The 57,671-nt window shown below is 44.2% G+C and carries 50 protein-coding genes and 4 pseudogenes (1 of these 54 running past the window's edge); 24 read left to right on the top strand and 30 right to left on the bottom strand.

Features of this window, described 5'->3' with window-relative positions:
- Positions 1 to 142: 142 nt before the first annotated feature.
- Both RIG27_RS26220 and RIG27_RS26225 read left to right on the top strand, forming a co-directional pair.
- Positions 143 to 622: pseudogene (locus RIG27_RS26220) on the top strand (6-carboxytetrahydropterin synthase); the annotation flags it as partial.
- A gap of 413 nt (positions 623 to 1,035) precedes the next feature.
- Entirely contained in the window at positions 1,036 to 1,551 is a 516-nt protein-coding gene (locus RIG27_RS26225; RefSeq protein ID WP_446350106.1) for a CAAD domain-containing protein, read from the top strand.
- Positions 1,552 to 1,762: 211 nt separating this feature from the next.
- Here RIG27_RS26225 and RIG27_RS26230 read toward each other — a convergent pair whose 3' ends face one another.
- From RIG27_RS26230 to ruvC, 5 genes and pseudogenes are all read right to left on the bottom strand, one after another.
- The gene (locus RIG27_RS26230) at positions 1,763 to 2,176 is read right to left on the bottom strand and encodes a DUF309 domain-containing protein (protein WP_446342101.1); all 414 of its coding nucleotides are present in this window, start codon (positions 2,174 to 2,176) and stop codon (positions 1,763 to 1,765) included.
- Between the two features lie 69 nt (positions 2,177 to 2,245).
- Positions 2,246 to 2,611, bottom strand: a complete 366-nt coding sequence (locus tag RIG27_RS26235; RefSeq protein WP_446342103.1) for a ferredoxin-thioredoxin reductase catalytic domain-containing protein — start codon at positions 2,609 to 2,611, stop codon at positions 2,246 to 2,248.
- A gap of 132 nt (positions 2,612 to 2,743) precedes the next feature.
- Positions 2,744 to 3,992 (bottom strand): annotated as a pseudogene (locus RIG27_RS26240) (RNA-guided endonuclease InsQ/TnpB family protein).
- A gap of 289 nt (positions 3,993 to 4,281) precedes the next feature.
- On the bottom strand, positions 4,282 to 5,448 hold the full coding sequence (locus RIG27_RS26245; RefSeq protein ID WP_446350109.1) for a DUF58 domain-containing protein: 1,167 nt from the start codon (positions 5,446 to 5,448) through the stop codon (positions 4,282 to 4,284).
- A 67-nt stretch (positions 5,449 to 5,515) separates the two neighbouring features.
- Positions 5,516 to 6,037, bottom strand: coding sequence for a crossover junction endodeoxyribonuclease RuvC (ruvC, locus tag RIG27_RS26250; RefSeq protein WP_446350111.1), 522 nt, complete (start codon positions 6,035 to 6,037; stop codon positions 5,516 to 5,518).
- A 326-nt stretch (positions 6,038 to 6,363) separates the two neighbouring features.
- On the opposite strand from ruvC, the gene RIG27_RS26255 reads away from it, so the two are divergent.
- Both RIG27_RS26255 and tsaE read left to right on the top strand, forming a co-directional pair.
- Complete coding sequence (locus RIG27_RS26255; protein ID WP_446342111.1) at positions 6,364 to 7,734, top strand: gluconeogenesis factor YvcK family protein; 1,371 nt, start codon at positions 6,364 to 6,366, stop codon at positions 7,732 to 7,734.
- A 12-nt stretch (positions 7,735 to 7,746) separates the two neighbouring features.
- Entirely contained in the window at positions 7,747 to 8,205 is a 459-nt protein-coding gene (tsaE, locus tag RIG27_RS26260; protein ID WP_446350113.1) for a tRNA (adenosine(37)-N6)-threonylcarbamoyltransferase complex ATPase subunit type 1 TsaE, read from the top strand.
- 185 nt (positions 8,206 to 8,390) lie between these two features.
- On the opposite strand, the gene RIG27_RS26265 is transcribed toward tsaE, so the two are convergent.
- The 9 genes from RIG27_RS26265 to RIG27_RS26305 all read right to left on the bottom strand — a co-directional run bounded on the left by RIG27_RS26265 (position 8,391) and on the right by RIG27_RS26305 (position 21,268).
- Entirely contained in the window at positions 8,391 to 9,329 is a 939-nt protein-coding gene (locus RIG27_RS26265) for a ParA family protein (protein WP_446342115.1), read from the bottom strand.
- A 409-nt stretch (positions 9,330 to 9,738) separates the two neighbouring features.
- A complete protein-coding gene (locus RIG27_RS26270; RefSeq protein ID WP_446345388.1) occupies positions 9,739 to 10,602 on the bottom strand; it encodes a ParA family protein in 864 nt (287 codons plus the stop codon).
- A 461-nt stretch (positions 10,603 to 11,063) separates the two neighbouring features.
- Complete coding sequence (locus tag RIG27_RS26275; RefSeq protein WP_446350116.1) at positions 11,064 to 11,894, bottom strand: SAM-dependent methyltransferase; 831 nt, start codon at positions 11,892 to 11,894, stop codon at positions 11,064 to 11,066.
- A 313-nt stretch (positions 11,895 to 12,207) separates the two neighbouring features.
- The gene (locus RIG27_RS26280) at positions 12,208 to 14,799 is read right to left on the bottom strand and encodes a DNA translocase FtsK (protein WP_446350118.1); all 2,592 of its coding nucleotides are present in this window, start codon (positions 14,797 to 14,799) and stop codon (positions 12,208 to 12,210) included.
- A 202-nt stretch (positions 14,800 to 15,001) separates the two neighbouring features.
- Positions 15,002 to 16,978: a P-loop NTPase fold protein gene (locus tag RIG27_RS26285; protein ID WP_446350120.1), complete on the bottom strand. Its 1,977-nt coding sequence runs from the start codon at positions 16,976 to 16,978 to the stop codon at positions 15,002 to 15,004.
- Positions 16,979 to 17,036: 58 nt separating this feature from the next.
- Positions 17,037 to 17,900 carry a transcription factor RcaD gene (locus tag RIG27_RS26290; RefSeq protein WP_446350122.1) on the bottom strand — a complete coding sequence of 288 codons (864 nt, stop codon included), beginning with the start codon at positions 17,898 to 17,900 and terminating at the stop codon, positions 17,037 to 17,039.
- Positions 17,901 to 18,158: 258 nt separating this feature from the next.
- Positions 18,159 to 19,076: a hypothetical protein gene (locus tag RIG27_RS26295; protein WP_446350123.1), complete on the bottom strand. Its 918-nt coding sequence runs from the start codon at positions 19,074 to 19,076 to the stop codon at positions 18,159 to 18,161.
- 80 nt (positions 19,077 to 19,156) lie between these two features.
- A complete protein-coding gene (locus tag RIG27_RS26300; protein WP_446350125.1) occupies positions 19,157 to 20,143 on the bottom strand; it encodes a glycosyltransferase family 2 protein in 987 nt (328 codons plus the stop codon).
- Between the two features lie 132 nt (positions 20,144 to 20,275).
- Positions 20,276 to 21,268 carry a glycosyltransferase gene (locus RIG27_RS26305; protein ID WP_446350127.1) on the bottom strand — a complete coding sequence of 331 codons (993 nt, stop codon included), beginning with the start codon at positions 21,266 to 21,268 and terminating at the stop codon, positions 20,276 to 20,278.
- 293 nt (positions 21,269 to 21,561) lie between these two features.
- Here RIG27_RS26305 and RIG27_RS26310 point away from each other — a divergent pair, with 293 nt between their 5' ends.
- Both RIG27_RS26310 and RIG27_RS26315 read left to right on the top strand, forming a co-directional pair.
- Positions 21,562 to 22,800, top strand: a complete 1,239-nt coding sequence (locus RIG27_RS26310; protein WP_446350129.1) for a glycosyltransferase family 4 protein — start codon at positions 21,562 to 21,564, stop codon at positions 22,798 to 22,800.
- 338 nt (positions 22,801 to 23,138) lie between these two features.
- Positions 23,139 to 23,855, top strand: coding sequence for a hypothetical protein (locus tag RIG27_RS26315; RefSeq protein WP_446350131.1), 717 nt, complete (start codon positions 23,139 to 23,141; stop codon positions 23,853 to 23,855).
- Positions 23,856 to 23,879: 24 nt separating this feature from the next.
- On the opposite strand, the gene RIG27_RS26320 is transcribed toward RIG27_RS26315, so the two are convergent.
- The 5 genes from RIG27_RS26320 to RIG27_RS26340 all read right to left on the bottom strand — a co-directional run bounded on the left by RIG27_RS26320 (position 23,880) and on the right by RIG27_RS26340 (position 28,167).
- Positions 23,880 to 24,620: an SUMF1/EgtB/PvdO family nonheme iron enzyme gene (locus RIG27_RS26320; RefSeq protein WP_446350132.1), complete on the bottom strand. Its 741-nt coding sequence runs from the start codon at positions 24,618 to 24,620 to the stop codon at positions 23,880 to 23,882.
- Between the two features lie 54 nt (positions 24,621 to 24,674).
- Positions 24,675 to 24,917, bottom strand: a complete 243-nt coding sequence (locus RIG27_RS26325; RefSeq protein ID WP_446350134.1) for a hypothetical protein — start codon at positions 24,915 to 24,917, stop codon at positions 24,675 to 24,677.
- Positions 24,918 to 24,959: 42 nt separating this feature from the next.
- A complete protein-coding gene (locus RIG27_RS26330) occupies positions 24,960 to 25,844 on the bottom strand; it encodes a formylglycine-generating enzyme family protein (RefSeq protein WP_446350136.1) in 885 nt (294 codons plus the stop codon).
- 210 nt (positions 25,845 to 26,054) lie between these two features.
- A complete protein-coding gene (locus RIG27_RS26335) occupies positions 26,055 to 27,131 on the bottom strand; it encodes a polysaccharide pyruvyl transferase family protein (protein WP_446350138.1) in 1,077 nt (358 codons plus the stop codon).
- Positions 27,132 to 27,153: 22 nt separating this feature from the next.
- Positions 27,154 to 28,167, bottom strand: coding sequence for an Npun_R2821/Npun_R2822 family protein (locus tag RIG27_RS26340; protein ID WP_446350140.1), 1,014 nt, complete (start codon positions 28,165 to 28,167; stop codon positions 27,154 to 27,156).
- A 155-nt stretch (positions 28,168 to 28,322) separates the two neighbouring features.
- Between RIG27_RS26340 and RIG27_RS26345 the strand changes: the two genes are divergently transcribed.
- Together RIG27_RS26345 and RIG27_RS26350 are read left to right on the top strand one after the other, a co-directional pair.
- Positions 28,323 to 29,303, top strand: coding sequence for a glycosyltransferase (locus tag RIG27_RS26345; protein WP_446350142.1), 981 nt, complete (start codon positions 28,323 to 28,325; stop codon positions 29,301 to 29,303).
- 180 nt (positions 29,304 to 29,483) lie between these two features.
- The gene (locus RIG27_RS26350; RefSeq protein WP_446345366.1) at positions 29,484 to 30,416 is read left to right on the top strand and encodes a glycosyltransferase; all 933 of its coding nucleotides are present in this window, start codon (positions 29,484 to 29,486) and stop codon (positions 30,414 to 30,416) included.
- Here RIG27_RS26350 and RIG27_RS26355 read toward each other — a convergent pair.
- Positions 30,394 to 30,687: a hypothetical protein gene (locus RIG27_RS26355; protein WP_446350145.1), complete on the bottom strand. Its 294-nt coding sequence runs from the start codon at positions 30,685 to 30,687 to the stop codon at positions 30,394 to 30,396. The two genes, RIG27_RS26350 and RIG27_RS26355, sit on opposite strands and share 23 nt — an antisense overlap.
- Here RIG27_RS26355 and RIG27_RS26360 point away from each other — a divergent pair.
- The 3 genes from RIG27_RS26360 to RIG27_RS26370 all read left to right on the top strand — a co-directional run bounded on the left by RIG27_RS26360 (position 30,683) and on the right by RIG27_RS26370 (position 34,539).
- Positions 30,683 to 31,648, top strand: a complete 966-nt coding sequence (locus RIG27_RS26360; RefSeq protein ID WP_446350210.1) for a GDP-mannose 4,6-dehydratase — start codon at positions 30,683 to 30,685, stop codon at positions 31,646 to 31,648. The genes RIG27_RS26355 and RIG27_RS26360 overlap by 5 nt on opposite strands.
- 176 nt (positions 31,649 to 31,824) lie before the next feature.
- Complete coding sequence (locus RIG27_RS26365) at positions 31,825 to 33,042, top strand: glycosyltransferase family 4 protein (RefSeq protein WP_446350147.1); 1,218 nt, start codon at positions 31,825 to 31,827, stop codon at positions 33,040 to 33,042.
- Positions 33,043 to 33,321: 279 nt separating this feature from the next.
- Positions 33,322 to 34,539, top strand: coding sequence for a glycosyltransferase family 4 protein (locus RIG27_RS26370; RefSeq protein WP_446350149.1), 1,218 nt, complete (start codon positions 33,322 to 33,324; stop codon positions 34,537 to 34,539).
- Between the two features lie 316 nt (positions 34,540 to 34,855).
- On the opposite strand, the gene RIG27_RS26375 is transcribed toward RIG27_RS26370, so the two are convergent.
- Entirely contained in the window at positions 34,856 to 36,238 is a 1,383-nt protein-coding gene (locus RIG27_RS26375; RefSeq protein ID WP_446350150.1) for a cytochrome c biogenesis protein, read from the bottom strand.
- A 4-nt stretch (positions 36,239 to 36,242) separates the two neighbouring features.
- Positions 36,243 to 36,983, bottom strand: a complete 741-nt coding sequence (locus tag RIG27_RS26380; RefSeq protein ID WP_446350151.1) for a cytochrome c biogenesis protein CcdA — start codon at positions 36,981 to 36,983, stop codon at positions 36,243 to 36,245.
- A 269-nt stretch (positions 36,984 to 37,252) separates the two neighbouring features.
- Between RIG27_RS26380 and RIG27_RS26385 the strand changes: the two are divergent.
- The 5 genes and pseudogenes from RIG27_RS26385 to RIG27_RS26405 form a co-directional block, all read left to right on the top strand.
- A pseudogene (locus RIG27_RS26385) lies at positions 37,253 to 38,491 on the top strand (serine hydroxymethyltransferase); the annotation flags it as partial.
- A 185-nt stretch (positions 38,492 to 38,676) separates the two neighbouring features.
- A complete protein-coding gene (locus RIG27_RS26390) occupies positions 38,677 to 39,528 on the top strand; it encodes an SAM-dependent methyltransferase (protein ID WP_446350152.1) in 852 nt (283 codons plus the stop codon).
- 139 nt (positions 39,529 to 39,667) lie between these two features.
- On the top strand, positions 39,668 to 41,002 hold the full coding sequence (locus tag RIG27_RS26395) for an aminotransferase class III-fold pyridoxal phosphate-dependent enzyme (RefSeq protein ID WP_446350153.1): 1,335 nt from the start codon (positions 39,668 to 39,670) through the stop codon (positions 41,000 to 41,002).
- 217 nt (positions 41,003 to 41,219) lie between these two features.
- On the top strand, positions 41,220 to 42,077 hold the full coding sequence (locus tag RIG27_RS26400; RefSeq protein ID WP_446350154.1) for an NAD(P)-dependent oxidoreductase: 858 nt from the start codon (positions 41,220 to 41,222) through the stop codon (positions 42,075 to 42,077).
- Between the two features lie 179 nt (positions 42,078 to 42,256).
- On the top strand, positions 42,257 to 43,423 hold the full coding sequence (locus RIG27_RS26405) for a TauD/TfdA family dioxygenase (RefSeq protein WP_446350155.1): 1,167 nt from the start codon (positions 42,257 to 42,259) through the stop codon (positions 43,421 to 43,423).
- Here the strand turns inward: RIG27_RS26405 and RIG27_RS26410 are convergent.
- From RIG27_RS26410 to RIG27_RS26430, 5 genes are all read right to left on the bottom strand, one after another.
- Entirely contained in the window at positions 43,407 to 44,051 is a 645-nt protein-coding gene (locus tag RIG27_RS26410) for an L-threonylcarbamoyladenylate synthase (protein ID WP_446350156.1), read from the bottom strand. The two genes, RIG27_RS26405 and RIG27_RS26410, sit on opposite strands and share 17 nt — an antisense overlap.
- Positions 44,052 to 44,159: 108 nt before the next feature.
- Positions 44,160 to 44,801 (bottom strand): DUF1361 domain-containing protein, encoded by a 642-nt coding sequence (locus RIG27_RS26415; protein ID WP_446350157.1) that lies wholly within the window; start codon positions 44,799 to 44,801, stop codon positions 44,160 to 44,162.
- A 207-nt stretch (positions 44,802 to 45,008) separates the two neighbouring features.
- A complete protein-coding gene (locus RIG27_RS26420) occupies positions 45,009 to 45,827 on the bottom strand; it encodes a sulfotransferase domain-containing protein (protein ID WP_446350211.1) in 819 nt (272 codons plus the stop codon).
- Between the two features lie 252 nt (positions 45,828 to 46,079).
- Positions 46,080 to 46,286 carry a PEP-CTERM sorting domain-containing protein gene (locus RIG27_RS26425; protein ID WP_446350158.1) on the bottom strand — a complete coding sequence of 69 codons (207 nt, stop codon included), beginning with the start codon at positions 46,284 to 46,286 and terminating at the stop codon, positions 46,080 to 46,082.
- A gap of 29 nt (positions 46,287 to 46,315) precedes the next feature.
- Complete coding sequence (locus RIG27_RS26430; RefSeq protein WP_446350159.1) at positions 46,316 to 46,933, bottom strand: alkaline phosphatase family protein; 618 nt, start codon at positions 46,931 to 46,933, stop codon at positions 46,316 to 46,318.
- 142 nt (positions 46,934 to 47,075) lie between these two features.
- Between RIG27_RS26430 and RIG27_RS26435 the strand changes: the two genes are divergently transcribed.
- From RIG27_RS26435 to RIG27_RS26445, 3 genes and pseudogenes are all read left to right on the top strand, one after another.
- Positions 47,076 to 48,005: an NAD-dependent epimerase/dehydratase family protein gene (locus RIG27_RS26435; RefSeq protein ID WP_446350160.1), complete on the top strand. Its 930-nt coding sequence runs from the start codon at positions 47,076 to 47,078 to the stop codon at positions 48,003 to 48,005.
- A gap of 116 nt (positions 48,006 to 48,121) precedes the next feature.
- Positions 48,122 to 49,309 carry a glycosyltransferase family 4 protein gene (locus tag RIG27_RS26440; protein ID WP_446350161.1) on the top strand — a complete coding sequence of 396 codons (1,188 nt, stop codon included), beginning with the start codon at positions 48,122 to 48,124 and terminating at the stop codon, positions 49,307 to 49,309.
- 315 nt (positions 49,310 to 49,624) lie between these two features.
- Positions 49,625 to 50,209: pseudogene (locus RIG27_RS26445) on the top strand (PmbA/TldA family metallopeptidase); the annotation flags it as partial.
- A gap of 123 nt (positions 50,210 to 50,332) precedes the next feature.
- Here RIG27_RS26445 and pirA read toward each other — a convergent pair.
- From pirA to RIG27_RS26460, 3 genes are all read right to left on the bottom strand, one after another.
- On the bottom strand, positions 50,333 to 50,494 hold the full coding sequence (gene pirA, locus RIG27_RS26450) for an arginine synthesis PII-interacting regulator PirA (protein ID WP_446345352.1): 162 nt from the start codon (positions 50,492 to 50,494) through the stop codon (positions 50,333 to 50,335).
- Positions 50,495 to 50,683: 189 nt separating this feature from the next.
- Entirely contained in the window at positions 50,684 to 50,851 is a 168-nt protein-coding gene (locus RIG27_RS26455; protein ID WP_446350162.1) for a hypothetical protein, read from the bottom strand.
- 1 nt (position 50,852) lies between these two features.
- Positions 50,853 to 51,653: a lipoyl protein ligase domain-containing protein gene (locus tag RIG27_RS26460; RefSeq protein ID WP_446350212.1), complete on the bottom strand. Its 801-nt coding sequence runs from the start codon at positions 51,651 to 51,653 to the stop codon at positions 50,853 to 50,855.
- A gap of 400 nt (positions 51,654 to 52,053) precedes the next feature.
- Between RIG27_RS26460 and RIG27_RS26465 the strand changes: the two genes are divergently transcribed.
- The 5 genes from RIG27_RS26465 to RIG27_RS26485 form a co-directional block, all read left to right on the top strand.
- Positions 52,054 to 53,253 (top strand): response regulator, encoded by a 1,200-nt coding sequence (locus RIG27_RS26465; RefSeq protein WP_446350163.1) that lies wholly within the window; start codon positions 52,054 to 52,056, stop codon positions 53,251 to 53,253.
- An 84-nt stretch (positions 53,254 to 53,337) separates the two neighbouring features.
- Positions 53,338 to 53,709 carry a response regulator transcription factor gene (locus tag RIG27_RS26470; protein WP_446345344.1) on the top strand — a complete coding sequence of 124 codons (372 nt, stop codon included), beginning with the start codon at positions 53,338 to 53,340 and terminating at the stop codon, positions 53,707 to 53,709.
- A gap of 134 nt (positions 53,710 to 53,843) precedes the next feature.
- On the top strand, positions 53,844 to 54,209 hold the full coding sequence (locus RIG27_RS26475; protein ID WP_446350164.1) for a response regulator transcription factor: 366 nt from the start codon (positions 53,844 to 53,846) through the stop codon (positions 54,207 to 54,209).
- A 138-nt stretch (positions 54,210 to 54,347) separates the two neighbouring features.
- A complete protein-coding gene (locus RIG27_RS26480; RefSeq protein WP_446350165.1) occupies positions 54,348 to 54,923 on the top strand; it encodes a chemotaxis protein CheW in 576 nt (191 codons plus the stop codon).
- 354 nt (positions 54,924 to 55,277) lie between these two features.
- On the top strand, positions 55,278 to 57,671 hold the 5' portion of the coding sequence (locus RIG27_RS26485) for a methyl-accepting chemotaxis protein (protein WP_446350166.1). The gene runs 465 nt beyond the window's last position; only the first 2,394 of its 2,859 coding nucleotides appear in the window; the start codon lies at positions 55,278 to 55,280; the stop codon falls past the right edge of the window.

Below are 57,671 nucleotides of genomic sequence, written 5' to 3' on the forward strand. Positions count from 1 at the left end.
AACTACAGTTTCTCTGGCGATAAGCAAGAAGTGGGCTCTTGCGTATTCCCCACTATAAAACGCCGGAAGCGTCGTTCTGAAACGGAACCCCAAAGGAAGCCTACAACCGTACCCGTAGGGTCGGTGTAGGAGGACGTCACGAAACGGAATGGAAGCATATCTCACCGTATCGACCAACTTTAGCGCCGCTCATCGGCTGGCTCATCCCCAACTCAGTTATGACCAAAACTGTGAAATCTACGGCAAATGCGCTCGCCCGAACGGTCACGGACATAATTATCATATAGAGGTTACCGTAAAAGGGGAAATTGACCCGCGCACCGGGATGATTGTCGATTTGGGAGCGTTGCAGAAGGTAATCGATGATTATGTCGTATAGCCCTTTGACCATACCTTCCTGAACAAAGACATCCCTTACTTTGACCAGGTTGTGCCGACGGCAGAAAATATTGCCATCTATATTCGGCAATTGCTCCAGTCACCAATCCAAAAATTAGGAGCGAAACTGCATAAAGTTAAACTCATTGAAAGCCCCAATAACTCCTGTGAAGTCTATTGTACAGGTGAAATATCATCGGTAGAACCGGACGCGATCGCATCTCCTGTTCTCACATTTGTTTAGGGAGAAGCATCATATCTATTCTATGATGATGTTGGTCTATTAGTCAGCGAGCAAACCCCTGCTTCTGCCTTCCATAGTCGTTAAGAGTATAGATCCCCGACTTTTTAGAGAAGTCGGGGATCTGGGTGCTGTTTGGCTTCCGGATGCTTCTTTCCCACTCACGTAACGAGTGAATAGAAGAGGGGAACATTGACATTCTCCCACCGTTAAATCAAAGATTGTAGCGGGATCATTCTCGCTGATTGAGGTAAATGAGCCAGGTATGGCAGAGTTTGAGTATCAGTTTTTTGCTTCCACCGAAGTCATGAGAAAACTTTTGGTAAGATAGGCGAAAGCTTAATATTCTGCCTATTATACCCATCCTGCTCAGACAAACGATAAAATGTCCTACTTGAGGTCACAGTAGAGGAACTATGGAACCGAATCCACAAAAATCCGAATATACTGAGGGTAATCCCCCAGAGGTCAAGACAGCTCAAGCCGACGCTACAAAAAGCCCAGAGTCTAAAGTAGATGTCAATGTTGACCAACCTGGGACAGTCGCCCAACTCCCGGCTAATAATCAAGCCAAGCTTCCCGCTGCGGGTCAAACCACGGATCAAGCTTGGCAGGAATGGGTACAGCCTGTGTTTGACTTCCTGTCCAAACTTCCGGCGATAATCAGTGCATTTTATTACGAGTACCAACAAGCCATCATTTTGATTGGTCTAGTGATAGCTGGCTTTATCACCGTGTATGTTACCCTAGCTGTACTGGATGCCATTAACGACATTCCCTTATTAGCCCCAATTTTTGAACTTGTTGGGATTGGTTACACAATCTGGTTTATTGCCCGTTATCTTTGGAAAGCTGAAAGTCGCCAAGAATTGGCTCAAGAGTTTGATTCTCTTAAAGGACAATTGCTTGGCAAAGACTCGACTCAGAGTTAACTTACTCCTTATCCCTACCTGAATCTCGGATTTGGGTGGGGATAATTCTAAAAAACCAGTCCTGGGACTTATTAATAAGGGCGGGTTTTGTTTATAAGCTATTGGTGACAAGCTAAAATTAGTGGCTAAACCCGCCCCTACAGTTGACTGATAACTTTGTTTATAAGCTATTGGTGATCAGCCAACTTTATGGCTAAACCCACCCCTACAATTAACTTAAATTAACTCGAATAATTTTAGGTAAACGAACAATTTCTGACGCCCCCTCCTCACTGAGTTGATGTGCCGTTAATGACTTCACTAAATCAGAAATGCCTTCTGCTCCGGTTTTTTGCAGGATTTGCAAAAGCTGATAACTATTGCTAATTAACTCTGTAACCTGAATTTCCTCATAAATAGGTTGGTAGTCACCTAAGCGTCTAATTCCCTCCCCAAGCAAGATGACAGCGCCACGCCAGTTAAGATTATTGAGATGGTAGCAGGCTACCGAAATTTGTAATATACCTTGATAAAACTGTTTGTTTGGTTCGGCTGCCTCCATCCACAATGCCTCTAAGGTGTCATGACAGGCATAAAATTCCTGTTGATTAAATTGCTCGACACCTTGCCAAAATTGCTTAGTCATAGGTGATCAATTCCAGATTATGAGTCATTGGTCATTTAGAGTTGAAAATGACCAATGACTTAAAGACAATTAAGCCATGCTATCTCGAACGGATTGAAGCTCCTCAATGGTAATTTCCTGCTGTTCTCCAGAAAATTCGTTGTCTGGTGTCAAAAACAACATACAGTGGCATTCTTTGCGCTCACGCATGGGGATGCAAGGACAATTCCAGTAGGTAGCTTTCACCTCAGCTTCTTTGTCTTCGTAATGACGGCATGGACATAGGGGTGAACCTAAATCATCTTTGTGTTTAGCTAATCCTTCGATGACGACAGCCGTTACCGAGGGGTCAGCACAAAAGTATGTGCCAGTTCGTTTAGCATAAGTTTCGGCAAAATTCTTCATTGCTGCCAGTGTTTTCTCACTGGAAAGATTTGTGCTTTCTGATGTACTCATAAGTTAAATTCGCTAGATACCCTATTCTTTAGTGTGATCGTTCACTTTTCTTTGCATTTTAACGCAAGCCTTCTACCGGATACGGAAATTGACATCCTCCCCACCTTACTTCGTTGAAGGTGGGGATTCCCATCATTGCTGATGAGATTTCCTGGCTCTACGAGCAACCTTACTTTTTGGGGTTTCCCCCTCCAAGCAGCGGGTCATCTCATCCCCAGGCGTAACTAAACGAAGTGCCCCTCGGTAGTTGAGCTAGTCCCTGTAATGCTTTCATCAAAATATTAATGGCAGCATTCACATCTCGGTCGTCCAAATAACCGCAATGCGGACATTTATGAGTACGGGAGGACAAAGCTTTCTTAACTTCCTCTCCACAGTTGGAACAGTCCTGGGACGTGTAATGAGGTGCAACAGCAATTACTGGCACATCAAACACCTTCCCGAAATATTCCAACCACTGCCTAAATAATGTCCAACTAGCGTCAGATATTGACTTGGCTAGATGATGGTTTTTTACCATGTTCCGCACTTTTAGGTCTAGCCTTCGGCAAGCCGCTGCCGCGTCTACAATGGCTACCAAGTCTGCCGACTGGACAAGCGCCCTTGCAGTCTTAACCACAAAGTCTTTACGCCGCCTTGACACCTTGAGATGCGTTCTGCCTAGCTGCTTGATGGCTTTGAGACGATTCTTGGAACCCTTACCTCTACGAGACACACGCTTCTGTGCGCGTTTTAATGCCTTTTCAGACTTTCTCAAGAACCTAGGGTTCTCTACTTTATTGCCATCGGAGTCAGTGTAGAAATGGTTTAGACCAACATCTATGCCTACCATGCGGTTGGTGGGTTCATGATGTTCTCTACGTTCTTGGTTAATGGAAAACTGGACGTAGTATCCATCAGCCCGACGCACAACACGAACTCGCTTAATTTGCTCTTTTTGGTAAAAGTGCAAGTCACGAGTACCCCACATCTTAAAGGTTCCAGCCTTGAAGCCATCCCTAAACGTAATGGTTAATCGGTCATCCGATAGTACCCATCCATCAACCTTGTACTCGACAGAGCCGTGAGTTTGATGTTTTTTAAATTTGGGAAAACCTTTCTTACCTGGAACCTTTTTCTTGCAGTTATCAAAGAATCTAGCAATGGCGCTCCAAGCTCTCTCGGCGCTAGCCTGACAAGCTTGAGCCGATAACTTCTTGCACCATTCAAACTGTTCTCTGAGAACCTTGCAATATTTATTGAGGTCGTATCTACCAACCCCTTTGTTATCCATCCAGTATCGGAGGCAACTATTACGCACAAAGCGAGCAGTGCGAATCATCTCATCTAGGATGGCGTACTGCTCGTCTGTTCCTCGTAATTTTGCCTCAAATACTAACATGGCGTCTTCAATACTATGTCGCTTATTTTAAAATAGGACACTAAGAATAGCAAAAAACAGGTATATTGAATACCCGCTTTTTGCTTGGGGGAGTGAAGGCATCCCCGCCCTGCTCCACCTCGTTTCGCTGAGGACGGGGTTCTATTGCTCCCCCAAACCCCCACACCTTGATAGGGGTATTTCAGATGTAGCCGGGGCGGGTTTAGTCGCATTTGAGTGAAGTAAAAAACTTTAGTAGTGAAACCCGCCCCTACAGTGAAACCCACCCCTACAGGAAACTCAAAACTTGTTAAATCCGGCTAAGGGACTGTTGTAGCTGACGTTGTAAGGGTTCCTCTTTATCAATAATTTGACCCGCGCAATTGGTCAGTCCTGAAGTGTGTCGGTCAGGTTGGGCTACTGTGGATGGAGACCAAAATAACCAACGACTACCCGGAGGAAGGGAATTGAGACTGGGGGATTGTTGGGTGAGCCAAATTAACGGAAGATGGGGAGGATCACCAGCGTCTGCATCTTCTCCCGGTTGGGTTGCAGCTAGGGCTTCTAATACAACTTGATTACCGTGTAATAATCCGGTTCTAGCTGTCCAGAGTCTAGCGTCAAGCTGGCGAGAACAGGCATAAAAATAGAGGGAAGCAGCAGCAATAACGGCTGATTCAAAATCCTCGGATTGCCAACTTACCGCACTATCGAGGCAAATGACAATTTCTTGAGACCCCGTAAAGACTTCTAACTCCCGTACCATCAATTCTCCATACCGGGCGCTGGTACGCCAATGAATAAGACGAGTTGGATCACCCACTCGGTAAGGTCGTAGCGATCGCGTCAGGTCTTCTGTGGCGGATTGAGAACGGCGATCGCTTAACAGTTGTAGACTATCATCTGTGCCAATTTCGTCAACGATTGGACAACTGGTTAAGGGTAATACTGTAGGATACACAATCGCTGTGGCTGGCGCATGGCGGCTACGACGACACCAAAATAATCCTAAGGGGTTTCCAGTTCTTAGTTGGATTTCATGCCAGTGATAGACTCCCCGCTTAGTGGTGGAATGGAAATAAACCCAGTGATAGACCCCCCTCGGCGCAATGGTTTCGATCGCGGTTTGCACGGGTTTTCCCAGTTCCGATTGGAGAATGTCCTGAACTTGTAATAATGTTTTGGGTTTAGGGGTGGGATTTTCGATATCAATTTCAATGGTGAGTTCGTCACCCACACTAACTGGAAAGAGGGGATGTCGGTGGACTTGAAGATGACGTAGCGATCGCGGCGGTAAAATGACAGCTAACCCCAATAGCGCAAACGTTATACCACTGATGACATACAGCCACCCTGACATAGTATTGGTCGCCGCACCAAAGAAACAAATCGCAATACCTGCTAATATCCATCCAGCATAAGCAGGAGTGACCCAATGGGTTTCTAACCAATCCGTGATTCGAGTAATGATTCCCATCTGATATCAAATTACATGTTGGTATTGCTCAAGGCAGCAGAACTCCTATCACGCTCAAGCGAGGGTATTAACATTCTGATTGATGAAACCATGCCGTTAACGCCACCGCCAAAGCATCTGCGGCATCATCTGGCTTAGGTATACTCTCTAAATTTAACTCTCGCGCCACCGCTTGCTGTACCTCGTGCTTGTCTGCATTCCCATAACCTGTCAATGCTTGCTTCACTTGTCCAGGTGTAAACTCTACCATTGGCACCTGATGCTGGGCTAACACCAAGGTGACAACCCCCCGTGCCTGAGCCACAGTAATTGTATTACCCATCCGGTAAAAAAACAGCTTCTCTACGGCAACTAGATCCGGTTGACACTGCTCCAGGATAGTATGTAAATCTTCGTAAATTGTACAGAGTCGCTTTCCCAGTTCCGTCCGCGCTGGCGTCTGAATTACACCAAAATCCAATAACTGTACAGATTCAGATGTTGATTTTCCCCGAACCTTGGTCATTTGTTTAACTTCAGCTTGGCAGATAATTGCCCCAAAGCCTAAAATCGCTAACCCTGGGTCTAGTCCTAAAATTCGCTTTCCCATCTACCTTGCTGTCTCCTAGAACACCAGTCTAGTGCATGACGGATGATTGTGTATCTCGTGTTACAGTTTTGAAGAATTCTAGCATCGACTTCGATGACACCGACAGGTGTTCTAGTCGTTGTGATTATTGACGTTCTCCGTTGGATTAATCAGTCGTCCCGGTATAATTTCCAAAATGTATCCTGACCAACCCATCCTCCCAGCTAATAAAAGAATATGGCACAGTTGACAGCAGACAATCCTACACCTCCCGTCAAGGACTTGAGCAATTGCCCTGCTCTTAGCTAAAGTCTATCCAGTTTTGTTCTCCGTTTCTGGTATCAGCAATGTCCTCAATTAGTCTCCTCAAACGCGCTCTACGAACCCTGCATAACGAGTCAAGAGGTAGGACGCCCCGACAAGTGAATCGGTGGTTTAAGTGGTTAGCCCCTGGACTATTCGTCAAACGCTGGTTGCTTCTCAGTGCCATAGGTGTACTACTAACGAGTCTGGGGGTAGCGATTTGGGCAAAGCTGACCCCCATTTTTTACTTAATCCAACTCACGTCCACCATTCTGGAAACCATCACCACGGTTATTCCCAACTATGTATCCGGACCGATCGCGATTATTTGTGGTCTGATGTTTATCTTCTGGGGACAAACCCGGACGGTGGGTTCGATTACGGAGGCATTAAAACCCGGAGGCGATGAAGAACTGGTAGACGTGCTGATCGCCCATCGTCGCCTGTATCGTGGTCCGAAAATTGTCGTCGTGGGAGGCGGTACTGGGTTGTCTACCTTACTCCGAGGACTGAAAATTTACAGCGCCCATATCACTGCCATTGTCACCGTAGCCGATGATGGCGGCTCCTCTGGGCGGCTGCGGCAAGAATTTGGGGTTCTGCCTCCGGGAGATATTCGCAACTGTTTGGCAGCTTTAGCAGACCAAGAAAAACTATTAACCGAACTGTTTCAATACCGTTTCTCAGCGGGGAATGGTCTAGTAGGTCACAGTTTTGGTAATTTATTTTTGACGGCAATGAGCGAGATTACGGGGGACTTAGAACGGGCAATTGCCGCCAGTTCTGAAGTTTTAGCGGTGCGAGGACGAGTTCTTCCCGCGACATTGAGTGATGTCTGTCTCTGGGCAGAATTAGAAGATGGGCGTCGGATTGAAGGCGAATCGAATATTACGGCTGCCAATGGTAAAATCGTCAAGATGGGTTGCACGCCAGAAAATCCTCCAGCTCTTCCCGCTGTTCTCAAAGCGATTCACGAAGCCGATTACATTATTATTGGTCCGGGTAGTCTGTATACCAGCATCCTGCCGAATCTGTTAGTGCCAGAAATTACGGATGCGATCGCGGCAAGTACTGCTCCCCGAATCTATGTGTGTAATATCATGACTCAACCGGGTGAAACGGACGGATATACGGTTGCTGATCATATTCGCGCCCTGGACAATGGTTGTGGTCACTCTTTGTTTGATGCGGTTTTGGTGCATCGAAAAGTGCCTTCTGCCGAAGCATTGATTAAGTATGCCCAAGTCAATTCCCACCCGGTTTTTCTGGATCGCGAAGCAACCGAGGAGTTAGGACGCCGCATTGTTTTAGCGAATGTCATGGATGAAGATGAGCACACGAATCTAGTGCGCCATAATCCAGAAAAGTTAGCACGGGTGTTACTGCGTTGGTATAGTCGCGCTCATCTGATGTAAAAGGGGTAAGGAATGACTAAATTCCGTCTAACCGATGCACAAGCCACGCGATCGCTAGGTGTTCGTCTGGGGGAATCTTTGCCCGCAGGTACTGTGATTTTGCTAGAGGGGGATTTAGGTGCGGGTAAAACCACACTGGTGCAGGGAATGGGTGCAGGCTTGGGAATCACCGACGCGATCGTCAGTCCCACGTTTACTCTGATTAACGAATATCCAGAAGGACGTATTCCCCTCTATCATCTAGATTTGTACCGCCTAGAACCTGAAGCCTTAGCCGCGTTAGACATAGAAAGCTATTGGGAAGGCGTGGAAATGCCCTTGGGAATCGTCGCGATCGAATGGGCGGATCGATTACCCTATTTACCAGAATCTTATCTGCATTTGAATTTAACCTATTTAAGTGAAGGTGGACGTCAAGCCCAACTGATTTCTGTCTCAACGGGGAAATCTGATGCGGCGATAGAACTATAGCTATAGCTTTTACTTATCCATAGCTTTTAGATTATTAAGAAGCAAGGATAAAACAGTTCGTAGGGGCGGGTTTCACCATTATCATTTATTGTCACCCAGATGTCACTAAACCCGCCCCGTCCAAATTATCAATTTCCTCCTGACGAAAAAGGACGAATGACCAAGGACAAAAGACTAAGGACAAATCACTCCAAATTCGCCAAATTCATTTTATTAGAGCCCTTTTTAAACTCATTCTGATAGGCATTTATTTTCTCGATAAATTCTTCTGTCAACCGCATAAACGCTTTTGCCCCTGAAGAATTGGGAGAAGCGATAACCGCAGGCATAAAACTATCAACCGCCTTAGCTACATTCACATCCATCGGAATGCGATTCTTAAACAATTGCGTCGGCACAAAATCTTCTGTTACCCGATTCATCACCTGCTTGTAATATCGACCCAGCAATCCTCCGGATAAAATAAAGACAATGCCTAATAACTGTAAGTCGAGAGATGTGCCAGACTTATGACTCTCCTTCAATTTGGCAATCCGCCGTTCTAAAAGTTGAATTCCCACAACCGATAAAGGTTCAGGACGAGCCGGAAGTAAATAAAAATCACTGGCAACAATACCGCTACGGGTTAACAGATTATAGCCAGGAGCGCAATCTAAAATAATAAAGTCGTAGTTATCAATAACCGGTTCTAAAATACTTTTAATCAACAGCCGCTCAAACCGATTCCACACCTGATTAAAATTGGGAGTCTCTTCGCGACTGGCTTCTTGATGCAGCATCTCGGAGACTAAATACTCATCATACAGATCAATATCTCCGGGCAATAAATCCAATCCTTTTACCGAACAAACGTAAGATTGAATCACATCCTGAATCGTCAGTTTGGCGTGGCGATTGGGACGAATTGCCTTATCAATTAACTGATTCAGCGTGCGTCTCGCTTTTCTGGATTTAGCAAAATCTTGAGGGGCGATTAAGCTGAGTGTAGCGCTGATTTGGGTATCTAAATCAACCACTAAAACCCGTTTTTGATGCTGTTTCGCCAAGCAAGTTGCCAAGTTGACGGTTAGCGTCGTCTTTCCAACGCCGCCTTTCATGTTAACTGTGGCAATGACAAATCCCATGATAAAATCCTCTTGGAGAAACGTTACCCAGTTCGGTATCAGCCAGCCTAGATTATCAACGCTGTATTGCGTCTGAAATTTCCCTAGCTTTCGGCAACAGTCTACTATGGTAAGCGATTTTACCCATCAAGTGAATAAGTTTCTGTAGGGGCGGGTTTCACACCTATCGTTTCTTTCCCCACCCATAAGTAACTAAACCCGCCCCGCCCCAAGGGTATAATTATCACAGGGTAGGTTTTTACCCCCGGTTTTTACCCCCGGTTTTAACCAGACGGGCGGGTTTAGTCAAGTTGTTGGTTTGTGGCAAAATGTTATCGGTAAAACCCGCCCCTACAACCCTGCGTCTCTATCCCTTACAGTTATCACCATCTCCACCATCTCTCCCAGCTTCCCGACTCACTGACGCAGGCTAAGCAATTCGCTGGAGAAATTCTTTGGTTAACTCGGTAAACGCTTTAGCACCCGTGGAAGCGGGTTCAGTAAGAACCACGGGTTGAAACTCATCAACGGCTTTAGCGATGGCGACATTGGTGGGGATTTCGGTGATAAAGACTTTATCGTCACCAAAATCAGAACGGACTCGCTTCTTTACTTTTGCCGCCATCGTCGTTGCATGACCCAGGGAAGAAAAGACAATACCCAGTAAATTGAGTGTAGCGCGATCGCTCTGCTTTAATCTTCTGATGCGACCTTCCAAAATCCCCATCCCTACAACCGATAAAGGTTCAGGCTTGGCGGGAATCAGATAAAAGTCACTGGCAATTATACCACTGCGCGTCAGCAAATTATCTCCTGGCGGAAAATCCAGCAGAATCCAGTCATAATTAGAGACAATCGGTTGAATAATCCGCTTCACTAACGCATCTTCCAGATGATTCCAGCCTTTTTCAAAGTCTTGCTGATTGCTATGGGCTTGTGTATAAATCTGGGTAGCTAATAAGAAATCGTTGTACAGTTCGATATTACCAGGGATCAAGTCCAATCCTTTGACCTGACAAATGTTGGGGACAATCACCTCGTTAACAAGCAGAGACGACAACGAATGGGATTGAAAGGCTTGATTAACTAATTGTTGTAGCGTGCGTTTTTGTTTGCGGCATTTCGTAAACTGTACCGGAGGGATTAGGCTGAGAGTCGCGTTAATCTGGGTATCGAGATCAACGATTAAGACTCGCATCCCATGTTCTTTAGCCAGACTTGTCCCCAAGTTGACGGTGAGTGTGGTTTTGCCCACACCCCCTTTCATATTGACGATTGAAATAACGTTGCCCATTCATGGTTATATTGACAATAGTTCTATCATAGTCTGCTCTGCCTTATACCGTGGAGATGGGAGACATTAGTTGGGGTGAGTTTAGTCGCATCTGGGTCAAAACGAAATGCTATAGTTTAGACCGTGATAATTTAAACTTTTGTTGCACTGCCATATAGGTATGAGTAAACCTCAAGTCATGTCCGTGCAAAATATAAGAGTGAAACTCTCCCTTACACCAAAAAATATACAGGTAAGGACTAGGGGATAAAATACCAATACCATTAAATCAATTTTTTATCGACAAGAAACAGAAACACTTGAAGATTGGTTAAAAGAGTATCTATTCCTTATCAAAACGTTGAACAACTAGAAGCTGCTTTGGGGAATGACATTAATGACCCTCGTTTTATTCCTTACATTCAATTACGAATAAAAAAATAAACAATTAACTTTGCTTGTTTCTACCGACTTAATTTTTCCTATTTAGCAACTTTTTCAAAGATTAACAACTCATAGGTAATCAAATTAAGTTGACTAAAAAACTCTAGTCCTCTCACGGCAATCCAGTCGTTTAAAGAACGTATAATAGTGGGAGCAATGGCACGATAAGTTGGCTGGACATTTTTAGTTATGTTTTTTCTTTCTGTGAGGATATAGCCAGTTTGATTGGCTATGTCTTGGTAATCTTTTAATCCAATAAATTCGACTTGACTGGTCGCCTTTTTGCCGTAAGATTGAGTGATAATTTGACTCAATATTTTGGCTTCTACAAACTGCCACAGTTTAACAATAGGTTCAGCAATTAAAAAATCAACGACAATTAATTTACCTCCATCTTTTAATCTTTGATTAACTTGAGTAAAGAATTTTTGGCGTGAAGGAAAAGCAAAAATACATTCTAACGCCCAAGCACAATCAAGCGTAGGTAATGTTTCAGGAAGGGAACAAGCATCTCCTTCAAGAAAACAGAGGTGATTACCATGAAGTGATTCATGTTTAATTTTAGCCTGTTGAACTTGTTCGGCATCAATGTTAATGCCAATTAATTCAAGGTCATGATAAAGTTTATTCGCTAACCCAATTGTGCCACCCCAACCACACCCAGCATCAAGAACTGTATTTCGGGGTTGTAAATCAGCGACTTCCAGAACCAAGAGAGAAAGTTGTTCCGACGCCTGTGCAAAATCAACCAAATTACCAACAGCATCTTGGGGATTCTGCCAATACCCCCAGTGAATATGTTCGCCAAAAGCAGTTTTAATCTCAGGATTTTTTTCAAACTCTTGGACAAGATTATCAAAGAAACCCATAACTTGAATGTCATTCGCCTCATTAATAATACTCTATATCCGGACAACGTAGCAATCCGTTCATTGCATGACTCAGCCGAGGCTGTTTGAGTCACATTTGGGTCAAAACAAAATGATAATCCTGAACCCCTCACCCCTCCCCCACACAAAACTTTCGCACTCCCTCTGCCTACCTCTGCGTTATATGATGTCCGGACCCATCACCCCTAATAAAAATGTAGGGACCTGGTAACTAAGCCCCTACTCCCCCCTCACCGTAATTATGGGTATTCAACCGGAAATGATATTAAAACCTCTGCTTACCTCTGCGTTTTCACAATTCAATCCTTTGGGCAAATAAACTCTGCAACCGCTGCAAATTTGCCCCAACTTTATAAAGTAAATCTCCTTTCCCCAAAAGATAAGCCGCTTCCGATTGTCTCCCGCCTAAAATAATCTCGGAATCCGCTTCACTAGCTGTCCGCAACGCCACTCTTCCTGGTAAATTTGACCGAATAATCGGTGTAACCACCCTCGCCTCTGGACGTTGAGTAGCAATAATTAAATGGATACCCGCCGCTCTCGCCTTTGAACCCAACCGTGTGATACTCAATTCTAAAGCATTGCGGATATCTTTTTCGGTCATAAAGTCAGCATATTCGTCAAAGATGCAGACAAGACGGGGTAAGGGTGGGTTATTCTGTTGATTATAAGCATCGAGATGAGAACATCCGGCTTGCTCAAATCGCTGATAACGCCGTTCCATTTCTGTGACTAAACTTTCCATCAACGCGATCGCATCTTCGCTATCCTTAACGATGGGAGCGTACAACCAGGGGATTTGCGCGAATTCGGGAAAGGTGACACGCTTGGGATCAACGAGGGCGATTTTAAGCTGCTGGGGCGAATGGCGATAGAGTAAGGATAACAGGAGCGATCGCAAAAATTCACTCTTCCCGCTTCCAGTTGTTCCCCCCACCAAAAAGTGACAGGTATTCGCATCCGATAAGTCGGCTTCGACGAGTTTCCCATCTAAATCCACACCAATGGCAATTTTTACGGGGGCATGGGCTGATGGCGTCCGGGATGTGATATAATTCTCAAGCCGCGCCACTTGTCGATCTGGACGCGGTAAATCGACGCTGACATAGCCAGGTTGGGGCGCAATCAGGGGAGGATTGGTAATCCCTAATTGTACCTGTAAATCAGCCGATAATCTCAGCAAAGCACTAATCTTTACCCCCAGACTGGGTTTCAGTTTCACCCGGATAAAGGCTGGACCAACGGCGGTTCCCACACAAGTCACATCTATCTTAAAGGATTGTAACGTCTCAACTAACTGTTGCGCGATCGCATCACCGTTCGTAGTCAGCGCTTTAGCGCCATCACCCTTTGTCGTAGACACTTCAGCGCCATCAGAAGTCCCCTCATCTTCCCCTTTCCTTAGCTGTGTATCCGTACTCTTTACTTCAAAGTAGGTTTGACAGGTTTCCTGTTGAGGACAGATTTCACACAAGTGAGCATTCGACGTGAGTGGCGGCGGATTTGAATGAGTCTGTCGCCAACTCACCCAGTCCTGCATTTGCTGTAACTTATGGGGAATCAACTCATGGACAGCCGCTTCCAACTGTTCCCAAGAATAAGCATACTCCTTAAACTCTGGGAGAACACAATACACCGCTGAATCAACCAGCACTCCTTTCGTTTTATTGAGCATATAACCATAGAGTGCTACTTGAGCCAACTGCGCTGATGGGTCAACGGGTTCGTAGGTTTTATAATCAACTAAACAGAGACGATTGCGTTCAAAATTAAACACTAAACTATCAAATCGCCCCGTTACTTCTTGGACTCTTCCATTGGGGAGAGTAAAACGATAACTCAGCTTATGTTCCTCCAAAATAAAAGTTTGATTAATCACCGTTTCATGCAAACAATAGCGGCGATTCACCACTAATAATTCCACCCAACGCTGGATTAAAGCAGTTAAGCCTTGCCACAGTTTTGGCAATACCGTCGCCATTTCAGGATGGGATTCGATGTAGGGGAAAAATACCTGCTGATAAAATAACTGCTGCATCCCCAGTGTTACAGATTCGTGATTTAATTGATCAGCGAACGGTTCTAATAAGTCGGAAAAGTGAGAATCTGCTTGAGCCAGTTGGATAAAGGCTTTGGCTAAGGTGTGAAATGCAGTACCAATTCCGATAGATTGACCCGGTGGAATAAATAGAGTGTTCCCATCAAAATGTTGTTTTAAATAGAATAAACGCGGACATTCAAACGCCACACGCACTTTAGTTGCACTGAAGGGAGGATGTTCTACTGTTTCTGTTTGTTGCTTTGGTGTCATCACGACTGGGGGTGGAGTAGGCGGCTGTGTTAATTGTAATAAATAGTGATGGACATGAGCTAAATAAACCGTGTCCATTTTGGCATAGTGCAGTTGTTTAGGGGTGAGGGGGCGCTGTCCCCAATCACTGCTTTGTTCAGTTTTATCAACGTTGGTGAAGTGACAGAGTTCGACGGCGAGGGTTTTGAGTTGTTTGTTGGAGACTTGCAGGGGATTTTTGCGGGATTTTTTCGTCAGTTTCCGGACGAGTTTGAATGTACAGGTGATATTTTGGGCGTGGTGTTTACCGCCGAGAAATTTTAGGTCAAAGCTGGCGTTGTGAAAGACTTTCTCGATGTCGGGATTCACCATAATCTGAGCGACGAAATCCCTGACGATATCGGGGTTATCGAGGACATCAAAAACATAAGCGCGATCGCCTGTTCTGTCTGTGGGATCTGCTAATATTTGAATTAGGGAAAGTCTGGGGTTTGATGTTTGCCAGTCGGCGACTTCTGTGTCTAGCCAGAGAGTTGGATAGGGGGTGAGTTGGGATATAATTTGGCGGATTTCATTGGGGGTGGTGAGGTACATAGGATGATTTTTTTAACGCAGAAGTTTGTAGTTGCGCTTTAGCGCCATACAACCTGAGATAAATGGGCAGATTTTTTTAACGCAGAGTAACGCAGAGGTAGGCGCAGAGGGCGCAGAGGGGTAAGCGAGGTTTAGTTTTGCTCTATTTGGGTTATAAATAGTCACGTTGCTGACAACGAGTTTTGAGTCAGTATTATTTAAGTTAGGGGGATGTATTGTTTTTAGTCTGGGGTTTCCAGCAGACGGATTGATCTTGGGGTTTAGCGTCAGGGGGGATGAGGGTGATTTGGTTTTCTTGACAGAGTGTCTGAATTTGCTGATTGATTTGGGATTCATCGATATGGGAGAAGTCTTGCATGGTTAAATCAACGAGTTTTTGCCGTCCAATCATGAATTGGGTTTTGACGAGGTTTAAGAGGAAGTCTTTGATTTTTATTAAATCGGGTTCAGGCTTAATAATGGGTTTAGATACAATTCCTATGTCTTGTAACAATGGACAATTCTGTAAAACGTGAGAGTCTCGAATCAATTTTTCTAACGTAGGGAGATCGAGGGTTTGTTGGTGAATGACTAATTCCCCAGCACCGGCGGAGTTGACTAAAAGCTGATAGGTTCTCAGATAATGGATAGAGTCGAGATGGGGGGTAAGATGACGAGGCGGTGAGCCGTTGAAGAGTTTTTTGAATAGTTTATATCCTTTATTCTTGGCTTGACCCAGTTTTTCGGCTCGAACCAGAATCAGAGTATCACAACAGTTTTTTTTCAGGTCTTTTTCGCAGGCGTTCATCGCTGCATTGAAGCTTGTCATGTTGGGTTCTTCGTTCCAGAAAATTCCTAGTCGTTCAGTTTTATCGGGATGCTGATAACTGAAGGAATAACTACTATACTTAGCATGATTTAAAAGATGAGGGTCAGTGTTGATCTGCAAGGCGTTCATTGCCTGTTGCAACATTTGTGTCAGATCAACCGATGAAAATTGACGAATTCGCTCGACTTTTTGTTGGGTTTTGTGGAATTCTTTAAGCCAAATTAATTTAAAAGTGGCAACGGCATCTTCTATTGGTGGTTTATGACCTAATTTATGTTCAATAAATAATTCTCCGCCAAGTCCTAATACATTTCGCAAATTGGCTCTACCCCCAGGAAATTTTTGCTCCAATGCTTGTTTCTGGAGAGGATAAAGGGGAGAGTCGGGTTTAGGAGTCGCTTGATCATGCAGGGAATAGAGTCGGGTTATCCAGAGGGCTTCAGCTTGTTCAAGGTTTATTGATTTTAGACGAACTTGTTTTTCAATTCCGGCTAAATCGGATTGTTCGAGACGTTCTTTACTCACCTTCCATTGATTCGTTACAATGCTGATAATAACCAGAATATTTTTAAGATATTGATTGTGGAACGTTCTATTAAGATTAAATAAGGATTGTAAGTTGGGAATTCCATCAGCAAACTTCGGTGTCATTTCCGCTTGATCGAAGCAGAGAACAATGGGTTTTGTCGATGCTGAAATTCTGCCAAAGTTGCCGATTATTCCCCGCGCGGCTTCTTCATTATCGATAGGCTGATTAACCCCTAATGCATTGAGGTCATCTCGATCTAAATTTTCTCCTCGCAACCAGTCACAAGCCAAAAAATATAAATCCGGATTCGTGAGACCATACAATACACCAAAGAAATCTCTTGCCTGATAAATACCCGAGGGATAAGTGCTTCTAAAATTGCGAATAAAAAGTCCTCGTTCCCCCAGGATTCTCTTCATCATGCTGCGATCTTTAAACGCTGATAGTCCTTTCAACCAAAGAATTAATTGAGAACTTTCTTGTCCTTCAGGCTTTTGCATCAGACTATCTACCATTTGGCGCAACGTATGTCGCCAAATATGCTGATTATCTGCCCAGGGATCAATATAGATAAAAAAAGCGTCAGGGTTAAGCTTTTTTTTAAGACGTCCTAATAAATAACTTTTCCCTGAACCCGAGTCTCCATCCAGTAATATCGTCCGTGTCCGCTGATCTCTGGCGACTAATCGGAGAACCTCAGTCACCTGAGTAATTGCTTCTTGGTGAATTGAATCAACTGTGGCGGCGACTTGTTGATCTTCTCGCCAAAAGTTTCCGGTTTTAAAGGTTACCGGATCAAAAGGGTTGACTTCTTGTTTTATAATTTCATCAATAGTTGCCATGATTATCCCTAGAAGTGATTACAAACAGAATTGGCGGGTATGGTGAAAAATGAGTCCGCTAGTTGACAATAATAAAAAATAAAGATCCCCCAATTTCTTGAGGAATCCCAGCTTGAAGTTGTTCTGAGGTATAGTGCATCGCCTCAACTAATGAACTCAACTCAATTTTGTCTTCCCGTTGCAAACGATAGAGGGCTTGATCTAAGTCATCCCTAGATAAGGGAGGTTGTAATTTCTGACGCAGATGAAAAATGGGTAAATAATTGTCGGTTCCTAGTTCTTTATCTAACTGCTGAATCAGTTGTAAAATTTCTGTATCTGTTGGTTTCTGGGTCAGTACAGGTTCTGAACTCAACGAAGGTTGGGGTTGGGTGACAGTTACAGGCGGATTCACTTGACTCGGAAGTGATTTTCGCAAAAACAGCAGATAATTCCCCAGCAGTTCTAAACTAATCACTGGATTTGTGCCTTTTTTCGGCATATAATCCTCTCGTAGCTGATCGAGTCCGCGCTGAGTCATCCACACTTCAGCCTTTTGGCGTTTCAGTTGTTTTTCGACTTCAATGAATCCCCGTTCATGGAAGCGTTGTAAAATAGCATCGCGTTCGGCTGACTTCAACGACTTGATATCGATTTTGCTGGGTTTAACTTTTCCCGATGCTTTACCGATACTGTTGAGTACCCTAAGTTCACTGGGAGAGAGAGGAACTTGATCCGGTTCTATGTTCAACAGAGCGCGACCCGGTGGTAAAATATTAACCGATGCGATCTCACGGGAGAAATCGACCCAACCCCGTGCTTCTAAATCGCGGACAATTTTGTTTTTGCCTTTGATGCTATTGAATACCTTTGCCGACAGTGGAGAACGGTAGTCTGGACATCCTAGCAGTTTCAGGAGAAATTTTAGCTCCTTGGTTTCCATGGAAATGCTTAACCTCGTCTATCGTTCATTCTACTTTAGCTTGAGGGGGGAACACAACGGAAGGGTATCAATGTCTTCAATCGTGGCTATATATATGCCTTGGGATGCCCGTGTTCAGGATAGTCAGTTTTACCCATCCTAGCTTCCTAAATTAGGTTTGTAGTCAGCACGAAGCGTGCTAGCCGCGCTGAAGCGCTTACTACAAACGCCTAAGTCAATGATATTCAGGAGACCAGAAAATTGGAAAGAGCAGTCTACTCATGGTTTTGTTAAACATTCTGTTCCTGGAATGTGACCAAATATTCGTTGAGAATACTCCAGTAACTCCTGATTATCGAATAACCTTCGGTAGGACGGATCATCAGCGAAGTACTGCCATCGACTACAAACATCCATATTCCTCGCTTTTCCGTGATACTCACGTCCTTCAAAGGAACTACCATCACCTCGGCGACTGACTGTATTGATGCCAGCATCCGAAAACTCTAGGTTGAGTTTAGACGCAATTTCTCGGCGATAATCTATGTCAGCAAACCACTGATTATAATTAATACAAACTTTTTTGTTTTTCAATGAATTTGTTTCCCCTAAATATTCTTTGGCATAGTCAAGCCACACATCTATATCTGTTTTGTTTTTATCATTGACACCTCTATAGTCTCTTTTGATTCGACTCGCCAGCAGATTAAATGGATCTCGCAAAATTAAAACATCATACTTGTATTGACTCTTGCCAAAATAAAGATCATGCTTGAACTCAAATAAAGGATTGGTGATTTGCGCCAGACTATAATCTTCGTAGCTATGGATTAAACAATCTTTTTTTTCAAAAAAACCTTTGGCTTCTTGTCGCCACCACTCAATGTCTTTGGTTTTGTCCTTTCGGAGTAAATCTTCGTATTTTTCCCGATAAGGATTTCTATTAACTCGGATATTGTTCAGGTGTCTAACCTTTCCAGTTTCTTGCTTTTCTATCCAATGAATAATGGCATGATTGCCACTGCGTCTTAATCCCACAACCCGCATCTCTTTATGATTAATAACTTGCGACAGAATATGCCGTTGTGAAATGGCTCGACCTACATCTTCAACGCTATGATAGAATTGACGATTGGCTTTTTGTAGTAATGTCGATGATTCTTGCACAAGCTGAAGGAAAATTGATTTTTGAGACATGGTTATTACTATCAATCGTCTAGCGACACTTAAAATCATAGCCTAATGTTTTTTTTATCGCACAGTGCGCCCAAAAACGTTTAACCCGCTTCTCGCACCTGATCGGTATAATCTTTGGGACGCATTTGACGAAACACCTGCAACGCCGCTTGGCGCAAACTGAGGGGGAAATAGGATAAAATTACTCCCAATTGCGCTTTCCGAGAACTGCCAATAATATCCGTCACCTCTTGCAACATCTGACGCCCTTGAACTGTATCCCCATTTTCAATTAACCGTAACCCCAACGCTTCTTTTGTCCATGCCAATTTTTGTATCCGTAGTTTTTCTAATTCTTGATCAGGAAATCGATAACTATCAATACAAAAAACCTTAGCCTTCAAAAAATGCAGATTCTGCCTTAAACTCGTTTGTCCCCCGTGAAACCGATACTCCATTAAATACTCTGGCAAAAAATACCCCTGCTTAAGCGCGATCGCTAATCGTACCAGTAAATCAAAATCCTCACAACCATCGGCTTCTGGGCGCATATAGTCCACATCCTGCAAACAGGCGCGACGAAACAAGGTTGAACCCACCTGCAAACTTTGATATTGAAACGTTTGTCGCATTAAATCAGGGATTATACCCGGCTTCAGCTTATCTTTTCCCCACTTCGCTGCATTCTCTTTCGTCGCTGACTCCACCCGATTTCCATGTTTATTAATAACCCAGTGATTTGTACAGACAAAATCCACTGTTGGTTCCGCCTCTAATACTGCCACCGTTTTTTCTAGGAATTCTGGTGTCAGGGCATCATCGTCATCAAATTTGATAAAATAGTCTCCCTGTGCGGCATCAAATCCAGAACGCATATTTTTACTGCGCCCTATATTATTTTCATGGCGAACATAGCGAATCCTGGAATCATCCCACTGACTGACAACTGTCGGTGTATCATCAGTTGAACCATCGTCGCAAATAATTAACTCAAAATCTTTATAGGTTTGACTCAGAACACTATTAACCGAATTGACCAGATAGTTGGCACGGTTGTAAGTGGGAATACAAACACTAACATTAGACATAATAGATTCGGTAAGGGAATAGGGACTAGGCTACAGGGAATAGCTTGAGCAGAGGTATCTGAGTTTTGCCCGGTTACAAATCACTCTTTTATCCTTTGTAACATGGCTAACCTGATGCCAAACCATTTCTTGCTATTCATTTAAATAAATACTATTGAGGACATCAACAATTCTGCGCCGAAAAAAACTATCATTCTGTTTATACCAATCACGAGCATTATCACCTAATCTTTTTTTTGTCATGTAATCCATTCCTAAAACGTCGTTTATCTTTTGTTCTAATGCCTGGGAATCAACGTAATAGTTGTTCCCCAAACACTGGGGATTTGTCAGACAATAATCCACTAAAATCCCTCTATCTGCTGTGATCAACTCATTCATCGGTGGTGCATTGGTCGTAATTACTACTGAACGACAGCTCATCGCTTCGGCAATCAAATGACCAAAACCTTCTGCTTCTGAAGGACACAGGTGAATACCATGACTGTTCTGATATTCCCTTAATACTGTATCATCCAGATAATGAGTAATATACTCAATATTAGTTGTACTCATTGAGTCAGGCTCTTGCCAATTCCGCCGGATAGTTAGGGGGGGCCACTCTGGATGATGCCGCCATAGGTTGATAATTGTATTTGTGCCTTTTTGAGCGCTTTTACCTGCCAGATGGAAAAACTTATCACAATCTTTGCTGGATTGAGGGTTGAATTGGTCAAGACTGGTAAAGCCAATAAATTTAGTTTGGCAGCCTAATTTGTCAAAAATGGATTGGGCGAATTTAGTTTTACAAAGGATGTAGTCAAACTGATTTAAAAAAGGACGCCACTCGTCTCGGAACCATTCCTGATTTGGGATTAAACAGTTGAGGCGAGCATAAGGAAACCAAGAGGGGATAACATACTCTAAAAACAGGTTAATATCATAGGGGGGATTTTTGTTGTTCAATTCGCTAGTAAACCGCTCGACATAGGTTGATAGACGCTGAATTTTATGGTTAAGTGTAGATTTGCCCACTTCAAAAACAGTAACTTTGAAATTATAGTTTTGCAAGACTTCAGTGAGAATACGTGCGTCCCGACTTAAACCAAAGTCATTATCTACCATTATTATATTGACACGCTTCATAGTCAATTCAGTAAGTTAAATAATTGATTGATACACATTAGATGGCAAAGGAAACAATTAATAACAAATTGTCTAAATTTTAACAATCAAATCAGGCTGGGTGAGAATTTCAGCGCTTTACCTCCTACTGGGTTCGATAGACACACAAAGTGTTACACTCTTTCTGTAGCGAAATTCCGGTATAATTTTATCGAGTTGATCAAGGAATTCTGCAAACTGCAATAGTTTGGACTCACATTAGCCTCAATGCGATTCTGCCTAAAATATGAAAAGGTTCTCCAAGGAGGTATAATTTGGCGATCGCTCCCTCGATTCGGACTCTCTTCATCACTAAGGAAGTGCCGTACCCACCCAAGGGTGGAGTATCTCTACGGAACTGGCAAAACATCAACATCATGATGAAGTTTGGTCTTGTTGCCGTTTTCTCCGCTTCAAACTGGACTCCTAAGCACTCATCTCTACCCGGTGTTGTCCTATGGAAGCATACTAATGTTACCACACAACGTTCAGGTTGGGAAAATCGAGAACGTCGGTTGTGGTGGCTGCGCCGCCGCAGACATCCAGATGCGGATTGGGCTTATTCCAATAGGGCGGCTCAGGAATTAGACGAACTCTTAACAAAATTTCAGCCTGATCTGGTAATCTTTGAGGAGGTTTGGCTGTATCCGTACCTGAGTGTGGTCAAGCGCCATCAGTGTCGGATTATTTTTGACGATCATAACATAGAGGCACAGCTTTTTCAGCAGAAATATCCTTCATTTGAGGGTCTCAGATCACGGGCGAAAGCAACTATTCAGCTTTCCCATCTCACGTCCATTGAGGGCGACTTCGTCCGTCAAGCCAACCAAGTTTGGGTATGCAGTGATGAGGACGCTTGCCTAATCAATAACTTGTATGGGGCGGTATCCAATACTAAAGTTGTACCCAATGGGATGAATGTGGCACAGTATGACCCGGTGCGCTTGGGTCAATGTCGCCCTCCCAGTGGATTAGAAGATACTCGCCGAACCTTATTATTTGTGGGTTTACTCTCATACGCACCCAACACCGAGGCGGCAGAATTACTCATAGACCAAATCTATCCTCGGTTACGAGAGATTGACTCGGACTGTCGTCTTTTGTTGGTGGGACGCAATCCGAATCAAAAGATGCAGGAAGCTGCCAAACGAGAACCTGGGATCATCGTCACAGGAGGGGTTCCAGATGTACTGCCGTATCTAGCTGCTGCTAGCATTGTGATTGTGCCACTGCTTCAGGGGGGAGGCACTCGTCTGAAAATCCTAGAAGCTTTTGCCGCAGGTTGTCCAGTCGTCAGTACGGCAAAGGGGGCTGAGGGGTTGAAAGCTAAGGATGGGGAACATTTGCTGATTCGGAATGAAGTTGATGCAATCGTCGAGTGTGTGTGTCAACTCTGGTCAGATCCTACCTTGGGTGAGAAACTGGCTCATTCTGCTTATGAGTTGGTCAAGTCAGAATACTCCTGGGAAGCGGTTGAAAAGAGGCTAGAGCAAGCTATTCGAGAACTCTTTTGATACTGCATCCGCTCTCCAGCACGTCAGCCTACCCCCCAATCCATTATCCATTAGGGTTTGCTGAATAGGTTTTGCGGTGGGAGTCGGGAGCTGGGGGAGCTGAGGGAGTCCAATTAGGCGTCGGGTGCATGTCAACGCAAGTAGTGGCATGACCCAGCTAAAATGGTGCAATAGTAAATTAGCTCTAAGCCTTGTAAGTTAAGGGTTGTAGAATTTTTCTAAGGTCACAATTAAGCTGGGTCACGCCAGTAGGGTGGGTTAAGGTTAAGGAATTGTTAAGCAAAAGCTAATTTTTTGTTAAACTAAAATAGCTCACTTCCATTGGTAGCATTCTCCTCATGCCCAACAAAAAAGCTATAACGATTAACTTTGCCAGGAGGCAAATTACAAAATCTCTACTCTGCTTAGTGGTTTTTCTGGCGTTTGCAAGCGTTGCTGGTCAGTACTTTAAGTATTTTGTGAGTAATGGCAGATTAGCCAGAGCCGTAGATTTATTTTACAGCGGGAAGGAATCCAGTATTCCTACGTGGTATTCATCCGTGGCTTTACTTTTTTGTTCCCTACTGCTTGCCCTGATTGCTTTTGTGAAGCAAAGTGGTGGTTTCCGTTATGTCCGCAGTTGGTACATTTTGTCAATTATCTTTCTCTTTCTATCGTTAGATGAAGTGGCTATGTTCCATGAAACCATGGGTATGGTACTGAGGCAATTTTTCAACACAAGTGGCGCACTTTACTACCGTTGGGTTATCATTGGTATTCCCTTAACCTTTTTATTTTTGCTGTCTTATGCGAGGTTTATTGCTGCTCTTCCGACGAAGACACGGTGGCTATTTCTCCTATCCGGAACTATTTTTGTTGGCGGCGCTCTTGGCATGGAAATGACGGCAGCAAATTACGCCAGCCTGCATGGTGAAGACAATATGATCTATGCCCTACTCACAACTTTTGAGGAGTTCTGTGAAATGCTTGGTATTGTGATATTCATTAATGCTTTGCTATCACATCTATGTTTATATATAAATAACTTACATTTTTACCTGGATGCTAAAAAATAATGATAGTCAAAAAATATAGCTATCTTACTTTTGATTGCCTTTGAATATAGTCCTAATTTTTCTGATCCGATTTTTCAAAGGAGCCGTTACTAAAAAATTTATTCTTTTCCAGTACCAAATAAAGATTGCGTAAGAAATATCCGAATAGATAACTTGATCTTTAGAAGTTGCATGTACTCTAGCAAGTCGTCCTCCCCAGAGAAATTTTTCATGAGAAGGATTCCCCGGATCGGTATTGCGAGCATGTAGCCCGATCTCACTGTAAGTCGCTGATCCACCCCGTACTGCCCGTACCTTTTGGGCTCCTCGGTTCCTCAATCTCCAATTCTCTAGCCATTCCCATACATTTCCGCCTAAATCATAAGCTCCATAATAGCTACATGCAAATTGATAAGCATCTACCTCAGTCAGAAAATAAGGTTTTCCTATAGCGAAAATTTCCTTAAAAAAGTTAGCGGAATGTTGATCTCCTGGAGGTTCAGAGTTATTGGGTATCTCATTAGTTTTAACTGGATAATTCCAGTATTTTCTTTCACCTTTTAGGGTTGGATCATAGTAAGCCGCTTTATACCATTCATACTCATTGGGAATCCAATAGAGGGCTTTCTTATTTCTTCCCAATGGCAGCTTACGATCATCAACAACGTCTGCATTTCCTTTGGGAAAGTAGCGCGTATCATAAGCGCCATCACTATTTGTTCCTTCAGTTGTGCCTAATTCTGCTCGTCCGGTACAAGGTTTTCCGTAGTGATACCAATTAGCCATGCGAGCTAAATCATACCAAGAAATGTAAACAACAGGTCTCTTTTCCCATGCTTTTTAAGGAGAGTATTGGTAAGTACCTTCGTGGTCAAATCGCTCAATCCCACCAAATAATCCCGTAGACATACTGGGATTGTACAGGGAATAGGGATCGTCGAATTTTGCCACGGCATTTAAAAAGGCTGCGTACTCTTCATTCGTGACTTCATATTTACCAATCTCATAAACATAAGGAACATATCCAAAATCATAAATTGGATCATTTTCATTTCCAGGATCACCAATAAATACAAATTCCATTAATGCTTTTCCATCTAACAATGTACGCTAAACCCAATAATATTAAATGCGAAAGCTTGGATTTTTTGCTACTCTAAATCCAAAAATATAGAGTTTATGATCGCTAAATTCAGAATCAATATTTATCCGAGAAAGTGCATGGTCAAACGTCGTTGCGCCTCCACCTCTCACCCAGCGATGCGTTCTGCCATTCCGTAGTGTTTCTACCCATTCCCATACATTGCCCCCTTGATCAAAGGTTCCGTAATAACTTGTTGTATATTGATAACTACCAACAGGTGTCAAATAGGGATCTGGAGCTGCCCACTTAAAATCATAATAGTTGGCTGAATTGTCATCTCCTGGAGGAGCAACTGCATTGGGTTTTGCATCGCTTCGTGTGGGATAGAGCCAGTATCCGCCCTTCCCATCTTTCGTTGGATCAAAATACGCTGCCTTATTCCATTCATCTAAGGTAGGAATCCAGAATTTGGCTTCAGGATTATGGGTTACAACTTTTTGAATTCCACGCCCCTTGGAAAATACAGAGGTGTTGTAGGCTCCGACTTCCGAATTACCTTCAGTAGTTTCCAAAACCGATTCGCCTTGCTGTGGCTTTTCAAAGTGCAACCAATTACAGAAACGAGCCGCATCAAACCAGGATACATAAACGACTGGCAAATCCGAATAGCCCTCTAAAGGTGCGTAAAAATAGCAACCATCTTGCTCGATGCGTTTAATCCCGCCAAATAGTCCTCTCTCCATATTGATGTTATATAAGTTGTACGGATCAGAATGCACTGCCACTGCATTTAGGAATTCTGCATATTGTGCGTTAGTAACTTGATATTTGGCAATTTCAAAAATGTAATCTACTTTACCTGAATTTGTAATTTTATCTGTCGGATTTCCGGTATCTTTAACAGTAACAAACTCTCTTGCTTTCATAGTTATTTTATCAATCAATGTTACCTTGAGTCAAAATTCGCCTTAGATAGTTTAATTATCTGTGGTAATTTTAACTGTACATGCTTGCGAATGTCCTTCCGCTTTTCGATTAGGGGCATCAAGAATTGGACGAGATTGCCAGGTTGAAGAGCTTGCTCCGGCTCAATTGTCATACCCTCAAGGTCAAAGTGCTTGAACAACCCTTCAAACTTACCTTGATAGGTGATGCAAGCAGCGGGAGTACCCTGACCTAGGCTGGCTCGCCAGATGCATTCTACCACTCAGAACCATGTCCAGGTTGCCAGCGATACCTTTTATCTCTGCTGCACTGCAAGGTGTGGGAACTTTTAGACAATAAGACTGTAGTTCTAAGGGAAGAGTCTTCCAGACAGCTTCAGCCAAAACAACGTCACTATTCTTGCCTTTAATATTACGAAAATCATGGGGAATTAATACAAAACTGAGACGTTTGTTTTTAGAATATAATTTCCCTATTGTATCGATATAGATTTGGATTAAGTTCTCTATTTTTTTAACTTCCAAGTTTTCGATTAACTTGTAATTTGCATTAATGCCCAATACTATTCGATTAGTGGTTCGCTGTTCATCAATCCACTTCAATACATGCCGTACTGTTTCAGAATCTTCAACCGGCTGTAAAAGGAATGCTAAATCTGCTACAAGTTCAACAGGTCGCTTCAGGTGATGAACTAATCTCTTATGGGAAACGGGATCACGGACACATAATCGCACAGTTTCCGGCAAATTGTTCAGTGCTTCAACACTTTTAGGTTTCGGTTGAGAATTGAAACTGAAGCCCAAAACCGCTGTATCAACTCCCATTGCATTGGCGATTGAGACCAATTTCACTCTTTGAAGAGTATCGTGTTCGTAATAATATCCATCCATCACATCTGCACCGATGCAATAAAATTGCTCATACTGGTACACCGCATTGGCAAAATAAAATAAAGCTTTCGGTGAACCTAAAGAACCACCAAGAAAATGGTGGTGTAGTTCGCTCTTTCCTGACACTAATTCCAAATTTTTCCATTGAAGCTTAGGATCATAAGACAGCACACCTATGCGTTTTATGCCTGTGTCTCGGAGATATTCTATCGCCCCAGTCACTAAAGCTTCATCTCCCAGACTCCCTGGTGCAGCTGGAGGAAGGATGAGAACTGATGAGTCTCTGTCTCGACGTCGGAAAATAGTTCGCCTAAAGCGTAACATATCAGTGTAGATAGCAACGGATCGGGACAGAATCTGCTGTTTTATACTAGTCATAAATTTTCCACATTCACCTAAATTAACTTGCCGATAGTTCCTTTATTTTTTGCACAAATTTTTGCAATTTTTGGTTAGTTTTTACGAATAAGCTGGGTGATTTTAGTTGCTTAGGTTTCTGATCGGGTTGTTTCATGAAGCGATAATATAAAAATATATCTTTGTAACAAATATCAACATCTTCTCCTTTACATAACTTGGCGAAATCCTTAGACGAGTAGTTCATGTAGTGAATGCGATGAATCGGTTTTAATCCCTGCTCGTTATAGAGAACCTGATCAATATTCACGAAGGGATCGGCATCCGCGCAGTTACCCGTGCGGTCTTGCCCGTTAGGGCTGAGCGTGAAGTTATATAACGGGCGATCGCACCGAAGCGTCATATAATTAAACAAAAATGCATCATCCCACCAACGAGATACCCAAGCTATTTCTTCCCGTTCAATAAGCTGCTCTTTCAAAAGTGATAGTTCTCGTTCATCAAAAATTCCTTGCTTTGAACCAAAAAAGCTAGAACAATGCAGTTTGGGTCGGATATGTTCTTCTTTATAAATGCCACTTTCTTCAATCAGAGGAATATTCAGTGCCGCCGAATCTATCGATTTCTTGTGTTCCCAATCATCAAACACAAAGTCATAGGCGTCTAACTTTTCCAACACATCTTCCACCGACTTCATGGCTAGACTATCAGCATCGTAAAAGACAAACGTTTCAAACTGCCCATCAAAAGCCGCGAACCTTCTATGATGACCTTTGCCCCAGGGGGGGCGAGTAATCGCCTTCTTTTTTGCGGCTGGATGAGCTGCCCAAACCTGTGTGGCAAAGTCTTCCCAACGTTGAATCGATTCCCGATTATCAAACAGTGTGACATTGGCTCTGGAATCAACTTCCGGCTTTACTCGTTCGAGTCGTTCGTCATAGGGAATCACACAAACTGAAATATCAGGACTAACATTCACCTCAATGCTGTTGAGTAAGGCAACGAGTTGGTCATAAACTGCATCATTAGCTAGGGTATAAATACCAAAGGATGACATAGAGAAAAGTCCTCACTGTAGCAGTTTTCCAATAGCTTAACCCATTTTTGGGAAGCGTGGTTGAAGTCGAATACGCTTGGAAGTAGTCCCGGCGGTGCTAGGAACCGAGTCTGAGTCGATACTGGTATAGTTGGACACTAATTCTTGATAAAAGTATGAACCCCGATCGCACTCCCGATAGTCAACCCCATCCCTCCTTTGTCCCGAAGGTATCCGTCGTTGTCCCCATCTACAACGGTGCAGCCGATATACCCGACTTAATCCAGTGTCTCTTCTCACAAACGTACCCCAAAGATCAGGTAGAATACCTCCTCGTAGACAATAATAGCCGCGATCGCACCCCTGATATCCTGCACCAAGCGGCTCAAGACGCCGAAGCTCAAGGCATCACCCTTCACCCCCTCACTGAAAACCAGATTCAAAGTTCCTACGCCGCTCGCAATACAGGCATCAAAGCCTCCACTGGTGAAATTCTAGCCTTCACTGATGCCGATTGTCGCCCCCTTCCCCAGTGGTTAAGTCTCTTAGTTCAGCCCTTTGTCAATCCCAAAGTCGGATTAGTTGTGGGTGAAATTTCCGCTTTACCCGGTAAAACCTTGCTCGAAAAACACGCCGAACGCCAAGGAACATTAAGCCAAAAAAACACCCTGGATCACCCATTTTATCCCTACGGTCAAACCGCCAACTTAGCCATTCGTCGTCAATCCTTACAAGAAGTCGGCTTATTCCGTCCCTACATGACAACTGGAGGAGATGCGGATATTTGTTGGCGAATTCAGCGTCAGACTCAATGGCAACTAGACTTTGCTGAAACAGCCATTATCCAACACCGTCACCGTACTAACCTAAAGGAATTCCGTAGCCAATGGCAACGCTATGGACGTTCAAATAAATACTTACACGAACTGCACGGCGTTGAGTTGCAACCGAAATTAACCTCAAAAAAATCTTTATATTTAATCAGTCGTTGGCTGCTCAAGGAATTGCCACTAACCAGCGGACAAGTTATTGCCGGAAAAGCCTCTTTGGGGGATGTGCTAAAAACTCCAATTAATCTGTACGGCGCTTGGTATCGCGACCTCGGGCAACAACAAACTCAACTCGATGAAAAAGCGAATAAAATTGATTGGCTGTAAATAATTTTTTAATTTTGAAGGGTGTAGGGGCGGGTTTTACCATTATCGTTACTTGTCACCCAGATGTCACTAAACCCGCCCCCTCTGAATGACAGCGTAACGCCGATTTGCCGATTCGTTTGATTCTTGTGTTATAACAGAGCTGGTTAGACTCCCTAGCGACAACTCACCCCGACAGTTATGCCAACGCCTCAGATTGCTGCGATTATCTGTACTCACAACCGAGATGCGTATCTAGGCGCTGCCATCGATAGCCTATTAGCCCAAGATTGTGATAATTTTATCGTCGTAGTGGTCGATAACGCCTCTAGCGATCGCACTCGTGAGATTGTTGAAGCCCGTATCTCTCACCCTCAGCTAAAATACGTTTACGAACCCGTTATCGGTCTTTCCGTAGCACGCAATACGGGCGCAAAGGAAACCACTGCTCCCATTCTCGCCTATTTAGATGATGATGCCGTCGCCAGTCCCCAATGGTTGAGAGTTCTTCTAGAGGCTTATCACCAAAATGAAAAATTGGCAGTAGCTGGCGGTAAAGTCACCCTAATCTGGCCCCCCGGCGTCGAACCCCCCAGCTGGATATCCCCAGAACTCGCTGGCAATCTAGGACTGTATGATCTCGGTGATAGCGTAGTTTATATCAAAGAACCTGGTTTAACACCCAGAGGCTTAAACTACTCCATCCGGCGTACCTTCTTAGAACAAATTGGCGGTTTTGATCCTAATCTAGGACGTCAAGGTAAAAAATTACTCTCCAACGAAGAATTATACGTGACCGAACTCGCCCTCAAACAAAGCTGGCAAGTAGCCTATCTCCCCGATGCCGTCGCCGCCCATAACGTCGCCCCAGAACGCCTCAAAGCCAGCTGGTTTTTACAGCGTAGCTGGTGGCAAGGGATTAGCGAATGTTATCGCGAAGAAGTGGCAGGTCGAACTGGGGTACGTCAGTTAGGACGAGGAGGAGAACGCATCGCCCGGGGACTCTACAAATCCGCGAAACATTTGACTGACCCAGCCAAACGGTTCGATAATCTAGTTTACGCTTATGGGCAGATTGGTTATCTAAGTGCCGCCATTCAAGCTATGCTAATCAAACCCAAGGATGAAGTCTGAATGATGAGGGAGCAGAGGGAGCTGGGGGAGCTGGGGAAGCAGGGGGAGCTGGGGGAGCAGGGGGAGCAGGGGAAGCAGGGGGAGCAGGGGAAGCAGGGGGAGCAGGGGGAGCAGGGGGAGCAGGGGAAGCAGGGGGAGCAGGGGGAGCAGGGGGAGCAGAATTACCAATGAACAATGAACAATCAGCAAATGACGAATGACGAATGACCAATGACGAATGACAAATGACCAATGACCAATGACCAATGACCAATGACCAATGACGAATCATGAAAAAAGCACTAATATGCGGCGTATCGGGTCAAGATGGCGCTTACTTAGCCAAATTACTCCTCAATGAAGGTTATAGCGTCTGTGGTACATCACGGGATGCTCAAATGTCATCCTTTCAGAATCTAGTTCGTTTAGGTATCCGTGACCAAGTGAAACTAGAATCTGCCGCCCTCACCGATTTTCGCAGTGTGCTGCAAGTCCTGATGAAAAATCAACCGGATGAGGTCTATAACTTGGCAGGACAAAGTTCGGTGGGATTGTCGTTTGAACAACCAGTAGAAACCCTAGAAAGCATTTCTATTGGTACGTTAAATCTTTTAGAAGCGATTCGGTTTACGGGTGAACCTATTAAATTTTATAACGCGGGATCGAGTGAATGTTTTGGCGATATTGGCACAAAAGCGGCGGATGAAACAACTCCATTTCGTCCCAGAAGTCCTTATGCGGTAGCAAAATCGGCTGCCTTTTGGCAAGTGGCAAACTATCGCGAAGCTTACGGGTTGTTTGCTTGTTCCGGGATTCTATTCAATCACGAATCTCCCCTGAGACCCCAACGATTTGTGACCCAAAAGATTGTTGCGGCAGTGTCTCGCATTGCCCAAGGTAGCCAAGAAAAGCTTTATCTGGGTAATGTTGACATTAAACGCGACTGGGGATGGGCGCCTGAATACGTCGAGGCAATGTATAAAATATTACAACAAGAGGAACCTGATGATTATGTGATTGCCACGGGAGAGAGTTACACCTTAGAAGAGTTTGTGGTAGCGGCTTTTGATTCGGTCGGCTTGGATTGGCAAGATTATGTGATCACGGATAGGAGTTTGTTCCGACCAACCGATTTAGCAATCAGTCGGGGAAATCCCGCCAAAGCCAAAGAAAAACTCGGATGGCAAGCTCAGTATAAAATGCCTGATATTGTGCGGATGATGGTTGAAGATAGACAAGAAAATAAGCGTTGAGTGTTCCCGATATGCCATGGCACGTCTGTAGGGGCGGCTTTTACTATTATCCTTTCTTCACTCACCTAGATGTAACTAAACCCGCCCCGATCAAGTTTTGATTTTAAGAATAACTTGACAAATGTGATGGCAATAATGGTTACAAATGACCAATGACCAACGACCAATGACGACCCATGAAAATTCTCATGCTCTCTTCTACGTTTCCCTATCCCCCTACCCGAGGAGGAACGCAGGTTAGAACATTTAATTTACTCAAGCATCTGAGTGGGCGTCATGAAATTACGCTACTGACTCAACGGGCGGATGATGTCACCGATACAGAAATCGAAGCCCTGCAAAAATGGGTGAAGGAATTAGTCGTATTTCCTCGTCCGGAAACAACCCATTTGAAGGGTGGAATAGGGGGAAAGTTACAGCGCTTTGGTCAGTTTTTACAGCAGGGGATTCCTCCCAGTGTCCTCTCGATTTATTCTCCACAATTACAGGATTGGGTTGATCAGTGTGTCAAGAAGAATAACGTTGATGTAATTACCTGCGAACATAGCGTTAACGAGATTTATGTGCGTCCGGAGTTTCGCGAACAACTGCGAACGGTTGTCAATATCCACAGTTCGGTGTACGCTTCCTGTCGCAATCAGTTGCAAACGGGTACAAGTGAGAATCTCTGGCGCGATCGCTTGAATCTGCCTCTGCTTTATCGCTATGAACAGCGCTACTGTGCTAAATTCTCTCATATTGTGGTGACGACGGATGACGATCGCCAACAGATTCAATCCTATAATCCCCCCAGTCAGATTGCTGTGATTCCCAATGGTGTAGACTTTAGCCAATTTCCTTATCGAACTGTTGATCCCGGTGGACATCGCTTGACGTTTATCGGCGCGATGGATAATTTAGCCAATATTGATGCGGTGATGTTCTTAAGTTTAGAGGTATTCCCCGCAATTCAACAACGGTATCCAGACACAACGTTAACACTGGTTGGCGCACGTCCCACCTCTGAGGTATCGGCGCTGGGGAATCGTCCCGGAATTACGGTAACGGGGCGGGTGCCTTCAATGGCAGACTACTTACATCAAGCCACTGTATGTGTCGTCTCGATGCGAACGGGGTATGGGATCAAGAACAAAACCTTGGAGGCGATGGCGGCAGGTGTACCTGTGGTGGGAAGCGATCGCGGGTTGGAAGGACTTGAGGTTGATCGTCCCAATGTACCATTGAGAGCATTGAGGGCAAACTCGGTTTCCGAGTATGTTGATGCCGTGACTCGCTTATTTGAAGAGTCTCAACTGAGACAACAATTGTCACAAAATGGACGCCAGTTGATTGAGAATAATTATACATGGGAGCGAGCCGCCCAGCTTTATGAACAAGTCATTTGTGCAAAGTGAACAAACAAATAGCTGTAGGGTGTAGGGTGTAGGGGTATGCATATTAAAACTATCTGCCTCAAGGAATAGCCTGCCAATAATTTGTGATCAAAAATTAATCATAAATTATCTATATAAATAATTTATGATTAAAATATTAAAATGTTTATATAATAAGGTAAAACTGTTTGATGAATATAGACATAATCCATTAGCAAATTTTAATAAATGCCATCTCAATTCATCATTAATTCCGATAAAACCGAATTTATGACTATTTTTGGGGGAAGTTGAAGATTTATGAAAATTCTCATCCTCTCTGCCACATTTCCTTATCCACCCACCAGCGGCGGAACTGAGGTTAGAACATTTAACTTACTCAAGGCTCTGAGTGAGCGTCATCAGATTACCCTGGTGACTCAACCCACTGATGATAGTTCCGAGACTGACGTGGAAAAGTTGCAGGAATGGGTCGAAGAACTCGTTGTTTTCCCTCAACCCAACAGCTCAGAGAACAACAGTGGATTGCGGTCAAAAATGCAGCGCTTGAGTACATTCCTGCAACAAGGAACGCCTCAAAGTGTCTTAAAATACTACTCCCCGGAGATGCAGGAGTGGGTTAATCAGGCAATAGAGTCAGGAAACTTTGACGTGATCACCTGCGAACATAGCATGAATGAAATTTATGTTCGCCCCCAATGGCGAGAGAAGTTGCGAACCGTCGTCAATATTCATAGTTCCCTCTATCGCAAGCAGCGCCATCAGTTAGACGGCAAACCAGCGGATAAGCAGCTACGAGAGCAATTAAATTTACCCCTACTGCGCCGTTACGAAGAGCGATATTGTGGCAAGTTTACCAATATTGTCGTCGCGACTCCCACAGATCGGCGTCAGATTGAGGATTATGAACCAGAGGGTAAGATTACGTTAGTTCCCAATGGCGTTGATTTTAAGCAGTTTCCTAAGCGTGTCTCCGATCCGGGAGGACAGCGATTAGTGTTTGTGGGTGTTATGGATAGCCTGACAAACGTTGATGCGGTGCGTTTCTTTAGTTTAGAGGTATTCCCAGAGATTTTACGACGGTATCCAGAGGCAATCTTAGAAATTGTTGGCGCACGCCCTGTACCTGAGGTGTTAGAGTTGCAGGAACGTCCGGGAATTACGGTGGCAGGGCGGGTGAGTTCAATCGTAGACTATTTGCATAAGGCAACAGTTTGTGTAATTCCCCTGCGGACTAGCTATGGGATTAAAAACAAAACCCTAGAGGCAATGGCAGCAGGAGTTCCTGTGGTAGCAAGCGATCGCGGTTTGGAAGGATTGCCTGTGGATGGTGGAGATGTCCCCCTGCGGGCATTACGGGCAAATGAACCCGCGGAATATGTGTATGCCGTGAGTCGGTTATTTGAGAAACGTCAGCTTCGCAAGCAACTCTCAGAAAATGGGCGATCGCTGGTTGAGAAAAAATATACCTGGAAACGGGCGGGGGAGCTTTATGAGAAGGTATTGATGGGGAAGTGAGTTATTTGTCATTGGTCATTGGTCATTCGTCTTTCTTTGTCTGTGGTTGTTTCATTGTGACAGAGCTGACACCATTTTCAGTGGGGCGGTTGAAACCGCAACTACACAAACAAAACCCGCCTGGCCTTCGGCAAGCTTCGCTAACGCGGGTTCCAAAACTCTTAATCTGTTGTTAGTCCGCGCAGGCGGACTTGGTTTGTCTAGGCGCGAATTCCATTCGCCTGAAGGAGGACGGAAGGGGGGTGAGGGGGTTGTGGCTTCAGTTGACACGGATGGGCATTGCCATGTCCCTACAGGTAGCCGTTTGAAAGTCTACCTAGACTTGCATCGCTTCTTGTAACGGAACGTCAGGTGTTGATTTATCCTCATGCAAACGATCTAAAATCTCAATCACTTCTCGCTCAAATGATACCTGGGCGCGGTTAGTTCTCCCCCCCACATAAAAGCGATCGCCTTTTTGTAATGCCCAAATTTGGGAGTGGGAGACATAGCTCATAATTACACCCACCATGAGCAAACCAAAGCCTGTATACACAATCGGAATGCCGGGATCAGCTTTAATTTGCAAACCTGTACTGCCGATTAATTCCTTAAGGCGCAATGTTACCCCATTCACTTGGGTACTCATTCCAGAACGCACCGTGGAGACTAATTTCCCCTTGGCATCGTATACCAAAACCGTCCCCTGTAAATCTTTTGCCAACAATGAAGCGCCTTCACTTAAATCCGGTTTCGTTGGTACCCATGTCCCCCAGATACGCCCATTCCCCTGGATATCCAGTTTCGCCATAGGTAACTGGAATATTGGACTGTTATTTAACTGTACCTGCACCGCCGCGATTCCCCAGTCGGTTTGGTAGAAGGTGACACCTTGATGGCGCAGAGGTTTATTCACATAAATGGTTTCTCTGTCAATTTCTTGTTCCTGATTATCCACAACCGACAAATCGGAATAAAACTGATCAATTCCGCCTTCGGGGGTGTAGTCAATCCAGAAGCGATTAACATGAATCCCCCAATCTTGAGGAACCTGAGATTTTGCCCAGGGACCGGCATCAATAATATTTCTGACATGAAAGGTTGCGCCACTAGGAACCATTTCCTGTGCCATAAATCCCGTCATCGCGCCCCAAATTGACCCCGCCAGAATAATCAGCATACTGGCATGAACCACAATTGGACCAATCCGCCCCACGATTCCTTTGCGGGCGTAGAGGCTATCTCCTTCTTGAAATACCCGATAGCGCTTGGCTTGCAGCAGTTGGGATAAAGAATTCAGGGAACCTGTTTCTAGTTCAGCGCTGAGTGCCAATTTCTGAAACTGACGCGGTTCCTGATAATAGTTCCAACGACGGGCGGCTTTGAGGGCGGGAAATTGACGAGTAAACGTGCAAGCGGTGAGGCTACTGCCAAATAGAACTAGGATTGACAAAAACCACCATGTCCGGTATACATGATCTAATCCTAAGAAGAGGAGAACTTTCCAGGTTAAGAAGCCAAATAACGCTGGATTTTCGGGATAATTGGCTTGATAAAAGGCGAGAGATTGACCCTGTTCGATAATGGTGCCACTGATACTGAAAAGAGCGATCGCTAATAGGAGTGCGATCGCGAGTCGTAAATCTGCCAGAAATGATACGATATAACGCCGGAACCAACGTCCGACAGGATTAGACACAGATTGATTATCTAACGTCATTTAATTAAAATATTCCCCCAGGAATCCGAGACAGCAGTGAAAAGACGCCGAATCCGACTAATAAAGCCCCACTAACGGGTGTAATCCAACTTGACCATTGGCGTACTTCTAATAACTTCTTTATTGAAGCAGTAAATGTACCTGCCACAATTAAGGGGGTAACATAACCTGCCGTATAGGATAATAGCAGAACGCCACCTAAAACCCAGTCTTGTGTACTTGCCACCCAAGCCAGTAACGTTGCCAAAACGGGTGTACTGCAAGGAGAGGCGACTAAACCAAAGGTTAAACCAATCAAATAGGAACGTATCCCCTTGGGCAAATCCGGAGAAATCCACTCCATTCCGCCAAACGACGGCAATTGTAGGGGTAAGGCTTCGAGTAAGTTTAGCCCCATGATGATGGCAATCAGGCTAACAATAATGGGTAATCCGATACCCACTTGCCCATAGACTCGCCCCACTGATGCGGCTAAAATTCCCAATCCGGCTAGGGTGGTTGCCAACCCGAAAGCAAACCAAGTGGATTGAGTCGCGGCTTGCAGGCGTCCTTTGGCTTCATAGCCACCAATATAGCCAATTGTGATTGGCAGCATGGATAGCATACAAGGAGTTAGGCTCGTCAGCAACCCAGCCGCAAAGATAATCCCGATGCTTAATCCACTCAGATGGGTAAGCTGATTTCCAACTAGATGATCGGCAAATTGTTCCAGTTGGTACAGTTGAGTTTTAATGGTGTCAATCATGCGCCGAGTAATCTACTGAATCCTGTTCATCTGAGCATTTTAACCTATTTGGACTCACGAAGCCGTCAAACTGACATTTTGACGGCTTTCTAAGTAGTCGGACAAAAGTTTTTGGAACGGTGATAATTTTTGTAAATACAACTCTAATTTCCTTGAGGCAAAGGTTACAAGCATTTTTGTTGGGGACAGTACCGTTTATTTATGTCCGACTACTTAGTCATGACTCGCTTACCAGTTATGATAGTAAATTGTATTCAACAACAAAACTGATGAATTCTTGTTTAAAAGTTTCAGATCCAGAGATTTTTGCGCTTCTGGATCAAGAAGCTCAGCGCCAGAAAGATAACATTGAATTAATTGCGTCGGCTAACTTTACCAGCCGCGCCGTACTAGAAGCCACAGGCTCAATCCTTACCAACAAAGTAGCGGAAGGATATCCGGGGCGGCGCTATTTTAGTGGCTGTGAAACGATTGATGTCCTGGAAAACTTGGCAATTGACCGGGCAAAACAACTATTTGGCGCCACTTACGCTAATCTTGAACCCTACACAGGTTCCCAAGCAAATCAGGCTGTTTACCTGACGGTTCTCAAACCAGGCGATCGCATCTTAGGGATGGATCTTGGTCATGGGGGACATCTGAGCCATGGTGCTAAATTTACCATGACAGGTAAAATCTATGACTGTCATTTCTATCAAGTCGATCCAGATACAGAGTACCTCGACTACGATCGCATCCTCAGCCAAGCCAAAGAGATTCGTCCTAAACTGATTATTGCTGGTGCGAGTTCCTATCCCCGCACCATTGATTTCCAACGCTTTCGGGAAATTGCGGATCAAGTCGGAGCCTATTTATTAGCGGATATCGCCCACATCTGTGGATTAGTGGCAGCCGGATTACATCCTTCTCCTGTTCCCCATGCTCATTTCGTCACCACCAGCACCCAGAAAACTTTGCGTGGTCCGCGCAGTGGCATGATTTTACTGGGGGAACATTCCGCAGCAGAATTTGCTCGCAAGATTGACAGTGCTGTATTTCCTGGGGTACAAGGCGCTGTTCATGTTCATGCGATCGCGGCTAAGGCGGTGATGCTCAAAGAAGCTATGTCTCCCAGCTTTGGGAGCTATCAACGTCAAAACCTGGAAAATTCCCGGATATTAGCCGCAGATTTGATGGAACGGGGATTCCGTCTGGTTTCTGGCGGTACGGATAATCATTTGATGCTTGTCGATCTCACTGAACAAGGTATCACAGGAAAGGAAGCCGAAGAACGCTTAGCCAGTGTCAGAATTACCGTCAATAAAAACTTGCTTCCCTACGATTCCCAGAAGCCTACAATATGCAGCGGTATTCGGGTAGGAACATCGGCAATCACGACGAGGGGATTTGGTGCCCAAGAAATGCATTCCATTGCTGAACTAATTGATAAAATGCTCAGCAGCGAACCTACAGTTAATACCATTGCCAAGGTTCAAGATGAAGTTAGTCGCTTATGTCGCCTTCATCCCCACATTGATTCGATTTACGAGCCAGATGGGGACAGGTTTGCCCGACAATCCGAATACCAACTTCAACCCTTCGACTGCGCTCAACCCTTCGACTGCGCTCAGGGTTAACGTTAATTCTCAACCTCAAGTTTTTCTGAATTTCCTGTATATCCAACTCGGAAAACATTAGCGATAGGTGCATATTTATGACCACAACAGCCAACTCGGAACAAGCCACAGAACGCGCCAGAGTCCATTACAACAGTGAAAATGCGCGTAATTTGTATGAGATTGCCATTGGCAGCGACACCTTAAATTTAGGATTGTATGAGGACGATCCAGATCGCCCCATTGCAGAGGGAATGGCGAAAACCACTGAATGGATGGCAAAACAAGTCCAGAACCTCAACCCCGATTTCCGTGTCCTTGATCTCGGTTCCGGATATGGACCAGCGGCACGACATTTGGCTGGCAAATATGGCTGTCATGTTACCTGTCTCAACATTAGTGAAGAACAAAATCAGGAAAATGAGCGGCGTAATCGTGAACAGGGTCTTGACAATTTGATTGATATTGTGTTTGGTAATTTTAAAGAAATTCCCTTTGATGATGCCAGTTTCGATCTGGTTTGGTCTCAAGATGCCCTATTCCATACTGACGGGCAAGATCGTGTTCTAGAAGAAGCCTATCGGGTGCTTAAACCAGGGGGACAATTGTTATTTATGGATATTCTGCAAGCCGATGATTGTCCAGATGGAGCCTTAAAGGATGCACTCGGACGGGTTAATATCAATCATGAGCGTTTGGGTTCTTTCCATTCCTATACCAGTAAAGCCGAAAGCCTGGGTTTTGAAACTATCAACGTGATCGACAAATCCGATCAGTTGCTCGTCCATTACACGAAATTGAGAGATTCTGTCATTGCCCATTACGACGAACTCAGCCAAAAATGTACCCCAGAATTTTTAGAATCGTCTAAAAATGGTTTGTGTCAATGGGTGGAGTCTGCCCAGAAAGGTCTGTTTACCTGGGGTCTATTTCATTTTCGCCGTCCATAAGTAAGTTGTTTAGGACTTACGCACAGCCTCTATCTGTAGGGTGCGTTAGCCTAGCGTAACGCACCTTTGCCCTCAATAGATAATGGTCAGGTGGGCAATGCCCACCCTACTTCCTGTGGTGTATTTTCAAGTAAAGAACATGAAGGCTCAAGAAATAGTTAAAACCCATCGCGATCACGTCTTTTTTTCCTGGGTTCCTCAGAAAAACATCCAAAATCCCATCGTTATGGATCGGGCTGAGGGCGTTTACTTTTGGGATAAAGACGGCAAAAAGTACCTGGATTTTTCCAGTCAGTACGTCAATATGAACATTGGTCATAGCCACCCCAAGGTGATTGCAGCCATAAAAGACCAAGCCGATAAACTGGTGTTCGCCCATCCTGGTACTGCCACAGAAATTCGTGCTGCAACAGCCGCCAAGTTAGCGGAAATTACACCAGGGGATCTGACCAAGACTTTCTTTACCCTGAGTGGGGCTGAAGCCATTGAAAATGCCATTAAAATAGCCCGTATGTACACGGGACGGCATAAAATAGTTACCCGATATCGCAGTTATCATGGTGCTACCTTGGGTGCAGCAACGGCAGGAGGAGACCCCAGACGCTTGGTTCACGAACCGGGAATTAGTGGGATTGTTCGCGTGCATGATCCATATCCCTACCGTTGTCCTTTTGGCTACGCACCCGCAGGAAATCCCCAAGTGTATATCGATCACGTTATTCAGACTATTGAGTTTGAGGGACCCGAAAACGTGGCGGCGATCCTGATGGAAACTATTACGGGTTTCAATGGTGTGATTATTCCTCCTGATGGCTATTGGCAAGCCTTGCGGGACTATGCTGATCAGCATGGTATCCTGTTGATTTGTGACGAAGTGCTAGCCGGCTTTGGTCGCACCGGGAAAATGTTTGCGATCGAGCATTATGGGGTGGTTCCCGATATTATGGCAATGGCAAAAGGACTTACCTGTGGGTATATTCCCATGGGTGGGGTGATAGTACGCCAGCACATTGCCGATTATTTTGAAACCAACCCCTTTGTTTGCGGACTTACTTTTGGCAGTCATCCCATTGGTTGCGCTGCGGCTTTGGCGACGATGAAGGTTTATGAAGAAGAAAATCTGGTGGAAAATAGCCGGATTATGGGCAATCAGATGGCAGAAAAGTTACAGGAAATGAAGGCAAAACATCCATCGGTGGGAGATGTCCGCAGTTTAGGACTTTATGGAGTAATTGAGTGCGTCAAGAACCGAGAAACGCGGGAACCGATGGCTCCTTGGAATGCTAAACCCCATGAAATGGTGGTGATGGGTAAAGTGGCGGCTCGTCTCCGGGAGCTTGGTTTACATGGTCTTTTACGCTGGAATTGGGTATTTATGTCTCCCCCACTTTGCATTAATCAGGAGCAGTTAGAAGAAGGGTTTGCCATTATTGATGATGCGTTGAACATTGCTGATGAAGCCTACGAAGGTTAATTGACCAATGACGAAATAACCTTCGTTAAAATCCTAATCACCCGCGTCTTGATGAGAGAACGAACTTTTCTGTGTAATCAGTGTGTGAATAAGCTCTCACCTCCCTACCCCCATCAGGACAATAAATCAGTGAAATCAGTGTTTTGACAAATGACAAATGACAAATGACAAATGACAAATGACAAATGACAAACTACTTAAATAGGAGAAAATTCCCATGAAAATTGGATTTATTGGTCTGGGTAATATGGGCAGTGGGATGGTTGCTAATCTGCTCAAAACAGGATTTAATGTTTCAGTGTATGACATCCAACGGTCAAAAGCCGAAGCCTTAATCGCAGCAGGTGCTGTTTGGCGCAATTCTATCCCAGAGGTAGCAGGTGATGCTGATGTGATCATGACCAGTCTACCAGGACCAAAACAGTTAGAATCTGTGATGTTAGGCGATGCTGGAGTGATTGCCAATGCCCATCCTGGAACAATTTGGCTTGATACTGGAACCAATTCCATAGAAATTATGGAAAAGATTTCAGCCATTGCATCCGAACGGGAAGTTGACTCAATTGCCGCACCGGTTTCTGGGGGCGCAAAGGGGGCGGAAACTGGCACACTCTCCATGTTTGTCGGGGGCAATCAAGACACTTTTGCCAAAATTAAGGGAATATTAGAAGCCATTGGTTCTCAAATTTATTATGTAGGACCACTTTCCCATGCCATTCTTTCCAAATTGCTAATTAATTATCTTTGCTTCATTAATACTAAAGCCCTGGGTGAAGTCCTATCCTTGGGAGCAGAAGCAGGAATCGATCCTAAACAACTTACGAACATGATTCAAGCGGGTTCAGGTAGTAGCTGGGTCGCAGAAAAATTGCTTCCCTCTATCTTAGAAGGAAATCCGGGTCCAGCGTTTACATTAAACTTAGCTCACAAGGATGCCTGTTTAGTTAATGAACTCAATCAAAGCTTCAAAACTCCTCTAGAATTTTCAGCACGTCTATGTGAGGTATTACAACAAGCTTGTGCGACTTATGGTGGGGATAAAAGTTTTACTCAGATGATGAATTTGCCGGAGTAGTCAAGTCACTTCAGTCTAAATTGCACCAGTTAAATCTTAATTTAATCTCAACAGTAGGGTGTGTTAGCGGAACAAAGTGGAGCGTAACGCACCAATTTTTTGAGAATTGGGGTGGGTTACGCTTGGCTAACGGCACCCTACTCGCTCGCACCATGAGTAATCTAGTCTAAAATGTTGCTATGAGCAGTCAATCTCAACAATACCAAATCTCTGAAATTCAGCAAGATAGAAGAAAACTTTTCCTTGATTGGGCTGATGGTCATCGCAGTACCTTCCACTATATTTGGCTGCGGGATAACTGTTATTGTTCGGCTTGTGGTGACCCCAGACATGGAGAAAAGCGTTTTCGGATCGTTGATGTTCCCATCGATATAGAACCCCTGTCAGTTCATTGGGATAGTGGAAACACAGTGGAAATACGATGGAAACCTGACGGTCACAAAAGCATTTATCATGCTCGCTGGTTGCGACAGCATTGCTATTCGGCTACGGAGAGGAAGCATCGCCAGTATCGACCGATTCTTTGGGATAGCCAGATTGTAACTAACCTGCCGCAAATTACTTATGAAGAAGTCAAAACTGGGGATGCAGGTCGGTTGCAACTGTTAGAATATCTGAGGGATTACGGGATTTGCTTTGTCCGAAACGTGCCTCCTAAGAATGGAGAACTCGAATCCTTTGCCCAGTCATTTGGACCTCTATTGGAAACCAATTACGGACGTATATTCGAGATTGTTGTTGACCCAGAGGAAAGCCAGAACAGTGTTGCCAACTCCCAAATTGACCTAATACCTCACACAGATGATGCCTATCAATATGCACCACCGGGAATTATTTTTTTCCACTGTTTAATGGCAAACAACGATGGCAGCGGTCAGTCTATTTTTGTGGATGGTTTTCAAATAGCAGAAGTGCTACGTCAGGAGAATAGGGAGGCGTTCGATCTACTTTGCCGTTACGAGGTTTCTTTCCGAAAATATTATCGCGATCGCATCGATATGCACTTCAGTAGTCCGGTTTTTTGCCTAGATAGTTCGGGTCATTTGCAGCAAGTTCGGATTAGCAATCTATTTCCTGCTCCCTTGGACTTGTCAGAGGAGATTATCGAGCCATTTTATGCCGCTTATGGAAAGCTGATGCAGCTCTATACTGATCCAAGATACTACCTGAAACAAGGTCTGCAACCCGGAGATCTGGTCATGTTTGACAACCATCGTATCCTACACGGGCGCACTGCGATCGCAATCCAAAATCAGCGCCGCCATTTACGCTACTGTTCAGTAGAGCGAGACTATTTTCATAGCCAGTGGCGGCTGCTTCAGACAAATCTCAGCTTTCAGGGATAGGTTGCAAATCGGGAATGGCTTGGCGAAGTTTTGAGAAAGACCAAGCGCCCTCGCGCAATAGCCGAGCCGGTGACTCTGTAAAATCAACCAGGGTAGAAGGCTGTTGTTCGGGGTTTGGTCCTCCATCCAGAACCAATGGAACTCGCTCTCCCAATTGCGCCGCGACTTCCGGGGCTGTTTTTTGCGTCTCCATCCCGGATACATTCGCGCTGGTTACCGCTAGGGGAGCACCAACCTGACGCACCAATTCCAAACAAAGGGGGTGGTTAGGGATTCTTACGGCGACTGTGTCTTTTCCTGATGTGACAAATGATGGGACAATTTCAGTCTTAGGGAAAATGCCAGACATTGCCCCGGGCCAAATTTTACGGAGCGACTTGATGGTACTTTCAGGAATGCCTTGAGTTACTTGTTGCAGTTGTTCAAAATCGGCGACATAAATGATTAGGGGTTTGTTTGGCGATCGCGATTTCACCTCAAAAATCTTTTTAATGCCTGATTCTTGGGCAATACTGGCTCCAATTCCATAAATCGTATCGGTTGGGAAAACAACGACATCGCCTTTCCCTAGCAAATTCACTGCCTTGCCTATGGTGACTTCTTGAGCAGCAGGTAAAATTTCTGTCATATTTTACTTTCCAGGAGTAAGTAGGTAGGCACAATAAAAGTTAACGGTAGAGATTGTCAGAGTAATTTAGGTCTTGCACTCTCTATACTAAACGGTTTAAGACTGAATCTAATCGGATTCGTGGAGAAATTTTCGATAACGCATTTTGAGAATGAGTCCCAGCGTGATTTGTTTCATCACCCAATACAATACTGCCAACACGATAAAGGTGACAAACATGACCAACAAGGGACGTTTGGCAGTTAAGTCATCCACAATTGTTTGGGCTAAATCCTCAGGTTGTGTAACTAAATCCCAACTATTAAATCGGAGGAATCGTCCTAAATAGATACCAACGGCACAGAGAGCATGAGTAATCAGTTCAGCCGGAAGAGTTAATTTACCCATGCCTTGCTTTTGTAAATAGTGTCCTAAATTAATTAACGAGATAACGTAAGCTTCAAAGCCCAGTAGAATAACGCTAAGATGTTGTGGAATTAAGACTAAAGTAATCACCCAAACGGAATAGTCACGGCGTACCGCATCAATCAGGTGGATGATATCCGTCAACAGATAAGGCGCATTGGGTAAGAACGCCATGAAAACAATGAAACCCACCCACCATAAAAGGTTACGAGAGCCAGATGAGCGGCGAAAGAGCCAAACGCTTAAAGCTAAGGGGATAAACGCCAGAAATAAATTCCAAGCCATCCAACCGCTATGGCGATGCCACGCTTTCCAGGCATCCCTTAATAGAAATCTGAAAGACATATTCTTATCGGTAGACCTACAGGTGTGAGTGGGTTTAGTGCTGCTGTTATCAAGTATAGCCACCTAAATCTAGGTGATGCCAACTTCAACTGAGTGCGATGTCAGGTACAAATCGGCTTCTATCCTAGACTATCACTGTCTGCAAGCCTGATTATTTGATTAAGTGACTTCTAAGAAGCAAAATTTATATATTATGGCGATTTACAATTACCAATCATAACGAATATCTAAAATTTTATAAAGTTTCTCGTTAAAATAATTAAAATAAGTCTTCAAAAATTCCATTTTTTCTTTATCCGCCTGAGTTTTATTAAATTTATATTTCCCAACATTATGCTTTTTCTCTTGAAATTGACGAATCTTTTCTTGGGGAAAATCCTCAATCTCTAAAAAACGGCACACACTATTGAGCGTTGAAGCCAAATCCTTACGAAACTGATCCACATTCAAAATGAGAATTTGATTTTTATCAAAATACTTATAGTAATTTTCTAGCTGTTCTACATATTTCCCCCTGTCGATATAATCATAAGGATAATGGGCTGTGTTTGATTCAGGATTGAGTTCTTGCTCAATTGCCTGGGCAAAACTTCTTGTATCTGCTATTGCTCTCAAGCTCTGGTTGGGATTATCGGAAAAACTATGATACATTTGCCACGCTGAATAAGCCCGGGAAACAGGCTCCCTCAAAACGGCAATCATTTTAATATTTTCTAAATCTTGTTTGATGAGCTGAGGAATATGTTTGAAATAGAGATAACTGGGTGATGCATCACAGGTCAGTTTATTCCCCTTGCGAACTTTTGATGGAAAATGTCCTAAATACCAACCCCAGCCCTGACTATAGTTTTCCGGTAGGTCAAAGTAACGAATTTCTTTCCATGTCTTGTTCTCCAAAATTTGAGGATGTTGACTTAGGTAGCGATACAATGAAGTGGTTCCTGCCTTCTGCGCTCCGATTATCAAGAAGTCAGGTCGCGACTTAATAACTGGATAGACTACCCCTTTAATCAATCGTTTCATCATTTGAATATCTCTGTATTGATCAACAGTGTCTTCATAGCTTCTATTATAGGACTGAGTACGAATCCGTTGGTAGAAAACTTCCTGTACAGATTTGACATTGTATGCTTTGACAAAAATATGTCTTATGCCCAATGCTGAGAATAGGCTCAAAAGCAGACACCCTCCCAGTTCTTAATCTGAGAGGAATGTATATTTAGATACTGTTGGTGCAGTCACATATAGGCTACTATCACCTATTAATCAGATACCGAATTAGTCATCTTTTTGTTTTTTATTCTGTTTTTTCGAGTATGCTCTTTTAAGCAAAGGAGCTATTCCTAGAGCTGTACCTGTACCCAGAATGGTTAATGGTTCAGGAACAGGAGTTGCTACAGTAATCACGCGCAACGGATCTATTGACGATCGATTAGTAAAATGAACGTCCAAGATATTCCCCCTATCTCCTGTAATAGTCGCCATGTCTCTAGGACTACCAGCAATAACCTCGTCTAAAGTCCCGAATCTGGATAAAGAGGTAATAGCATTGGGGGCAAATAATCCTGACAAGTTGCCGAGCGTCGAGCCATCCCAGTGTGCAATCGTTCCGCCACTTTAAGAGTACTCTTCAAATCAAGACAAACGGCGTAGTCTTTGTGGAGGGCTGGGCTGGCGCCATGCTTGTCAATCAACTCCTGGAACAGTGATTCCGGTAAGGAGCCACTCTCGACTTGAGGAGAGTGCGCCCCCCAAGCTGCCACCTGTAACCCGTTGATCTTATCAGTCAGCCGCACTTGGGGAACATCGAAGGTAGCTACCCGATAGTCTTCACCCAATGCGTAAAAGGGGGGATACTCCTGAAAATCATAAGCGGCACGGGTTTCAAAGTTGTAAGTCCCTTCGCGAAACACCATTTGTGCCCAAAAGCCAGTTTTTTGAGGTGAACAACCCGTGGCAAAGGTTGTCCAGGCTGTCTCTACATTAGAATCCCGAAAATTCTGCAAACGCCCGTATACTCCCTGCTGGCGCAGATGAGACAACGTTTTCAGATATCCTTGAGACATCCACTTTTCGAGTAGAGATGGCTCGGCGGCATCCAGCCCGATGGCGATGACAGGATTTTTCTTCATTTGTTGTATTTTGTCTAATGCGATACTTGACAAATGTGAAATGACTCGTTTAAGTTAAACAATGAACCCCTAGCTATAAGCATACAATATTGTATCTATAAACAAAGTAGCATAAAGTTTGAAGATAAACAATAGAATACAGATGGCAAAACATCTAATTGTGGGAGGAGCTGGCTTTATCGGAGGAAATCTGGCAAGAGAATTGGTTGGTAGAGGAAGTAAGCCCAGAATTTTTACACGGGCAAGCTCTTCTCTTGTCAACCTAGTAGATATTTTAGGAAGCCTAGATATTGTCTATGGAGATTTCCTGGACGATGTAGCGCTTCGGAGAGCAGTCAAAGGGATAGATACAGTTTTTCATTTGATCTCAACGACTTTCCCGGGAACACAAATGGAAAGTAGTGTTTATGATATCTTTTCAAATCTACTGCCAACCATACGCTTAGTTGAAATCTGTCTGGCTAGTGGAGTTAAAAAAATTGTTTATGCTTCATCTGGAGGAACAATCTATGGTGAACCTAAAACAATTCCTATTACTGAAGAGCATCCTCTTCGACCCAAATCGGCTTATGGGCAGAGTAAATTAACTATTGAAAATTATCTTAATTTCTATGCTCGATCAACAGAGTTAGACATTAATGTGTTGAGAATATCAAACCCTTTTGGTTTCGGACAAAAGCTCTTAGGGACGCAAGGAATAATCGCTGTTGCTATGGGCTGTGCATATTATAATCGAGTTCTCAAGATATATGGTCAAGGTGAAACGGTTAGAGATTACTTATACATAAGTGATGTAGTTGATGCTTTAATAAGAGCATCAGAGAGATCCGGTTCTTCTATTGTTAATATTTCCTCAGGCTTTGGTCATAGCGTTATGGAAGTTGTTGAAGCTGTTGAAAAAATTTCTGGAAAGATGATTCAGAAAGAATTTGTTCCTGCTCGTCACGGAGATGTTAAAGTAAATATTCTATCAAATAAATTAGCCAAGGAGATATATGATTGGACAACAAAAGTAGATTTCCAAGAAGGATTAAGGATGACCTGGGAATATCTTATAAATAAGAGAACATAAAGATAAAAGAACATAAAGATAAAATGATTGAAGAAGTGCAGAGATAAGCGAATTTTGCTTTAAGTTGATAATCTAATGATCAACTATTGTTTTGTGGGTAAGTAAGGATGTCAGTGATGCAGCCAATACGTGTTGGATTTTTTTCGGTAAACAACTATTTTGATAAAAATTCTTTCTCAGGCGCACTGTACTATATGCATAAAGCCTTAAGTAAACAGAAGATTAAGCTAGTTAACTTAGGATTGCCTCGAAGATATTTTCAATGGCGTAAACTTTTAAGCTATGCCGAGAAAGTAGGATTTTTCAGACTCAAAAATTCTCACCTAGGTGAGCAATATGAGAAATTTATTGCCGTAGTTAAAAGACAGCTAAAAAGTACGTCCTGTGATTTGATTTTTGCTCCTGTTGCCTCAAAAGAATTAAGTTTTTTGGAAACAGATATACCGATTGTTTTCTTGTCAGATGCAACCCCAAAACTACTCCACGAAACTTATAAGTTTTTCTTGACGGAAGAAGATTTTTTGTCAGCTTCCAACATGGAGCTGGCAGTGCTATCGAAAGCTAACAGAATCGTCTATTCTTCGGAATGGGCTGCAAATTCTGCTGTTTTAGAGTATGGTGCAGCCCCGAATAAGATTAACGTTGTCCCCTTCGGCGCAAATTTAGATACTGTTCCGGACGTAAGTGAAACCCGACAGAAGTATCGGCATCAAAGGTGTCGTTTGTTGTTCATCGGTAAAAATTGGCAGAGAAAAGGTGCAGATATTGCTTTTCAAACTCTTGTTTCCCTGCTCAATATGGGAATAGATGCAGAGCTAATCATGGTGGGAACGGTTCCTCCAGCCGAGATTCAGCATGAAAGATTAACCATCATTCCTTTCTTGAATAAAAATGTTCCTCAACAGCAGGAAAAATACAATAATCTTCTGTTAGAATCGCATTTCTTAATCTCCCCTACCCGGGCTGACTGTTCGCCACTTGTGTTTGCTGAAGCCAATGCTTATGGTATTCCGGTAATCACAAGTGATGTTGGTGGAATCTCCACGATTGTGAAGAATGGACAGAATGGTTATATGCTACCCGTCTCTGCATCGAGTCATGAATATGCTGATTTGATAGCGACTAACTTTGCCAATAAAGATGTCTATGAACAGTTAGTACGATTGTCCCGGCAAGAGTATGACACGCGCTTAAACTGGGATACATGGGCGGAAAACTTGCACCAGATTATGCTCAATACTCTTGAGGGAGTTGAACCGGAATTGTCTATGCCAGAGACTCAACCAATGACTCTAGCGCGATAGGTTGGCTTTCTGCCTAGAGGCTGTCTCTAGAAAAAGTTGAGTTGACTAGATTGAGGGGCTGATGCATTTGAAAAGAAAGATGTGTCAGCCCTAAAAACTGGTTAAGCTACTCAGATTAACCTCTTGGTTCTGGAATGGCAGGAATCAGGACGCATTGAGGAACTGTGCGGACAGTTGCGTTGGAGGGGGCAGAGCAATCTTACCGGGAAACGTTGTAGACTGACTAGAGAGCAATTTGTTAACCAATGTTTCGAGTCAATCTAGATTCGTCTCAGCCAAACCCTAACCAAGAGAGTTAAACCCGTGGAGATAGTCATGCAGGAACAATTGCAACGGGCGATCGCACCGTATCGGGACGCCGTTGATTATGTGGAAATTCGGGTGGAGCAAAGTGAGCAAACGGCGATATCGTTTCGGGGAGAACAACTGGATGCGGTAGACCGTAGCTTGAGTTTAGCGGGGGGAATTCGCGCTTGTCATCAAGGGGGATGGAGTTTGGTCACGTTTAATGGGTTGGCGGAGTTGGAAGATCGCATTGAAGCGGCGATTTCCCAAGCGCGGTTAGTGGGGAAAGACACCACAAGTTTAGCACCACTGGAACCAATTCAAGATTATGTGGCGGTGGAACTGGGTCGCGATCCTCGTGGTTTATCTCTGTTAGAAAAGCGTCAGTTAATCGCCGAGTATAATCGCCTATTACTAGAATATGATCCGCGAATTCAAACCACAATGGTAGGATATCGCGATCGCTTCGGGATTAATTATTTTGTCAATTCTACAGGTTCCTGCATTGTCCAAGAACGGCTGGATATATCCGCCCGGTTTGGTGCGATCGCGCGAGGGGATGAAGGGATCGTGCGTCAAGGCTTTGAGTCGGTTCACTCCCGTTCCGATTACGATGCGTGGGTATTGAAGAACGAGTGTTAGGGGCGGGTTTAGCCACCATTGTAGGGGCGGGTTTAGCCACTAACTTAACTTGTCACCGATAACTGATCAACAAAACCCGCCCTCCTCACCGATAACTTAGCTGAGTTTCAAATAGCTGGCTTCGGCTTCTAGCTGACGAACCAAAGCATCATTGCCATTGGCTCTAGCGACTTCTATACGATGTTGCAAGTTCTTTTGCAAGCTTTGGCGATGGGTCGCAGCGGCTTCTTTTGCCTGTTTTTGGAGTTTTTTGTTCATGGTGAACATTCCTTGGGTTTTACTTCTGGTATGGACTCTAATTTAAAAATACCACGAATAAAATCAAAAAAGATCACCATTACGTAGTATTTAATACAGAAAATTGTGAAATGTTGAGGGGGATAACCGCAAACAGAAGGCAGTGGTTCGACAGGCTCACCAACCAGGCAGAAGGTAGGGAGCAAGGTGTCAACCTAACCGCTCAATTTGGGCAACCCACTTTCCCCACCGTTGGGGGAGTTGATCAAGACAGGCTAACTCAAGCATAAAGCCTCGGTAACGACGGAGTGCGATCGCGTGAGCTTCGGGATAATCCGCGCCGCAATCAGAAAGCTCCTCCGCTCCCAGACGTAGCATGCTACGTCTCTACATTCGCTAAAATTTCTTGCCACTCCTGATCGGATAACGGTTGTACAACAAACTCCACACCAAAACAATCAACTGCGGCTTGGGTTAATGCTTCAATCACCGTTTGCCTTAAATTATCCCCTCGCTGAGTCAGAGGTAAATTTACAGCAGAGTGTTCACCAAACACCTGAGCAAATAACTGAGCATCTGGCTCTAAGCGCATCGAACCATGTTGTAATATAGCGTCGCCACGTCGCAACTGGGCGCTGCCAATCAGTTTGTTCCCTTCAGTTGTGACCAAATCTGCACCTGTGGCTGTGGCGAAACAATTGGGATTGTGGCGATACTCTCGTCCCGCCTTACCATAGTGCAAATCGACGCCGAGCGATCGCCATCCCTGAATCAAAAATTTACAAATCTGCTGATAGGCTTCCAGGCGTTTGTTACTGAGTCCTGAAGTCACCACCATATACGTTAAATCACCTTGGTGTAGCACAGCGCGTCCTCCCGTCGGACGTCGAACTAAGGGAATCGGTTTTCCCTTCCAGGTCAGATTTTGCCAAGTCGGAGACCAACGACATTGATGGTACCCTAGGGAAATTGTGGCGGATTCCCAAGTGTAAAACCGCAGAACTGGAGAATTTTTAGCACCTGTATATCCAGACGTGCCATGGCACGTCTGGATATTGCCTCCCCGCTCGCCGGTACGTTGTTCTAGAAGCCATTGGTCAATTGCCATCTGAAGCTGTCCGGAGAGGCATAGGGGAGGGATTAAACGCCAAGGTGATTGGCTCGTCAGGATTGGTTTCATCGCTTCATCGAATCTTTGCAATCGTTGTCATACAGTAGACAAAACTTTACATTTTAATTTTGCCACTTTCATCTCCTTTTATCCTGTTTGAGCGAAACCGTAATACGTTTTAATACGACATATTCTTAGATTTAATCCATTTGTTTTAGGTGTAAACCAATCAACTATTATTTAATCACTAAAGTAAATAAATAGATGTAATACGAAAAAATATTGTATGATGTTTTTCTTCTATTGGGAAAGAAAAAAAGTTTTTATAAAAGTCTTAGGTTTTTACCCACAACACCATCTTTATAGTGTTATTAATTAAATAGAAATGAATCAGGAGCATTAGAAATACTGAATAGGGTTTAGCCGAGTAGTATTATATCTGTTAGTTCGTCAAAAACATGGTGTCGTCATGACCGTTAAATCAATCAAACCGAATGTGTCTTTCAGCTTGTTTACAGCATCTAAGCAAGTTCAATTTATTCAAACATTAAAACGGATTCGGTTTAGCGGTCATCTGATATTGACAAGTCCAGACGACCAAAAATGGGTGTTTTATCTATACCAAGGTTCTCTGATGTATGCCACAGGCGGCACTCATCCGGTGAGACAGTGGCTGAGAAATGTAGCTGCCCATAGTCCCCAGTTAAAATTAGATCGCTTAGCCATACAGCGTGATTTAACAGGATTTAATCAAGCCAATTGTAAAACCTGTTGGCAATATCACCTGTTGAGTGTATGGGCAAAGCAACAGAAAATCACCCATGAACAAATCACTCATCTGATTAAATCGGTGATCACGGAAGTCTTGTTTGATATCGCCCACGCCCAGCAAACCACCTACCAAATTAAACAAGATAATACGTTATCCACCGAACTTCCGGTCATTGATGTAGAAGAAGCGATCGCAGAAGCTAATCAGTTATGGCAGGCTTGGCATCATGATTTAGTGGCAGACTATTCTCCCAACCTGGCTCCGGTGATTAAACATCCCAAAGCCTTGGAAGCCCGGACGTCAGAGGCGGTTTACCACATCCTAAGCAAACTTTTGGACGGGAAACATACATTGCGGGATGTGGCGGTGCAGATGAAGCGGGATGTCTTGCAAGTGACTCGTTCTCTGTTGCCTTATATTCGCTGGGGATTAGTGGAGTTGATTTGTATCCCTGATTTCCCGAGTCCCGTCAAGCAAGAGAGTTCAGAAAATCCATCCACTACCACCCAATCCACCCAGCCACTGATTGCTTGTGTGGATGACAGTCCCTTGGTTTGCAACACCATGGAAAAACTCCTCAACGCCAGTGGTTATCGATCGCTGGTTATCGACGATGGCTTGCGTGCGATCGCGCTTTTGATTTCTCGTAAACCTGACTTAATCTTTCTCGATTTGGTGATGCCGAATACTAATGGCTATGAGATTTGCGCCAAATTACGCAAATTGCAAGCATTTCGCGATACGCCGATTATGATTTTGACCGGAAAAGATGGCATTGTCGATCGCGTTCGAGCCAAATTAGTGGGTGCATCTGATTTCTTGAATAAACCCATTGATGCGGGAACTGTACTTAATGTTATCAGCAAGCATCTTAAGCAGAATGTTGTTGATCACTAGTCAGTGGTTTTAGGTGAAAATCACTGACTAACAACGAAAATTCAATCAAAACCATCCATTCTTATTTTACGCGAGGTAAATATCATGGGAACTGCCCTAGTTGTTGAAGATTCTGCCACCGACATGCAAATTATCATTAATTGTCTACAGCAAGGAGGTATCAACGTATTGACTGCTGACAGTGGTGAAGCCGCCCTAGAAAAACTGAATAACCACAAACCTGATGTGATTGTTCTAGACGTTGTGCTTCCCGGACTCAGTGGGTTTGAAATCTGTCGTGATTTAAAAGCCGCTGCTAATACCCGCAAAATCCCGATTGTGATTTGCTCAACTAAAGGCGGTGAGATGGATAAGTTTTGGGGGATGAAACAAGGTGCTGATGCCTATCTCTCTAAACCCGTTGATCAAGATGAGTTGCTGCGTACCGTCAAACAATTGACGCTGAGATCGGCTTAATGTCCATTCGGTCTAGATTGGTCATTACTGGATTGAGTGGAAGTTAACCCTGAGATATACCGAAAAATAATCCAAACCCTAATGATTAATCTAGACTCACCAAATCCCATTCATTTTTTCATGAGGTCAAGACTATGGGGACTGCTTTAGTCGTTGAAGATTGCCTGACAGATTTGCAAATTATCAAGCGCTGCTTACAGGAAGATGGGATCAAAGTTATAACGGCTGACAGTGGTGAAGAAGCACTTGCCAAACTTAGCAGCGAAAAACCTGATGTAATTGTTCTGGATGTTGTGTTACCCGGTCGGAGTGGATTTGAAGTTTGCCGTGACATTAAAGACGCCGCTAATACCAAAAGCATCCCTGTGGTTATTTGCTCGACCAAAAGTGGCGAAATGGATAAATTTTGGGGGATGAAACAAGGTGCCGATGCCTACATTGGTAAACCGATTGATCAGGCAGAACTTTTACGTACAGTGAAACAGTTAATTCGAGCCTGATCAACGAGAGAAAGTAGGAGTATCTCATTTTAGCAACAGCGATGCATTGGCAAAACCTACGCCAAGCGTAACTATCTTTCTCGCCTAGAGAAGTCCATGAGTCAGATACTCACACTACCTAACTTGTAGAGAATATCAATGTCCAACGTTTTACTCAGCTCAAATCCTTCCTTACCCACTACCCCAACCCAAGAACAATTGTCGGGTTCTCTTACCCAAGCAAATGAACAGTTTTTACGCTTTCATTTGTTACCCGATACCACCGCTTTATTACCCATTCATCAACTCACTGAAGTATTAACCATTCCTAGAGGTCAAATTGTCCCAATTTTTCAAATGCCAGGTTGGGTGATGGGGGCTTACAATTGGCGGGGTGAAGTCTTATGGATGGTTGATTTAGGTCATTTAGTGGGACTTACACCCTGGTATCAACAGGCGGCTAATAGTTCAGCGTATACGGCAATTGTGCTGCAAGCCAAAACCAAATCGTCAACCTCCACCCAAGCCAACAGCGAAATGTTAGGACTTGTGGTCAACCGAGTTGAAGATATTGAATGGTGTAATGCTGATTGGATTCAATCTCCTCCCTCCGCTAGTGTGACTCCGGAATTAGTGCCTTTCTTGCGGGGGTACTGGTTGAAAAATAATGGTGAAATGCTCGTGATTGTTGATGGAAATGCGATTATTGCATCAATGCCCAAGCTATCTATTTAAGGGGTGAAGGGAGTCCATTATTAGACCTAAACCTGCCCTGACCAAGTTTTAAGTTTTCCCAGTTTTCGTTCTAACTCATCAATTCTGAATCAGGGTGGTCTACATTTCCACGATTAACGTGTTGTTGTTTTAGTGAACTGGATTTACACGACTGATTCTTGAATAAAACTGCCTCGCATTTAGTTGCAGTTAGATTTCTACCCAAAAGCTTATACGATTCCATATCCCATTATCGTAGAACCCCCTGCCAATGGAAATAGGTTAGGAGGCAAATCGTAGGACATGGACTCGAGTAAGTCCAGTTTTGAGCAATTTGCCAACTCCTCCGTATTTTGTATTAAAGAGGTTCGATCCATGACTAGACTTTCTCCCAAACCGGGTTCCCATCACGATACCAATGGTCGCGGTTCTTACTCAAAGAATTTGCCGATTGAGGCTCAAACCTATTCGAGTGACTATCCCCCATCGATGCCTTATCGAACGTCTGGGACTGCTGATCAATCTCTACCCAAATTGTCGTCACTTGAGGCAATGGGAAAAGCGCCAGAACAGCCCTCAAACCGTCGCGGGTTCGGGTCTAGTCTGCGAAGTAAAGCAATTGGTTTAGCCCTAGCGATTGGAACATTACCCGTATTGGCGGTGGGTGCGACTGCATACTTCACAGCCAGTGGCGGGATGTATGACCAAGTGGTGAGTAACGAACAAACGAACACACTTGACTTGGAAGACAAATTAGATGGGTTCATGGCAGAACGCTACAGTGACATTCAAGTCATGGCACAACTTCCGGTGTTGAATAATGCTGAAATTGCGAAGATTACACCCAAGGAAGAAAAGGAACGTCTGCTCAATGCCTATGAGAAACTGTACGAAAGTTACGACAGTATTGGTGTGTTTGACCTTCAGGGTAACGTTATTGCCCAATCGGACTCTGGAGAAATTCTCGAAAATCACTCTGACCGAGACTATTTTCAAGAAGTATTGAGAACGAATCAGGTCTACATCACGGAACCACGGCTCTCTGAAACGACTGACAGGTACGGTATCTATATAACCGCACCGATTAAGGATTCCGTGACAGGTAAAACCATTGGTGTTATCCGCACCCGTGAGCCGATGGAACGAGTGAATGGAATTTTCGGTGTAACCAAAGACCGACAACAAGAATTTCACCTGATTGATTCGTCAGGTAACGTGGTGGCTTCAGACGATCCTAATGATATTGGTGAAACATTCGAGGAAAAGTTTCCCACGATGTATAGTCAAGTTCAACAAAACCAGGAAAACGTCCTGACCATTGTTGAACAGCGAACTGGACGGGAAGACGTTATTACTTACTCTCCCACAGAAGAACTGGCTGAACTGTATAACCTGAACTGGGCGCTGATTATTGTCCGTCCCACTGATGTGGCGTTTGCACCGCAACGGAATATGCTCTGGACTCTGGGCTTAGGGACCGGTGGTGCCGCCTTAATGGTTGGTGCAGTTGCGACGTTCGTGGCTGGGAACGCTACCCGACCGATTGTGGATGCAGCCGGTGCGGTGTCAAAAATTGGTCAAGGTGACTTGGATACTCGCTTGCAGGTTAAAGGAGAGGACGAACTGGCGACTCTGGGTGCAAACATTAACGATATGGCGGGTCAGTTAGAGGTATTTATTCAAGAACAAGAACTCGCTGCCGAACAAGCCCGTTTACTGGCAGATATTACAGGTTCTCGCACCTTGAAATCCCAGGAAATCCGGGATCTGTTTCAGAAAGCGGTTGAGGAAACCCGTAAAATCCTTAAGGCTGAACGGGTGATGATCTTCCAATTTAACCCCGATGGTAGCAGCTATGTGGCGGCTGAATCGGTGGCAATGGGTTGGCCCCGTAGCCTGAATGACAAGATGGAAGAACTCACTCTGTCTGAGGAACGACGCCAGACGTATAAAGAAGCCCGTGTTGTCGCTACCAATCATGTCTTTGAAGCGGATTTAGTACCAGAGGAACAAAAATTAATGGCACGTTTGGGTGTCAAAGCCAACTTAGAAGTGCCAATTCTCCACGAAGGTCAACCCTTCGCGTTGATCATGGCGCACCAATGTTCGGTTCCCCGTGAATGGCAAACGGCAGAAGTCAACTTCTTTAAACAGTTAGGGGGTCAGATTGGACTGGTAATCGACCGAGTAATGCTCCTAGAAACTACCGACAAACTGGCGCAAGAACAACGGGAGTTGAAAGAAGGCTTACAACAACGCGCTTTAGAACTCCTGAAGGAAGTAGACCCGATTAGTAAAGGTGACTTAACCATTCGGGCGCGAGTAACTGCTGATGAAATTGGTACAGTCGCTGACTCGTACAACGCCACGGTAGGAAACTTACGCAAGATTGTCGAACAGGTGCAAAAAGCGGCGACTCAGGTGGCAACAACCACAAGCAGCAACGAAGTGGCGGTTCAATCCCTATCCCAAGAAGCCTTGATGCAAGCCGAGCAAATTTCCTACGCTCTTAGCCGTGCCCAAGAAATGGCAGAAACAGTACGCATGGTTGCCGCCCACGCTGAACAAGCGGAAATTGCAGTGCAAGAAGCCTCTCAGACTGTGGCAGAAGGGGACGACAACATGAACCGGACAGTTGAAGGGATTCTAGCAATTCGTGAAACTGTAGCAGAAACAGCGAAAAAAGTCAAACACTTGGGTGAATCATCCCAAAAGATTTCCACCGTTGTTAACCTGATTAGCACCTTTGCCGCCCAAACCAACCTACTT

It is taken from the genome of Coleofasciculus sp. F4-SAH-05 (assembly GCF_040222985.1).
Classification (GTDB): Bacteria; Cyanobacteriota; Cyanobacteriia; order Cyanobacteriales; family Coleofasciculaceae; genus Coleofasciculus; species Coleofasciculus chthonoplastes.

Excerpts from the sequence above, each read along its gene's own strand:
- RIG27_RS26225 (WP_446350106.1), top strand. The coding sequence starts at position 1,036 with ATGGAACCGAATCCACAAAAATCCGAATATACTGAGGGTAATCCCCCA.
- RIG27_RS26230 (WP_446342101.1), bottom strand. The coding sequence starts at position 2,176 with ATGACTAAGCAATTTTGGCAAGGTGTCGAGCAATTTAATCAACAGGAA.
- RIG27_RS26235 (WP_446342103.1), bottom strand. The coding sequence starts at position 2,611 with ATGAGTACATCAGAAAGCACAAATCTTTCCAGTGAGAAAACACTGGCA.
- RIG27_RS26245 (WP_446350109.1), bottom strand. The coding sequence starts at position 5,448 with ATGGGAATCATTACTCGAATCACGGATTGGTTAGAAACCCATTGGGTC.
- ruvC (WP_446350111.1), bottom strand. The coding sequence starts at position 6,037 with ATGGGAAAGCGAATTTTAGGACTAGACCCAGGGTTAGCGATTTTAGGC.
- RIG27_RS26255 (WP_446342111.1), top strand. The coding sequence starts at position 6,364 with ATGTCCTCAATTAGTCTCCTCAAACGCGCTCTACGAACCCTGCATAAC.
- tsaE (WP_446350113.1), top strand. The coding sequence starts at position 7,747 with ATGACTAAATTCCGTCTAACCGATGCACAAGCCACGCGATCGCTAGGT.
- RIG27_RS26265 (WP_446342115.1), bottom strand. The coding sequence starts at position 9,329 with ATGGGATTTGTCATTGCCACAGTTAACATGAAAGGCGGCGTTGGAAAG.
- RIG27_RS26270 (WP_446345388.1), bottom strand. The coding sequence starts at position 10,602 with ATGGGCAACGTTATTTCAATCGTCAATATGAAAGGGGGTGTGGGCAAA.
- RIG27_RS26275 (WP_446350116.1), bottom strand. The coding sequence starts at position 11,894 with ATGGGTTTCTTTGATAATCTTGTCCAAGAGTTTGAAAAAAATCCTGAG.
- RIG27_RS26280 (WP_446350118.1), bottom strand. The coding sequence starts at position 14,799 with ATGTACCTCACCACCCCCAATGAAATCCGCCAAATTATATCCCAACTC.
- RIG27_RS26285 (WP_446350120.1), bottom strand. The coding sequence starts at position 16,978 with ATGGCAACTATTGATGAAATTATAAAACAAGAAGTCAACCCTTTTGAT.
- RIG27_RS26290 (WP_446350122.1), bottom strand. The coding sequence starts at position 17,900 with ATGGAAACCAAGGAGCTAAAATTTCTCCTGAAACTGCTAGGATGTCCA.
- RIG27_RS26295 (WP_446350123.1), bottom strand. The coding sequence starts at position 19,076 with ATGTCTCAAAAATCAATTTTCCTTCAGCTTGTGCAAGAATCATCGACA.
- RIG27_RS26300 (WP_446350125.1), bottom strand. The coding sequence starts at position 20,143 with ATGTCTAATGTTAGTGTTTGTATTCCCACTTACAACCGTGCCAACTAT.
- RIG27_RS26305 (WP_446350127.1), bottom strand. The coding sequence starts at position 21,268 with ATGAAGCGTGTCAATATAATAATGGTAGATAATGACTTTGGTTTAAGT.
- RIG27_RS26315 (WP_446350131.1), top strand. The coding sequence starts at position 23,139 with ATGCCCAACAAAAAAGCTATAACGATTAACTTTGCCAGGAGGCAAATT.
- RIG27_RS26320 (WP_446350132.1), bottom strand. The coding sequence starts at position 24,620 with ATGGCTAATTGGTATCACTACGGAAAACCTTGTACCGGACGAGCAGAA.
- RIG27_RS26325 (WP_446350134.1), bottom strand. The coding sequence starts at position 24,917 with ATGGAATTTGTATTTATTGGTGATCCTGGAAATGAAAATGATCCAATT.
- RIG27_RS26330 (WP_446350136.1), bottom strand. The coding sequence starts at position 25,844 with ATGAAAGCAAGAGAGTTTGTTACTGTTAAAGATACCGGAAATCCGACA.
- RIG27_RS26335 (WP_446350138.1), bottom strand. The coding sequence starts at position 27,131 with ATGACTAGTATAAAACAGCAGATTCTGTCCCGATCCGTTGCTATCTAC.
- RIG27_RS26340 (WP_446350140.1), bottom strand. The coding sequence starts at position 28,167 with ATGTCATCCTTTGGTATTTATACCCTAGCTAATGATGCAGTTTATGAC.
- RIG27_RS26345 (WP_446350142.1), top strand. The coding sequence starts at position 28,323 with ATGAACCCCGATCGCACTCCCGATAGTCAACCCCATCCCTCCTTTGTC.
- RIG27_RS26350 (WP_446345366.1), top strand. The coding sequence starts at position 29,484 with ATGCCAACGCCTCAGATTGCTGCGATTATCTGTACTCACAACCGAGAT.
- RIG27_RS26355 (WP_446350145.1), bottom strand. The coding sequence starts at position 30,687 with ATGATTCGTCATTGGTCATTGGTCATTGGTCATTGGTCATTGGTCATT.
- RIG27_RS26365 (WP_446350147.1), top strand. The coding sequence starts at position 31,825 with ATGAAAATTCTCATGCTCTCTTCTACGTTTCCCTATCCCCCTACCCGA.
- RIG27_RS26370 (WP_446350149.1), top strand. The coding sequence starts at position 33,322 with ATGAAAATTCTCATCCTCTCTGCCACATTTCCTTATCCACCCACCAGC.
- RIG27_RS26375 (WP_446350150.1), bottom strand. The coding sequence starts at position 36,238 with ATGACGTTAGATAATCAATCTGTGTCTAATCCTGTCGGACGTTGGTTC.
- RIG27_RS26380 (WP_446350151.1), bottom strand. The coding sequence starts at position 36,983 with ATGATTGACACCATTAAAACTCAACTGTACCAACTGGAACAATTTGCC.
- RIG27_RS26390 (WP_446350152.1), top strand. The coding sequence starts at position 38,677 with ATGACCACAACAGCCAACTCGGAACAAGCCACAGAACGCGCCAGAGTC.
- RIG27_RS26395 (WP_446350153.1), top strand. The coding sequence starts at position 39,668 with ATGAAGGCTCAAGAAATAGTTAAAACCCATCGCGATCACGTCTTTTTT.
- RIG27_RS26400 (WP_446350154.1), top strand. The coding sequence starts at position 41,220 with ATGAAAATTGGATTTATTGGTCTGGGTAATATGGGCAGTGGGATGGTT.
- RIG27_RS26405 (WP_446350155.1), top strand. The coding sequence starts at position 42,257 with ATGAGCAGTCAATCTCAACAATACCAAATCTCTGAAATTCAGCAAGAT.
- RIG27_RS26410 (WP_446350156.1), bottom strand. The coding sequence starts at position 44,051 with ATGACAGAAATTTTACCTGCTGCTCAAGAAGTCACCATAGGCAAGGCA.
- RIG27_RS26415 (WP_446350157.1), bottom strand. The coding sequence starts at position 44,801 with ATGTCTTTCAGATTTCTATTAAGGGATGCCTGGAAAGCGTGGCATCGC.
- RIG27_RS26420 (WP_446350211.1), bottom strand. The coding sequence starts at position 45,827 with ATGATGAAACGATTGATTAAAGGGGTAGTCTATCCAGTTATTAAGTCG.
- RIG27_RS26425 (WP_446350158.1), bottom strand. The coding sequence starts at position 46,286 with ATGGCGACTATTACAGGAGATAGGGGGAATATCTTGGACGTTCATTTT.
- RIG27_RS26430 (WP_446350159.1), bottom strand. The coding sequence starts at position 46,933 with ATGAAGAAAAATCCTGTCATCGCCATCGGGCTGGATGCCGCCGAGCCA.
- RIG27_RS26435 (WP_446350160.1), top strand. The coding sequence starts at position 47,076 with ATGGCAAAACATCTAATTGTGGGAGGAGCTGGCTTTATCGGAGGAAAT.
- RIG27_RS26440 (WP_446350161.1), top strand. The coding sequence starts at position 48,122 with ATGCAGCCAATACGTGTTGGATTTTTTTCGGTAAACAACTATTTTGAT.
- pirA (WP_446345352.1), bottom strand. The coding sequence starts at position 50,494 with ATGAACAAAAAACTCCAAAAACAGGCAAAAGAAGCCGCTGCGACCCAT.
- RIG27_RS26455 (WP_446350162.1), bottom strand. The coding sequence starts at position 50,851 with ATGCTACGTCTGGGAGCGGAGGAGCTTTCTGATTGCGGCGCGGATTAT.
- RIG27_RS26460 (WP_446350212.1), bottom strand. The coding sequence starts at position 51,653 with ATGAAACCAATCCTGACGAGCCAATCACCTTGGCGTTTAATCCCTCCC.
- RIG27_RS26465 (WP_446350163.1), top strand. The coding sequence starts at position 52,054 with ATGACCGTTAAATCAATCAAACCGAATGTGTCTTTCAGCTTGTTTACA.
- RIG27_RS26470 (WP_446345344.1), top strand. The coding sequence starts at position 53,338 with ATGGGAACTGCCCTAGTTGTTGAAGATTCTGCCACCGACATGCAAATT.
- RIG27_RS26475 (WP_446350164.1), top strand. The coding sequence starts at position 53,844 with ATGGGGACTGCTTTAGTCGTTGAAGATTGCCTGACAGATTTGCAAATT.
- RIG27_RS26480 (WP_446350165.1), top strand. The coding sequence starts at position 54,348 with ATGTCCAACGTTTTACTCAGCTCAAATCCTTCCTTACCCACTACCCCA.